This window comes from Ignavibacteriota bacterium, from assembly GCA_016713565.1.
Taxonomy (GTDB): Bacteria; Bacteroidota; Ignavibacteria; order Ignavibacteriales; family Melioribacteraceae.
Map to the genome: position 1 here is coordinate 115,343 of JADJOX010000007.1, position 57,671 is coordinate 173,013.

At 32.0% G+C, this 57,671-nt stretch carries 45 protein-coding genes, 1 tRNA gene and 1 pseudogene (2 of these 47 running past the window's edge); 17 read left to right on the forward strand and 30 right to left on the reverse strand.

Going from position 1 to position 57,671, the window contains the following annotated elements; all coding sequences use genetic code 11:
* Positions 1-117, forward strand: partial view of a hypothetical protein gene (locus tag IPK06_07555; GenBank protein MBK7979850.1) — the 3' portion only. Its footprint begins 450 nt before the window's first position; 117 of the gene's 567 nt are visible here — the last part of the coding sequence; its start codon lies beyond the left edge, outside the window; its stop codon occupies positions 115-117.
* On the opposite strand, the gene manA is transcribed toward IPK06_07555, so the two are convergent.
* The 18 genes from manA to IPK06_07645 all read right to left on the reverse strand — a co-directional run bounded on the left by manA (position 106) and on the right by IPK06_07645 (position 33,703).
* Positions 106-1,302, reverse strand: coding sequence for a mannose-6-phosphate isomerase, class I (gene manA / locus IPK06_07560; GenBank protein ID MBK7979851.1), 1,197 nt, complete (start codon positions 1,300-1,302; stop codon positions 106-108). The genes IPK06_07555 and manA overlap by 12 nt on opposite strands.
* A gap of 88 nt (positions 1,303-1,390) precedes the next feature.
* Complete coding sequence (locus IPK06_07565) at positions 1,391-2,227, reverse strand: endonuclease/exonuclease/phosphatase family protein (GenBank protein ID MBK7979852.1); 837 nt, start codon at positions 2,225-2,227, stop codon at positions 1,391-1,393.
* A 61-nt stretch (positions 2,228-2,288) separates the two neighbouring features.
* Positions 2,289-5,807 (reverse strand): CotH kinase family protein, encoded by a 3,519-nt coding sequence (locus tag IPK06_07570; protein MBK7979853.1) that lies wholly within the window; start codon positions 5,805-5,807, stop codon positions 2,289-2,291.
* A gap of 85 nt (positions 5,808-5,892) precedes the next feature.
* The gene (locus tag IPK06_07575) at positions 5,893-6,738 is read right to left on the reverse strand and encodes a glycoside hydrolase family 16 protein (GenBank protein MBK7979854.1); all 846 of its coding nucleotides are present in this window, start codon (positions 6,736-6,738) and stop codon (positions 5,893-5,895) included.
* Between the two features lie 5 nt (positions 6,739-6,743).
* Positions 6,744-8,381: a sodium/sugar symporter gene (locus IPK06_07580; GenBank protein ID MBK7979855.1), complete on the reverse strand. Its 1,638-nt coding sequence runs from the start codon at positions 8,379-8,381 to the stop codon at positions 6,744-6,746.
* Between the two features lie 31 nt (positions 8,382-8,412).
* Positions 8,413-10,269 (reverse strand): glycoside hydrolase family 3 protein, encoded by a 1,857-nt coding sequence (locus IPK06_07585; GenBank protein ID MBK7979856.1) that lies wholly within the window; start codon positions 10,267-10,269, stop codon positions 8,413-8,415.
* Between the two features lie 86 nt (positions 10,270-10,355).
* Positions 10,356-12,173, reverse strand: coding sequence for a family 16 glycosylhydrolase (locus tag IPK06_07590; protein MBK7979857.1), 1,818 nt, complete (start codon positions 12,171-12,173; stop codon positions 10,356-10,358).
* A 21-nt stretch (positions 12,174-12,194) separates the two neighbouring features.
* Positions 12,195-13,226: a PorV/PorQ family protein gene (locus tag IPK06_07595; protein MBK7979858.1), complete on the reverse strand. Its 1,032-nt coding sequence runs from the start codon at positions 13,224-13,226 to the stop codon at positions 12,195-12,197.
* An 11-nt stretch (positions 13,227-13,237) separates the two neighbouring features.
* Positions 13,238-16,342 carry a hypothetical protein gene (locus tag IPK06_07600; GenBank protein MBK7979859.1) on the reverse strand — a complete coding sequence of 1,035 codons (3,105 nt, stop codon included), beginning with the start codon at positions 16,340-16,342 and terminating at the stop codon, positions 13,238-13,240.
* A gap of 16 nt (positions 16,343-16,358) precedes the next feature.
* A complete protein-coding gene (locus tag IPK06_07605; protein MBK7979860.1) occupies positions 16,359-19,079 on the reverse strand; it encodes a TonB-dependent receptor in 2,721 nt (906 codons plus the stop codon).
* 85 nt (positions 19,080-19,164) lie between these two features.
* A complete protein-coding gene (locus IPK06_07610) occupies positions 19,165-19,575 on the reverse strand; it encodes a T9SS type A sorting domain-containing protein (protein MBK7979861.1) in 411 nt (136 codons plus the stop codon).
* A gap of 2,294 nt (positions 19,576-21,869) precedes the next feature.
* Positions 21,870-23,429 (reverse strand): sodium/solute symporter, encoded by a 1,560-nt coding sequence (locus tag IPK06_07615; protein MBK7979862.1) that lies wholly within the window; start codon positions 23,427-23,429, stop codon positions 21,870-21,872.
* A 175-nt stretch (positions 23,430-23,604) separates the two neighbouring features.
* On the reverse strand, positions 23,605-25,938 hold the full coding sequence (locus IPK06_07620; protein MBK7979863.1) for a T9SS type A sorting domain-containing protein: 2,334 nt from the start codon (positions 25,936-25,938) through the stop codon (positions 23,605-23,607).
* A gap of 52 nt (positions 25,939-25,990) precedes the next feature.
* Positions 25,991-27,280, reverse strand: coding sequence for a T9SS type A sorting domain-containing protein (locus tag IPK06_07625; protein ID MBK7979864.1), 1,290 nt, complete (start codon positions 27,278-27,280; stop codon positions 25,991-25,993).
* Between the two features lie 11 nt (positions 27,281-27,291).
* Complete coding sequence (locus IPK06_07630; GenBank protein MBK7979865.1) at positions 27,292-29,304, reverse strand: cellulase family glycosylhydrolase; 2,013 nt, start codon at positions 29,302-29,304, stop codon at positions 27,292-27,294.
* Positions 29,305-29,447: 143 nt separating this feature from the next.
* Positions 29,448-30,899, reverse strand: a complete 1,452-nt coding sequence (locus IPK06_07635; protein ID MBK7979866.1) for a sigma-54-dependent Fis family transcriptional regulator — start codon at positions 30,897-30,899, stop codon at positions 29,448-29,450.
* Positions 30,900-30,908: 9 nt separating this feature from the next.
* Positions 30,909-32,387: an ATP-binding protein gene (locus tag IPK06_07640; protein ID MBK7979867.1), complete on the reverse strand. Its 1,479-nt coding sequence runs from the start codon at positions 32,385-32,387 to the stop codon at positions 30,909-30,911.
* Positions 32,384-33,703 (reverse strand): extracellular solute-binding protein, encoded by a 1,320-nt coding sequence (locus tag IPK06_07645; GenBank protein MBK7979868.1) that lies wholly within the window; start codon positions 33,701-33,703, stop codon positions 32,384-32,386. The genes IPK06_07640 and IPK06_07645 overlap by 4 nt, the downstream gene beginning before the upstream one ends.
* Positions 33,704-34,060: 357 nt before the next feature.
* Between IPK06_07645 and serA the strand changes: the two are divergent.
* Positions 34,061-35,306: pseudogene (gene serA / locus IPK06_07650) on the forward strand (phosphoglycerate dehydrogenase).
* A 133-nt stretch (positions 35,307-35,439) separates the two neighbouring features.
* Here the strand turns inward: serA and IPK06_07655 are convergent.
* The 8 genes from IPK06_07655 to IPK06_07690 form a co-directional block, all read right to left on the reverse strand.
* Positions 35,440-35,510: transfer RNA gene (locus IPK06_07655), tRNA-Gln, on the reverse strand.
* Positions 35,511-35,625: 115 nt separating this feature from the next.
* Complete coding sequence (locus IPK06_07660) at positions 35,626-35,826, reverse strand: hypothetical protein (protein ID MBK7979869.1); 201 nt, start codon at positions 35,824-35,826, stop codon at positions 35,626-35,628.
* 205 nt (positions 35,827-36,031) lie between these two features.
* Positions 36,032-36,910, reverse strand: coding sequence for a hypothetical protein (locus tag IPK06_07665; GenBank protein MBK7979870.1), 879 nt, complete (start codon positions 36,908-36,910; stop codon positions 36,032-36,034).
* Between the two features lie 32 nt (positions 36,911-36,942).
* A complete protein-coding gene (locus IPK06_07670; protein MBK7979871.1) occupies positions 36,943-37,401 on the reverse strand; it encodes a hypothetical protein in 459 nt (152 codons plus the stop codon).
* Positions 37,402-37,451: 50 nt separating this feature from the next.
* Positions 37,452-38,039 carry a hypothetical protein gene (locus IPK06_07675; protein ID MBK7979872.1) on the reverse strand — a complete coding sequence of 196 codons (588 nt, stop codon included), beginning with the start codon at positions 38,037-38,039 and terminating at the stop codon, positions 37,452-37,454.
* Entirely contained in the window at positions 38,015-38,752 is a 738-nt protein-coding gene (locus IPK06_07680) for a class I SAM-dependent methyltransferase (protein ID MBK7979873.1), read from the reverse strand. The genes IPK06_07675 and IPK06_07680 overlap by 25 nt, the downstream gene beginning before the upstream one ends.
* On the reverse strand, positions 38,753-39,349 hold the full coding sequence (recR, locus tag IPK06_07685) for a recombination protein RecR (GenBank protein ID MBK7979874.1): 597 nt from the start codon (positions 39,347-39,349) through the stop codon (positions 38,753-38,755).
* Position 39,350: 1 nt separating this feature from the next.
* Positions 39,351-39,677, reverse strand: coding sequence for a YbaB/EbfC family nucleoid-associated protein (locus tag IPK06_07690; GenBank protein ID MBK7979875.1), 327 nt, complete (start codon positions 39,675-39,677; stop codon positions 39,351-39,353).
* A gap of 112 nt (positions 39,678-39,789) precedes the next feature.
* Here IPK06_07690 and IPK06_07695 point away from each other — a divergent pair, with 112 nt between their 5' ends.
* From IPK06_07695 to IPK06_07725, 7 genes are read left to right on the forward strand one after another with little or no spacing between them, the layout of a single operon-like run.
* On the forward strand, positions 39,790-40,437 hold the full coding sequence (locus IPK06_07695) for a phosphatidylserine decarboxylase family protein (protein MBK7979876.1): 648 nt from the start codon (positions 39,790-39,792) through the stop codon (positions 40,435-40,437).
* Between the two features lie 2 nt (positions 40,438-40,439).
* Positions 40,440-41,138 (forward strand): CDP-diacylglycerol--serine O-phosphatidyltransferase, encoded by a 699-nt coding sequence (gene pssA, locus IPK06_07700; GenBank protein MBK7979877.1) that lies wholly within the window; start codon positions 40,440-40,442, stop codon positions 41,136-41,138.
* 35 nt (positions 41,139-41,173) lie between these two features.
* Positions 41,174-41,431, forward strand: coding sequence for a phosphoribosylformylglycinamidine synthase subunit PurS (gene purS / locus IPK06_07705; protein MBK7979878.1), 258 nt, complete (start codon positions 41,174-41,176; stop codon positions 41,429-41,431).
* Complete coding sequence (gene purQ, locus IPK06_07710; GenBank protein ID MBK7979879.1) at positions 41,421-42,113, forward strand: phosphoribosylformylglycinamidine synthase subunit PurQ; 693 nt, start codon at positions 41,421-41,423, stop codon at positions 42,111-42,113. The genes purS and purQ overlap by 11 nt, the downstream gene beginning before the upstream one ends.
* Before the next feature lie 14 nt (positions 42,114-42,127).
* Positions 42,128-42,316, forward strand: a complete 189-nt coding sequence (tatA, locus tag IPK06_07715) for a twin-arginine translocase TatA/TatE family subunit (GenBank protein ID MBK7979880.1) — start codon at positions 42,128-42,130, stop codon at positions 42,314-42,316.
* A gap of 15 nt (positions 42,317-42,331) precedes the next feature.
* Entirely contained in the window at positions 42,332-43,738 is a 1,407-nt protein-coding gene (gene gatA / locus IPK06_07720; GenBank protein MBK7979881.1) for an Asp-tRNA(Asn)/Glu-tRNA(Gln) amidotransferase subunit GatA, read from the forward strand.
* A 55-nt stretch (positions 43,739-43,793) separates the two neighbouring features.
* Positions 43,794-43,988, forward strand: a complete 195-nt coding sequence (locus IPK06_07725; protein ID MBK7979882.1) for a hypothetical protein — start codon at positions 43,794-43,796, stop codon at positions 43,986-43,988.
* 136 nt (positions 43,989-44,124) lie between these two features.
* Here IPK06_07725 and IPK06_07730 read toward each other — a convergent pair whose 3' ends face one another.
* The 3 genes from IPK06_07730 to IPK06_07740 form a co-directional block, all read right to left on the reverse strand.
* Positions 44,125-44,535: a hypothetical protein gene (locus IPK06_07730; GenBank protein MBK7979883.1), complete on the reverse strand. Its 411-nt coding sequence runs from the start codon at positions 44,533-44,535 to the stop codon at positions 44,125-44,127.
* Between the two features lie 242 nt (positions 44,536-44,777).
* On the reverse strand, positions 44,778-46,967 hold the full coding sequence (locus IPK06_07735) for a T9SS type A sorting domain-containing protein (GenBank protein MBK7979884.1): 2,190 nt from the start codon (positions 46,965-46,967) through the stop codon (positions 44,778-44,780).
* 342 nt (positions 46,968-47,309) lie between these two features.
* Entirely contained in the window at positions 47,310-47,843 is a 534-nt protein-coding gene (locus IPK06_07740; protein MBK7979885.1) for a hypothetical protein, read from the reverse strand.
* 142 nt (positions 47,844-47,985) lie between these two features.
* On the opposite strand from IPK06_07740, the gene sucD reads away from it, so the two are divergent.
* From sucD to IPK06_07780, 8 genes are all read left to right on the forward strand, one after another.
* Positions 47,986-48,867, forward strand: coding sequence for a succinate--CoA ligase subunit alpha (gene sucD, locus IPK06_07745; protein MBK7979886.1), 882 nt, complete (start codon positions 47,986-47,988; stop codon positions 48,865-48,867).
* A gap of 178 nt (positions 48,868-49,045) precedes the next feature.
* Positions 49,046-49,477, forward strand: coding sequence for a nucleoside-diphosphate kinase (gene ndk, locus IPK06_07750; GenBank protein MBK7979887.1), 432 nt, complete (start codon positions 49,046-49,048; stop codon positions 49,475-49,477).
* Positions 49,478-49,551: 74 nt separating this feature from the next.
* Positions 49,552-50,088 (forward strand): NUDIX hydrolase, encoded by a 537-nt coding sequence (locus IPK06_07755; protein MBK7979888.1) that lies wholly within the window; start codon positions 49,552-49,554, stop codon positions 50,086-50,088.
* The gene (locus tag IPK06_07760; protein ID MBK7979889.1) at positions 50,055-51,314 is read left to right on the forward strand and encodes a DUF1343 domain-containing protein; all 1,260 of its coding nucleotides are present in this window, start codon (positions 50,055-50,057) and stop codon (positions 51,312-51,314) included. Before IPK06_07755 ends, IPK06_07760 begins: the two co-directional genes overlap by 34 nt.
* 15 nt (positions 51,315-51,329) lie before the next feature.
* The gene (locus IPK06_07765; protein ID MBK7979890.1) at positions 51,330-52,361 is read left to right on the forward strand and encodes a hypothetical protein; all 1,032 of its coding nucleotides are present in this window, start codon (positions 51,330-51,332) and stop codon (positions 52,359-52,361) included.
* Positions 52,362-52,468: 107 nt separating this feature from the next.
* Positions 52,469-54,712: a TonB-dependent receptor gene (locus tag IPK06_07770; GenBank protein MBK7979891.1), complete on the forward strand. Its 2,244-nt coding sequence runs from the start codon at positions 52,469-52,471 to the stop codon at positions 54,710-54,712.
* On the forward strand, positions 54,709-55,671 hold the full coding sequence (locus IPK06_07775; GenBank protein MBK7979892.1) for a hypothetical protein: 963 nt from the start codon (positions 54,709-54,711) through the stop codon (positions 55,669-55,671). Before IPK06_07770 ends, IPK06_07775 begins: the two co-directional genes overlap by 4 nt.
* Position 55,672: 1 nt before the next feature.
* Positions 55,673-57,142, forward strand: coding sequence for a PEGA domain-containing protein (locus IPK06_07780; GenBank protein MBK7979893.1), 1,470 nt, complete (start codon positions 55,673-55,675; stop codon positions 57,140-57,142).
* Here the strand turns inward: IPK06_07780 and IPK06_07785 are convergent.
* On the reverse strand, positions 57,139-57,671 hold the end of the coding sequence (locus IPK06_07785) for a nodulation protein NfeD (protein ID MBK7979894.1). It continues 700 nt past the right edge of the window; only the last 533 of its 1,233 coding nucleotides appear in the window; its start codon lies beyond the right edge, outside the window — the gene reads right to left on this strand; the stop codon is at positions 57,139-57,141. The genes IPK06_07780 and IPK06_07785 overlap by 4 nt on opposite strands.

The following is a 57,671-nucleotide window of genomic DNA, read 5'->3' on the forward strand; positions in this document are numbered from 1 at the left end:
AAAATTTATGAAAACAGCGAACAGATAGTAATTTATTCAAATCAGAGTGTTGATGAAATAATTATTAAACTAAGTCCTTGGAAAATTGAATCAGCTAATTTTAATTCATGGAATTGATGCTGAAATAAATTTACATTCTTTTAATTTGCTAACAATTGTGTATTTATCTAAAATGGATGGTTTTAAAAATGACTCTCCTTTTTTAAATTCCATCCATTTGTCTAAAAATTTAACAATAATCTTTCCTTCTAGAACAAGACAAATTTCCGGCAAATTATTTTTTGAAGAATAACTTTTAAATTCAGAATTCAGCGTAACTCTTTTAATTTCAAATTCGTCAGCAGATGTTTTATATAAAGTGATATTTTTTTTATGAACAATCTTAACTTTTGTTTTGCTTAAGTCAGTATCTAATATTTTTAATAAGGTTTCATTATCTTTGAATTTATTTGTCAAACCCGCTCTAACAACATTATCGGAATTTGCCATACATTCAATAATATTTCCGCTAAGATATGCGTGCGGAATTCCTGCAGGTGTAAATATTGCTTTGTCTTTACCAAGATCAATAAAATTAAATAATAACAAAGATATTAAACCGACATCAATTCCGTAATTATCAAATTCAGATAAAAATTTTATTTCACTTTTACTCTTTGATTTTTTTGCGGTAATTGTATTTATTAATCCTTCAATTACATTTTTCAAAATTGAAGGCTCTGAACTCATTATTTGTTTATAAATTTCCTTATCTAATTTTATTGATAAATCATTTGAATTGATCTTTTTAACTAATTTCTGATTTAACAATTCATATAAAACAGGATATTCGTCAAAACATTTTTTAATTTGCTTAATATTTTTTAATCCAACTATCGCGTTTAGTTTATCAATTGCAATTGCTATTTCAGGTTTATGATTATCATCAGGATAATTTATTGGATCATTTTTATGCAGAATTTTCGCAGTACTTTTATTCGGATGCGCTTGAATGGATAATGCATTATCAATTGATAATATTTTTAAAAGAAACGGCAATTTCTTTTTAAATTTTTTCGATATTTCTTTTCCAAGAATCTCAATCGGGAATTCTTCAATAATTTTATTCAATTCATATTTTGAATTTTCAATAATAATTTCAGACGGACTTTTCGGATGAGCGCCAATCCACAATTCAGCATAAGGAACATTTTGCTCTGCTTTTATTCCCAATAACTTTGGAATAAAAGCGTTTTTGTTTTTTGTTCCCCAATCATAGTTTTGAATTTTTGGAATCAGTCTGTAAGGTTTTGCAGTAATCATAATTTATTTTTTACAAAATGAATAAAATATTAAATGAAATTTAATTAATTATTTTATCCTTGAAAAATATTTATTAAATAAATTATTATTATTTCTTCAGACATATGTCAATTATTACCGGCATATGGTCCGAAGGATATTTGCCATCAGTCTTGTCTCCGATTACAGCATGATGTAAAACATCAATTTTATCTGATACAAAAATGAAGTCGATTTTTTCCCTGCCTGTCAGGTCGTTTTCAAATCCGTTAAACGTTATATCTGTTCCGTATCTAAATTGAGATTTGTTTTCAGAGTCGCTAATAATTCCAGATTCGTTTATTATTTTATAACCTTCAAATTCTTTTGAAAAATTAAAATCGCCCATTAAAATAGATGGAAGTCCGTTTGATAAATTTTTTATTTTATTTACAATTAATTTTGCGCTTTCAACTCTTGCAACAATTCCCATATGATCAAAATGCGTGCACGCGACAAACAACGATTCTTTATTAATTTTATTTTTTACAACTGCCCAGCTTACAATTCTATTTAGGCTTGCGTCCCAACCTTTCGAAGGGACATCAGGATTTTCTGATAGCCAAAAAGTCCCGCTATTTAAAACTTCAAATTTATTTGAAATAAATAATGTGCTGAACTCACCTTCATTTTTTCCGTCATCTCTTCCAACGCCAATTTGCTGATAATCTGAAAATTCTGTTTTCAAATATTCAACTTGTTCCAATAAAGCTTCTTGTACTCCAAAAATATCGGGACTATGGAATCTAATCATTTCAGCAACATTTGGTTTTCTTACTTCCCATTCTTCACCCGGATTATTATTAGCGTATCTAATATTATAAGTCATTATTCTAAATTGTGAATTCTGTGCTGCTAAATTTGAAACAAAAAATAGAATTACAAATATTAAGAAATTTTTTTTCATTATTATACCATTGAATTTTAGAAAGTAGGTTTAATCATACTTTATAAATTTAGGCATTTATTTACTTCAGTAAAATCATTTTTTTAATTTTAACAAAATCCCCTGATTTTAATTTATAATAATAAATACCTGAGACCAATTTTGAATTGCTGAATTCAATTTCATGAACGCCTGAATTTAAAGTTGAATTTAATAGTACTTCCACCTTTTCGCCTATCACATTATAAATATCTAAGGTCACTTCAGCCTTTTTCGGCAAAGTAAATCTAATTTTTGTGGATGGATTAAACGGATTGGGATAATTTTGGAATAATTCAAATTTTACAGGAATTTCTTCTTTCTCTTCAATTACCGAAGTTATAAAATTACTGTTTTGTTTTCCCGGCGTTCCATTCCCATTTGAACTTCTCCAATTAGAATATTTACTATTATCAAAACCGGGGTTTAATAATTCCAAAGTGCTTCCGGAGCCGTCGGGGATTGTTGTCCATGGACTTTCATCATCATATCTAACGCTGTCAATCAATTCATTATTGTTATCGTAAAGCCTTAAAAGTTCTCCGCCATTACTTATATTAAAATTAAAATTTCCTACAATTTTATTTACATCGCTAAAATATTTTAAAAATTCTGTTGTGTCATTTGATATCACCAAATAATCTTTCGGCTGTATTATTGTATTTTCCGGAATTTCAAATCTGTTAGTATCAATTTCATCACTAAATATCCAATTGCTTATATCAATTTGCTGATCTGAATTATTAAACAGCTCAATCCAATCTTTAGTGTCGAATTCACTATTTGAATTATAGTTTATTTCATTTATTACAATATCTTTGAAATCGGATTTTTTTTGAAATTTAGCATGCAAATTTAAAGTGCCTCCAACATAAATTTCTATACTGTCGGATGTAGATTCAACCGAACCTTCCCAACCGACAAATTCATAACCTGGATTTGGAATAGCTATAAGATCAATATTTGTTCCTTTAAAGTAGCTTCCGTACCATGATTTTTTTTCAATAATCAAAGAATTTATTTTAACTTTGCCTGCGGAAATATCATTGTTCTCAATTACAACTATATTCATTCCGGTAAGTTTAAAGTAATCTTCAAAATATTGTTTTAAATTAGATACCCGTAAATCGGCAAAATTATTCATTGACTCAATATTATATTCCCAATAGGATGAATCAATTTCATTCCATTTTTCAATATGGTCCGGAATTTCGGGTCTAATTCTGTTTGCAAGATTACCTAAAATATTTTTTATATTTTCAGGTACAAATACTGAATTACATAAATCGGCAAAACGATTAATAAATTTTTTCTTAAATAAATTGTTTTCCAAAAGTTTTCTTAAGTTAAGAGTTGACCAAGGCGGGTTAGGCCAATCCGGTCCGGAAGGCTCCGTAGCAAATTTTAACGTATTGTGCTTATAACTTTCAATAAATCCAAATCCGAAATCGGTATCAAAAATTATCCAGCGCCATTTCGGGTGTTGAGTTCTGGACCGCCAAAATTTATTATTATTTCCGGGCCAATCTGTATTTGCTATATAAATTTGCATTAGATTGTAATCAATAAAACTCGGGATATCAATCTGATCTTCTACAACTTTATAATTAGCGTCATTAACTAAGCTATGAGTATTGAGAAATTCTGTAAGTGCAATATAGCTTTCGTTATCGCCGTCAACTATTGCCCCTTCCAATTCCAATAAATCTATCGAACTTTTATCGTAATTATAATGAGATTCAAAATAACTTAAATTAACTTTTTCTCTTATATTATGAATTCCCCAATATTCTCCATTTAAATAAAGAACAGAAGGCGTGTAAGCTAAGTTATCAATATCTAAATTATTTGCAATTGTGTGAATAAATCCATCGCGCAATAAAGAACCGGTCCAATCATTTCCGGAATTTCTGAAAATCAACGATTCAAATTTATCTATTGTGCGGTTGTCGAAAAATTTATAGTCAAAGGGATTATTCCCAACCGCAAACACTGCCAATGATTTTTGAGCATTTGCTCTACTCCAATTTCCATAAATCTTTACGTCTGCATCCCAATTCTTAATTATATTATTATCAATTTCAAAAAATTCAAATGATACGGGACGCGACCAATCCTGCCAATAATTTGCGCCAAAATGCGGTATTGCAGATTCGGCATTTGGACCTAACACATAAATTCCATAATTATAATCCCACAAATTGTACGGATCTGTTGAAATGGAAATTACGGGAAGGTATTCGCTTTTGTTTACAAAATAAGTTTGCGTTAAAGTTTTGCTTGGAAGAAAATTACTCTGAAATGATTTTAACCTCAAAACTTTAGTATTATTTAAAACTAAATTTTTTGTAAACAGATTTGAATTTATAGTTGGCTCCGACCCATCCAAAGTATAATAAGTTTTTGCATCGGGATTTGGGTCAATTATATTCAGAGTAATGGAGTTTTCATAAAATCCTGCTGGAAAATTAAGGCTTGGTATTTCGAGCTTTCCAATAAATCCATCATTTCTATTACTACTTCCTGGAGTAGGTATACTAAACAAAAGCCAATTTTTTCCTTCATTTTGCCTGCCGAAAGAAATATCACTTTCAATATTATTTAATTTAACGGAATCAATAATTTCGCCGGAGATATTGCTTAGAAATAATGTTTCATTGCCAGAATCAAGTTTAAAATTTGTATGCAGAGTCGGAATTGCATGCTTAACTTCTTCAACAATATTGGTTTCAGAATCGCTTATTTTATAACCGATAGTAAGATACGGAATAGCGGTAAGATCGCTTGAATTAATTCCGAAATTATTTATTTGTACTGAAAGTATATTGTTTCCCTCAATCAAAATATTTTCCAAATCATCTACATAATATGAATCTAATTTTTGACCTTGAATTAATTTTGGTTCAACAGAAAAATCAGCATCTCTATTAAACACAATAAATTCACCTTTTAAGCCCAAGTTGGCTCTTGCTATTTCAATACCATTTAAATACGCCACAAAGCCATCGTCATAGTCAATATTAAAAAGCATTTGAGCAATATTGTTTTTATCCGAGATATTAAAATTCTTTCTTATATAAATCGAATTAACATTTTGAATAACTGTATTATCGTCATCATCCCCATAGCCAATACCGCTTTTACCAATATTCCATCCTACATCATTAAATGTTATATCTTTCCAGCCTGATGGAGGTTCTTTTATTCCAAGAAAATATTTCCAATAGTCACCTTTTTTTATTATTGTTTCCCAAGATGACGAAATAGATTTAATATTCTTACCGGAAGCGTTAACAATTAAAAAGCTATTACCATTTAATGTTAATGAAGGCAATACCCATTTCTGCAACTCTAATTTATTATCTGATAACGCATAGCCTTCAAGATTTATAACTTCTGAACTGTTATTATATAATTCTATCCAATCCGGCGTGTCACCGTATTCATCAAAATAAGTTTTAGAGTTTGAAGTCATAACTTCATTAATTAGGATATTTTGCCCGTTAGTTATATCGGATATGTTTAAAGCAAGAATGAATAAAAAGGAAGAATAATATTTCAACTAACCCCCGGCAAAATATTTAATTTTAAAAAAATAGTGAACCATTTTTTAGTTCACTATTATAAGCTGAATAAAATTAAAAAATTTAGTTTTCTATTTTTTGATACACTCTTACATAATCGACTTCCATAGAAGCTGGAAATGCATCCGGATCAATTCCTTGAACACCGCCCCAATTACCGCCGACAGCCAAATTTAAGATCAAATGAAACCTTTTATCAAAAGGCCATTTCTCCCAGCCGCTATTTTCATTTGAAAATGAAAAATATTTCTGGTCATCAATAAAAAAATCAATTTTTTCAGCTGACCAATCAATTGAATATTTTACAAATTCGGTTGTGGCATTTGGAATTTTAAGTGTCTTTGTTTTTTGAGTTCCAATTACATGATTGTAAGCTTTAGTATGGACAGATCCGTGAATAACATTTGGGTCGTAACCGACGTGTTCCATTATATCAATTTCACCGCTTTCCGGCCATCCGCCGTATTCCCAATCAGTCGAAAGCATCCAAATCGCAGGCCAGGTTCCTTTTCCAGTTGGTACTTTAGCGTAAACATCTATTCTGCCATATTTCCAATCGCCTTTATACTTGGTTCTTAATCTTGCTGAAGTAAAATCTCTTGTACCTCCCGCGCTCGTATACTGTTCTTTAACGGCAGTTATAACCAATTTGCCGTTTTTAATAGAAGAGTTCTGTGATCTTGCGGTATAATACTGAAGTTCATTATTTCCGCCGCCATCAGCATTAACTTCGTATTCCCATTTTGATAAATCTATTTCGGAACCATTAAATTCATCGATCCACACAAGTTTATAACCATCTATTTGCGGAATTGAATTATCATTTTTAGGATCGTTTCCAGAATCGGAACAATTGAGAAACGAAAATAGCAATAGTATATTTAATAATGTCATCATTTTAAATTTCATTTTAATTACCAAAAAATTGCATAAAGCAATGCTAAAATTAAACAGATTGTATATGCAAAAATATTGAAAGTTTTATCTGTTGTAAATATTTTAGCTGTTAAATTGAATCCCTTTACATCATCTACATTTTCATTTGTAGCTAAGCTAATCATTCCTGAAATTACAATTGTAATTATAAAAGTATATAACATTTGATCCATAAACGGCAACTGAATTGCAGGCATCTTTAACGCCAACGCTACTGGAATTGAAAGTATTGCACCCCAAATAGCTCCGCGCGTTGTCACTTTTTTCCAGAATAACCCCATCATTGAAACAGCTAAAATACCTGGACTAACTAAACCGGTATATTCCTGAATATACTGAAAAACTTGCGGCAAGCTTTTTAAAAACGGCGCTACTAACAATGCAATTACCAACGCTCCGGCCGCGGTTAATCGTCCAACAGTTACAAGATTTTTCTCGCTTGATGTCTTATTGATATATGGTTTATAAATATCCATAGTAAAAATTGTAGCAGTAGAATTTAACATTGACGCGAGAGAGGAAACAATAGCGGCAGTCAAAGCGGCAATAACAATTCCTTTTAATCCACTTGGTACAAACATGCTTACTAACCATGGATATGCTTTATCATAATTAAGTGATCCGTCAGCTTTTAGGAAAGCTTCTTTTGCTCCTTGAATGAGTGCAGTACCATCAGGCTGTGAAAACATTACAAATGCAACAATTCCCGGAACAACAACAATAAGAGGAATAATAAGTTTTAAAAATGCCGCAAATGCAATACCTTTTTGTGCTTCTTTTAATGATTTTGCGGCAAGTGTTCTTTGAATAATATACTGGTTAAATCCCCAATAATATAAATTTGCAATCCACATTCCGCCAATTAGTACTGCAATTCCAGGAAGATTATTAAATTCCGGATTATCTTTCGATAAGATCATGTGAAATTTATCTCCCGCGGTATTGTAAATATGAGATAATCCATTAAAAATTCCGCCTTGGGGAGTAACATAATCCAACGCTATAACAGTGGTTATAATTCCGCCAAGAATTAATAAAATAACTTGAACTACATCTGTCCAGGCAACCGCAGATAAACCACCGTATAATGAATATGCAGCAGCTAAAACTCCGAGTCCAATCATTGCAGGGACAAGTAATGAACCATCTCCGGTTCCCATAACGGTATCAAGCGCCTTTGCGCCAAGAAACATAACTGTAGTAAGATTTACAAATACAAATAAGAAAATCCAGAAGATTGCCAAAATTGTTTTAAGAGTTGTATTAAACCTTTGTTCAATAAATTCAGGTATTGTATAAATCTTTTTTTCAATGAATATTGGAAGAAAAAACTTACCAACAATAAGTAAAGTTAATGCGGCCATCCATTCATAAGAAGCAATGGCCAAACCGCCTGCAAATCCGGAACCGGACATTCCAATTATCTGTTCAGCGGAAATATTAGCCGCAATCAACGATGAACCGATTGCCCACCAAGTTAAAGTGTTGCCGGCTAAAAAATAATCATTGGAATTTTTTTCATGTCCTTTCTTTGTTCTTGAAACAAATAAACCTAAAGAAACAATTCCAATTATGTAAACACCAAATATCACATAATCTAAGCTAGTAAAGTTCAAATTTGGTTCTCCTTAAATTAAGTACTATAAATTATTTTTTATAATTCAATCCGAATCCATAAGCGAATAACGGATCATATTTTTCATCGCCAATATTAATTGGAAGCTGGTCAATGCTTTTAGGCCAAGTAAAAGAAAGTTTACCTGTAAAATCTGCATCGCCGAATAAAACATCAGCTATTCCTTGTCCTTCGGATCCAGGCAGCCAGGCGGCAACAAAAGCGTCGGCTTTTTCTAAAGTATTACCAATTATTAATGGTCTGCCGGAAAGTAAAACTACAACCATAGGTTTTTTGGATGCTTTTACTTTTGCGATAGTTTTAATATCTTCATCTTTTAAATCTAATTTAGGATCATCTCCAAAACCTTCTGCATAAGGATTTTCTCCAACAACAACAATAACGATATCGGCTTTTTCCGCGCCGCTTCCATCAACTGTAGTAAACACATTGGAATTTTTATCAACTGTATTTTTAACTGCGTTGAATATACTAGTTCCGCCTTTAACTACTTCACCATTATTTCCCTGCCAAGAAATTGTCCATCCGCCGCATTGCATTCCTATGTTATCAGCGCCTCTTCCTGTTACTAAAATGTTTTTTACATTTTTTGAAATTGGGAGAACATTATTATCATTTTTTAATAAAACTAAAGATTGCTGAACAGCTTTACGCGCAACTTCTCTATTTTCTTTTGAACCAACTTTATCCGTAAAGTTATTTTTTAGTTTCGCTTTGTTGAATAAATCAAAATTAAATTTTGCTCTTAAAATTCTTGTAACCGCATCGTCAATTCTACTGACAGGCACTTTACCTTCATTAACCAATTCTTTAAGATAAGTAATAAAATCCAAATAAGTATTTATTGTTTGTCCGTTATCTCCTATCTTCCCTTGTTGAGCAGGTCCATTTGGAATCATTATCATATCTAAACCGGCGTTAATAGATTTTTCAATATCGCTTTTATAATCGCCTTCAAGCTGATCGATAGCAGCCCAATCTGAAACAATAAATCCTTTATAATTTAATTCGCCTTTCAATAAGTCGGTGATCAAATATTTGTTTTCGTGCATTTTTTTACCATTCCAACTGCTGTATGATATCATAATTGAAGCGGTATTTTCTTTCATTGCCGCAACATAACCTTGTAAATGGATTTTTCTTAAAGTCGGTTCATCAACTTCTGTATTCCCCTGATCTTTACCGTTAGTAGTTCCGCCGTCACCCATAAAATGTTTTGTACAAGACATTACCGCTTCAGCTGATGCAAGATTTTCATTTTCAAATCCTTTAACAGCAGCAGCGCCAAGCTGTGCAACTAATTCAGGATCTTCACTAAAACTTTCATAAGTTCTTCCCCATCTTTCGTCTCTTACTACTGCAACGCATGGCGCAAACGTCCAATGAATTTTAGTGGCTGATATTTCCTGTGCGGCAGTTTTTGCGACAAGTTCTATCAATTCAGGATTTCTTGTACAGCCTAATCCAATATTGTGAGGAAAGATTGTCGCGTTATTTGCATTGTTGTGACCGTGAACTGCATCGATGCCTAAAATGATTGGAATTCCCAATCTTGATTTTAGTGAGCAATCAATTAAACTATCTGCAACTTTTGACCAGCCAAGTGCTGATATATCCGAAATTTCAGAATTACCGCCCCAAAGTACTGAGCCGATAGCATATTTAGTAATATCATTATAATCCGTTAATGCGTTTTGATCAACTTGCGTCATCTGTCCAATTTTTTCATCAAGAGTCATTTGTGCCAGCAGTTCTTGCACTTTTTCGTCAACACTTAAATCTTTCTGTTTAGTAGATTCATCATTTTTTGAACAGCTTAAGATTAGAAATAATAAAAAGAAAACGATAATTAAGTTATTTTTTTTCATCAATTAGTCTCAATAATATTTTCAAAATTTAAAAAATAGTTTATTAACTTTTTTTGCTGAAGCAATTTATTTGTCATATTGTAAATTTATTTTAGATAAAGCATTTTTTTTATTGAAGAAAATTTGTTCGAAGAAACTTGATATAAATAGACCCCGGAATTTACTTGTACACCATTTTTATTTCGACCATCCCATCTTAGTTTGTTGTTTCCATTAAGTGATTTGAAATTTTGAGAATAAATTTCTTTGCCCAAAACATCAAAAATTCTAAAAGAAAAAATGTCCTGAACTTCAGAAGCAAAATTGATAATTGTTTCACCGTTAAATGGATTGGGATAATTTTGATCTAATTGGAATAAATTATAATTCAGAACTTTTTTTTTACTTTCGATATCCGTAGTGATTTTCTCAATTTGTATTCCGCTTAAAATTGTATAATCAAGCTCGGCACTGAAATTAAATTCAAGTACACCATCCGAAACTTCAATATTATCTGCTTTAATTTCGTAAGCGGCGTTTTTAGGTACGTGACTTAAAATATCAAAATTATTTTCAAGGAGTATTCCTTCCGCATGAACGTCAAATATTCTTTTACCAATTGTATCAAATCTTTTTTCTGCAAATAAAAGTTTGGCGTTATAAAATCCATTTGGAACTCTAACTTTATAACTTACAATTCCATTTCTGTCAGATCTGTAAATTTGATCCAATTCCGTTAAACTTATAGATGCTGTAAACGCTGATTCATTTCCTTCTGTGTATCCATATTCATTATTTAACATCCATTCTTGATCTGCTAGAAAACCAAGCTGATCTTCTGCGCCAACATTAATTTTTATTGGAAACTGCAGCTCATTTGCAACAGAAAACGAAATTAATTTGCCTGCCATTGTATTTGGAACCGGAGCAAGATCTTTTACATTAAGCGCAATTATGTTATAGGTTTTACTTGTATCCAATTCCGAAACGGTAAGTCTTACGGTTTGACCATCATTCAGCAATTCAGCATTCTCAACAGTAACTCCTGTAATTGTGTAACTAGATTTGTTTTCGGCTGATTGTTTATTCAACTGTTCTGTAAAAAATAAATCAATTGAATTTTTCAAAGCACGAACGGAAAGAATTGTTGGCGGATTTTTATCTACATAACCAATATTTGTTTTGTCGGTTAAACAAAGAACTAATTTTCCATCATCAAAAACAGCGTTTTCTGTAATGAATTCACAACCGTTTCCCTCCCAAGTATGAGTTGCTTTATCCCATCTTGTATTGTCAAAACTATCAAAATTATCTACCCATTGAAAAGTAAAATTATTATCTGTACCGCCGCTGCCAATGCCCGGAGTATACGAATAATATTTAACCCAATCATAATGAGCAAATGCTGGTAAAATTTCCGGTTTAAAAGTTCCAACCCAATCTTTATAGGTTGGATTCCAAATATTCATCATTATCTTTTGCGGATAAATCAAAGTTGAGACATGGCTTCCGGTTTGGCGGTAAACTTCTTGATCGTCTATAAACCATGCAACGTATTCAGGAGTCCATTCAAATCCGTAAGTATGATAATCATCTGTCGGATCAAAATTTACAAAATTTGATCTTACATGATTTACTTGTCCCGGTGTGATTGTATTAAATTGTACATTGTTATTATATCTTCCTAAAATTTCAATGTCAATTTCATTCCATTTTTGCGCAGTCCAAGGGATTGAATCTGTTCCCGTGAAATAAGTAAAAAAGGATGACAAATAGCCATCCTTATTTTGCAATTTATAGTTAGCCTCAAATCTTCCGTAAAGATAAGCTTCTTTAGTTCTGTATTCCGCGCCTCTATAATCTTTCGCATATAATAAAGTTTCAAACGAATACAGAACAACAATAATCAGCAATAATTTTTTCATATTAGGAAAAATATTTCATCATTAAAAAGTAATAATTAGAGAAAACTTCTGTACATTGCTTAATCGACCGAAATTTTGATAAGCATAATCAAAACCTATTGAAACATTTCCCAACAAATATTGCTTAATTCCGGCTCCGAGCGAAAATGATTCTTCAGAACTTTCCAGGAATAATGATTTATATCCGCCGCGCAAAGCGAACATATCGTTAAATACATATTCAACACCCAAGTTAACGCTTTCATAATTATCACTAACATGAAGTGCATCCAAGGCGATCATTAATTCATGATTATCAACTTTAATAGGATCATACGCAACGCCTACTCTAAAATTTAACGGAAGATCCCATTCATCCGTTTGCAAATATGCCGGGATACTTCCATTATTACCCGAATTAGACGCATCCGGATCATAAACAACCAATGCCGAATTTCCTTCTAATTTCATTTTCGTTCCAAAGTTAGAAATTGACATCGCAAGCATCATTCCATCAAATGGAGTTATGTATTGAATCCCCATATCGATGGCAATAGCTGATGCGGACATTTTCCAAATACTTTGCTGAACAAATTTTGGATTAAATCCAATTGCGAAATTATCCGTTAATTGAATTGCCCAAGCAAGACTAAAGGCAACATCGCTTGCGCTGAAAGTTTCACCGGTGCCATTTGGTTCGTCGATTGTCGTAACATTCATATCACCTATATTTGAAGTAGTAAAACTCATTCCAATTGAACCCATACTTCCTAAATTGTATGTAAGCCCAATAAAATCATATTTTACATCCGCAATCCATTGAGTATGATCAACAATAAATCCGGCACCTTCAACTTTTGTAATTCCTGCGGGATTCCAATATAATGCACTTGGGTCATCTGCAACTGCAACAAACGCGCTTCCCATTGCCAATGATCTTGAACCTTGCGCAATTGAAAGAAATGGCGCAGCAGTAGTACCTCTTTTAGAAACATTACTTACAAATTCTTGAGAAAAAATATTAGAAAACGCAAATAATGGTAAAATTAAAATGATTATTATTTTATTTTTCATTTTCAATCTCTTTATTTAATAACTGCAAATTTGCCAATTTTTTCACCTAAACCAGGTGCATTCAAATGATATATATATACACCATAAGCGATATCCATTCCATCATCTGTTACTAAGTTCCATGAAATTGATCCATCAGTTGGACTAGAATCTTTATATAATGTTTTAATCAATGCTCCGGTAATAGTAAAGATTCTTATCTCGCACTTTGCGGGAAGATTAATAAAGTCAATTCTTCTTTCACCTCTTCCAGTTTGCGCAACAGTTCTCTTTTCCCATTTATTGGTAACAATATATGGATTTGGAACAACGTTAACATTATCTAAACTTTTCTTAGCACTATCCGAATCAACGCGTGCGGATTTGGTTGTGAAAGTAAAATAATCGCCGGTGGTAAATGGTTTATTTGTTGATAGCAAGAATATATCTCCCGCAACTGGAGGTGCGGCAAATGGTGAACTAATTGGTCCGTCATACGCAATTTTCCAAGCATAGGTAAGTTTGCCGTCAACTTTTTCAAGAAGAATAATAACATCATTAAGGTCAAAAGTTTTATTCTTATTGATATCAAAAAATTCAACTTCAACCGTATCGCCTCTTGTAATATTTTTTGCAATAAAATTGATAGGAATTTTTGTATATGTTGTAGTTACTGATCCCATCGGTACAAATTCCAACTGATAATCAGCAGGATATCTAATATCACTTTTTGTTTTTATTACACCAGTATCCGGAACAGCGTGCAAATTATAATTACTGTAACCTTTTATCCAACCGCTCTTTGCATTATTTGCTGCCAAGGTATCATAATTTAAAACATTAAGTGCAATTCCGTCAAAAGGATTGCCAAGTATACCTTCTTTAAAAGTTGAAGAATCCGCCGAAGCATCGGTTAAAGTATCAACAGTGCCGTTATAATTACGGGTTACAAAATAATCAGTTGTTCTAAATCTTGTTTTACTGCTTGCCAAAATATTAGCATTTGACGAGTTAAAAGTTATTTTATAATTGGCACCTTCTTTAACTTCGTCGCCATTTATCACGGTTACATTTAACTTGCCTGTGCCAAGTCCTTGCGGATCAGAAATATTGGTGATTTCAGATGGTATAAATCCAGCTACAGGTGAATTTGGAGTAACCATAGCGCAATTTATATCTATTCTTGTAACCGTACCAGCTTCATCAGCCTCAATAATTTTTGTGGTTTCCGTGGGAATTAGTCCTCTTGTTCCGCGCGAAGGATCTCCTTGATCATATGCTACTAGAGCATAATAATAAACTTGACCGTTCACAACATCATTATCAATATATGAATGCTGCAAGCCTGAATCATCTCCTCTCCAAAAATGTGCGCCGTTAACTCCAACGGGATCGGGTCCTTTTATTCCATCTTTTAAATCGAACTGAGCAATTGGCTTATAATATTTTGGACTAGCTTTTGAATCAGTTATAACTTTAATATCTTGAAATTCAGGTTCTCTACTTCTTAAAACAAGGTATCCTTCAAAATCCATCTTTCTTAAAAACGGATCATAAGATTTTTCAGCAATATCGTTCCAGAACAAAGAAACCTGTCTGTCTCCGGCAACTGCTTTTAAAGTAGGTTTGTTTGGCGGTCTAGAAAAATTGTAATCGGCATTGTAAATCTGCTGAACAGTTTCTTTATTAAACACTAAATCTGGAAGATCATCGCCAAAAGCAAGCGCTACAGAAAATCTCTCATTGTCGTTTCTTCCCAATGGAAACGCGCCTGAGCCGAATAATATTTGAATATTTGCATTCTCAAGTACCGTATCGAACTTACTAACTTGAAATCTCTGATAAATCACATCATCATTTTTCAGCCATATGTCTTTTGTACCTTTACCGGCTAATCTTTGAATAGCCAAGCTGGTCAAACCAATCTGATCAGATTCGTCTTTATCTGTTGTATCAAAATTCGGTTCACCAGTTGTAGGCTGACCGTCACCCTCACCCTCATCAGGAGCTACATATTCAAGGTCAAATGGTCCTAAACCGTCTTTTCCAACGTCGTCATTCAAAGGTTCATTTGTATCCCATTTCCCGTTTCCATTTAAATCCTCATATGCAACCCAATCATTATTATTATCCTTTCCATCATTCATGTCTTCATCAACCATTCCATCTTCATCATCATCAATATTATTATATGAATTTCCTGGGCTTTGTAAAAACGCATATCCGACTACGCCGCATTTATATCTATCTGAAACAGGTCCGCCTAACGGAGGATCGTTATATGCATAAGCAATATCAAGGGTTTTATCATATGACGCGAAATCTCCGGAATTGGCATCATAATATCCGCCGACTCCAGTATCGCAATAAAAACCAAAATATGTTGAATCATAGCCATTGTCGGCTAAGTTATAAATATCATAATGCCAAAATATAATATCTTCAGCCAATACGTTAACCCACTGTAATCCTCTAATTTCTACTCTTATACCCAATCCACCTCTATCAGGCATTGATGCAACCGGAAAATAAAGATAAGGAGGACGCGTAAACTCACGATCTTTGGAATCATCTATTACAAAAAATGTTTCCTCATCCGCATTTGATTTTTTACCAAAGTATCCATACCAGTAACCATCCCATGAATCATCAACAAGCGGCAGAGCTCTGGACCAAGTGATTGGCCATGTAGACTTATTAGAACTAATTGCGGGAGATTCACTTGAAGGAGCAACATAACCCGGAACAGGTCTCATAACCCATTCTTCATTTGTAACGGGATCTTTATCTACTTCTTCTCGGTATGCGCCTTGCGCGGGATGAATAACATTATTATTTCCCGGGGCTACAACACGAGCGGTTATGATAGGCGTACAACCATCAATATAACTATGTTTACTGCCTTTGGGCCATTCTCCGGAATTGGTAATTGCCGCTCCATCAACCCAATAACCAAGTTCTCCGGTATTTTCAAATACTGAACGAACTAAATTGCCTTGCAGTACGCCTCTCTTTTTATACAGTTTATTACCAAGCGGTTCGTTTCTATAATTTTCATATTGCTGATCTAATGATTGACCTAAGATCAAACTAGATGCAACAAAAATGTTAATTAAAATTATTTTCCATTTAAACATTACAAACTCCTTATAATTAAAAACCAACGCTGAATCCAATTCTTACTTGTCTTGGAGCTGAGTAATCATTAGGATTTAGTAAATATTCTTTAATAGTATTTAAACCATAAATAACACCAGTATATTGTTCAGCGCCTAAATCAACACCCGCTCTTCCCGTTGATGCACTAACACCGTATTCATTTTTAATATCAAATAAATTATATACCAACAAGTAAGTATTGAAAAACAAACCATAAATTTCCAATGTCTTTGTTGCTTTAAGATCTAGATTTAAAACAGTTGGTTTTCTTCCGTTATTTTCAAATCTAAGATTCTGAGTAAATCTTGCGTCTTCAGTATAAGGCATTCCGGAACCATAATTAAATATTAATCCAACAGTCCAATCTTTTGCATCGCCGATTGTAATTGATGCGTTCAATGTATGGTTTTGGTCCCAATTTAATGGAACAACTTTTTTATTGGATTCTTTTGGAGGTTGAGTTTGCTGATTGTAAAAATTAGTCAACGGATCTGATGCGTTACCCTGCGCAACCTGATAAGTATAATCTATTTTTGCGCTGAACATATCAGCATATCGTTTATCAAGTGTTAAAACCAAACCTCTTACATTGCCGTAATCTCGGTTGAAATATCTGCCATAAAGATCACCGTCATATGTTTTAATAACTTCAGTTCCAAGCAAATTATTAATATCGCTATAGTAAATGGAAGCGTCTACTGAGATATTTGGGAATACAACCTGTTGAACTCCTAATTCATATTTAACCGTTTTTTGTGCTTTTAGATTTGGATTGCCGATAATGGAACTTAAAGCGCCTTCTACAATTACATATGCGCCGTTTGTATATAATACGTCAAAAGTCGGGATTTGGAAAAAATGTCCGTATGAAAAGTGGATTGCTCCTTGATCTGAAATTGGGAATGAAACCCCTAATCTTGGACTAACTTGAAATTCGGGTTCCGAACTTACGTAACCAAGTTTACCATATTTTTCCAATGTCTTTTCAAAGAACAATGGATTGTTTCTTGGGTTCTGCAAATCTATCGGCAAAGAATCATTTGAGTTAAAATAATCCACCCTAACACCGGCATTTATAATCATTATATCATATTCCATTTTATCTTGAATATATGCCGAAAATTCAAAAGGTCTTCTTTGATATTTTTCATTGTATTCCGTACCAACATTCGTATATCCAATTGTATAAATTGGCTGATTTGTTATTGTATCAAGAATTCCTTCAGTTTGGTTTCTTATGTCTTTCCAATGATAAAAAAGTTTGTATTGTGTAAACTCTGTACCTAATTTAACCTTGTGCTGTTTTGTAACCTGAGATTCTAAAGAAAATATCGCCGTATTTGTATACGTAAATCTATTGTATCTATCGGTTTCATTACCGCCGTGTCTAAATGTATATGATGATTTAGTTGTTGATAATGTAGGATCAACATAATTGGTATCAAATTCATCTTCGTATAAATAACCATTATATCTATTAAAATTTGATGCCAATTTTAAGCTTGCGAAAACATCTTGTGATGGATAAAACGAAATTTGAATATTGTTGCTTGTATTTGTTCTGTAATGATTTTTCAAACCATCGGGAGCCAATCTATAATCATGACTATAATATTTATTCCAATGATCATCCCAGAAAAAACTATAACTGAATTTCCAATTTGCCAATCCATATGTTAATTTTCCGTTAAACGATTTATTATCTTCCGGATTCATGGGTACATATTTTCCGTTGCCTGTGTGAAATACATAAAAGGCTGTAGGATCACTTTCATCAAAAATTATTGGAGAAAAATCATTTGTATTATAGACTCTTTTTCCATAAATATAACCATCGCTTTTAAAGTACCTGCCTGTCATAAAAAATGTTAAGCCGTCAAGAAGTTTTGTAGGACCGCTTAAACTAAACTGCAAATCTTTAGGACCAGAAAAGTCAACTTTATTAAGGTTATAAAAAATTCCAGTATGATTTGTAAAATAACTCCCCAAATAGGCAGATGCAAAACCTTCATAGAAAGAAGAACCGTCTTTGGTTACTATATTAACAACACCGGAAAGCGCTTTTCCGTATTCGGCATTAAATGTACCGCTAATTACTTCCAATTCGCGAACTGAATTATTCTCAACTTGAAGAGCATTTGCACCGTTATAAACGTCATTAACAGGCACACCATCAACCAAGTATGCAACTTCGTTTGAACGGCCGCCTCTAAAATGACCATCAACAACACCAGCTTGCAAATTGATAATTTGTCCAATATTTTCAACCGGCATCATTTTAATATCGTCTGAAGTAACAATTGCAGAAGTTGAAGTTAAATCTTTGGTAATTAATGGAGCTTCAGCTTGTACCACAATTTCATCAATTTTAATTGATTCGGAAACAAGTGAAACATCAACTTTTGTTGTCAAGTCGATTCTAACAGCAACATTTTCAATTCTAGTTTTGTGATAACCGACCGCACTTACTACTACCGTGTATTTTCCCGGAGGAATATTGTTAATATAATAATCACCTTCTATATCTGCGGCTGCACCGAAAAAAGTACCTTCGAGTAATATATTTGCGCCTATTACAGATTCTCCAGTTTCTTTATCTACAATTTTGCCCGATAATTTACCGGTGGTACCGGCATACATTACGGAAGAAAATAAAATAAATAAAATGAAAAGTGATATATAATTTTTTATAGTTAGTCGAAAATCTATTCTCATAGTTTTTCCAAAGGTTTAAGTATCGTTTTTAATTAATCTAATATAAAAATGGGCAGCCCGTTGAGCTGCCCAAGTATTACAGATATTACTTTAATAACATCATTTTCTTTGTTGCTTTAAATGAACCGGTTTCTATTGTATAGAAATATAATCCTGAAGATAAATTTGAAGCGTTAAAATTAACTTCATATGATCCGGCATTTTGCTGTTGATTTACTAATTCAGCAACTTGTCTTCCAAGAACGTCGAATACTTTTAATTTTACATCACCCTGTTTTTCAATTGAGTAAGTAATTTTTGTAGTCGGGTTAAATGGATTTGGATAATTTTGATCTAATGAAAAATGATTTGTAATAGTTGGTATTTCTTCAACGCCAACGATTTCATCACCTATCCAAGTATGCGCCCAAACTGAAACATTTTGCCAACCTTGGTCGTTATCTTTTGCAGAATAGAAAATCATTCCTTCTCTAGTTACACCGTCATTATCATTCATACAGAAATCAAAAGGAACTTTCCAACCGGTTTCCCAAGTAATAGGATCATCAATAATTCCAGTTTCTAAATTTCTTTTTGTTGCCAAATCGGTAAAAGGAATTTTTGCTTCAATAACAATTCCGGATGGGAATGTTCTTTCAACCCAAGCGTAATTTGCTGTACCGGCAACTAATAAAGAATCAAATGCTGAATCATTTTGATCGCTTCTTGCCAAGAATTTACCAAATCTTAAGTGATAATCTTGTTTATCGCCATGATAATAACCAACATGAGTAGTAGTATAATCATAGAATCCGATAAATAAATCCGGCGCGTCATTTTCATAAGATGCTAATGCTGGGTCATGATTAACTACGTCGTCAGTAATGTCCATTGCTACATACAAGTTTTCAGCATCGACTGCTACATAACAATCCATTGAACAGTCCGCGTCATCAGTTACTGTTAAAACTGTATGTGCGGTACCGTCAGATGGTTTTATACTAAATGGACGAATTCCTGCCCATTCAGATAAATCGCCATCTGCTACAAAAGAAGGAGCTTCAGTTGAAACTGTAGGAATGCCTTTTGCGGTATTAACAACTGCGCCTGATAAACCTGGTTCGCTGTAATTCGGTTTTGCGTCATAACATACAACTGCATAATAATAAGTTTTTTCTCTGTCAATGTTTCCGGAAACGATAGGGTGCTCAACAACTTGAACATTTTCGCTAATTCCACTTCCGATTCTTTCAACACCTTCAGCTTCAACATCGGTAATTGGGCTTTGGCTAGCATAAACATTATATTTTTCGCCTGATTCACCGGGTACGTCAGTCCATGTAACCAAGTTTGAATATGTACTAGGAACAACCGCAACAACAGGAGCTTCCGGAGCTACAAAATCCGCTACTTGGAAACCTGATGTCTGCATAACGTCAACTAATAAAGAACCATCAGCTTTCAATGCGCCTGAATATCCATCAGCGGTTCCTCTTCCGAAAGGCTCAATTCTAATTCTAAAAATAGCTGCAGGATTCAACAATCCGTTTCCGTTGTTGGATTTTAAAGCGAATCCGTCTTTAGGTGGGAAACGATCATTTGCGCCCATTGGTTTTACAACTAATGGTAAGTAATAATGTGTCCAATCCGAAACAACGCTCAAGTCAATACCCGGATCAATTATCCATTCTTCCGTTGCGCCTGCATCATTATCTTTTTCAAAAACAAAAACTCTCATGAAAGCTCTGCCTGAATCAGCAGCCATTGCAACTAAGTTTTTCATATAAAGAACTAAACCTGTTCTTTCTGCCATACTATCATGAACCGTAATTTCTTTATCAACAGCGACAAAACCGCCCCAATCATAAGGAGCGCTTAAAGTGAAATCCATTTTTAAAGCGCCGGTACCTTCAACAAAATCTGTATTTTCATCAGAAACTGCTAAAGCACCTTTATCCGCACCAGCCCAATCCATCCAATCCAAATTCCAAGAAGCGGAATTTCCGTCAAATGTTTCGAGCGCGCCGTAACGCTGACCTTCAAGTTTCAAGTTATCCATTAAAAATTCACCGGTAACTACAGGTGTATTATCAGGACCGCCAGCAGTAATATAAACCATTGCAAATTCGAATCCTTTAACTTTATCAAATTGTAATATTCCATCAACGTCAGCGCTTTGCGGAGCAAAACCAAGTGTTTTATCAGTGGTTTGAACTAACGGCAATGTGATCTTCTGCCATTCGCCGGTTGATTCAAAGAAATCAATATTCGGTTGATAGTAATAGTATTCTCTTTGATTTTCATTATCGAATTCTGAGAGTTTGAATTCCATAAATACACTTCCGCCTGCTGAAGTATCAGCGGGTGCAGTTACTTTAACCCACATAGTTAATTCTGTTCCGGAAGATAAATCCAAATAAGGAACTGAAGCTATATCTGTTTCATGATAATCGGTTCTAACAGTATAACCGCCCCAACCATCATAAGCTTCAACGCGGTAATCAACTCTCATTGATCCGGTACCAACTTTTGCATCGGCACTGTTATATAAATTAGTATAAGCAGTCGGACCATTTGTGTAGAAGTTAGTGTTTAAAATTGCAGTATCTGCCCAGTTTGTACCAATACTGGTATTAGGCTTAACTGCATTATCAAAAGATTGAACAACCCATTGGGCATTCAATGCAGTTGAAAGCATTAAAGTGAATAATAACAAGAAAAGTTTCTTCATGTATTGCCTCCTTTATTTGTTTAAATTACCAATTAAAGATTTAACTTTAACCAGTTGTTTTAGTGATGAAAAATTATTCTTTATTTCAATATTTTGCTAATAGAATTAGAAGCAAAATCAGTTTTCAGTTTTTCCTCAAAAACTGTTAATTCTTTTACGGCTTCATAATCATTATTTAATTCAGAGCTAAACAAACTAATTCCAACCATGATGGTTGAACTTATAAAAAATAAAATAAATGTAAAATGCAGAAAGTTAATGTTATACAGAAATTTAAGAATGCCAATATTAGAAACAATCTGCTGGTCCAAAACCGTAATTGTCATTTTTAGAAATCCGATAAATCCTCCGATTATTAATGTCCAATAAGCGGCGTTGCTATTTGCTTTTTTCCAAAAAACACCAATAAGTAAAACACTAACAATTGGCGGCGCAATAAATGACTGGATTGTTTGTAAAAACAAATAAATCTGAATGTTAAATAATTTCGTAAAAGGAACAATAGCTATTGCTAGAATAATAAAAATCATTGTAGATAATCTGCCGACCAGAACAAGTTCCCTATCACTGTAATTTTTTCTAAACATTTGGTATACGTCTAAAGAAATAAGTGAAGCGGCACTATTAAAAGAACTCGACAAAGATGACATCAGCGCGGCAAAAAATCCGGTTATAACCAATCCTTTAATTCCAATTGGCAAAAAATCTCCGGTTAACAATAATGAATATGCCGTGTCACCTTTTGAATCGGGATAAAGTACAGCGGCTATTAAACCGGGAAAAATTAAAAAAAGAATTGGAAATATTTTGAAGAACGCGGCTAACATTGTTCCTTTTTTAACTTCCTCTATGCCTTTTGCCGCAAGCACTCTTTGAACAATATATTGATCGGCGCACCAATACCATATTCCAATTATCGGCGCTCCAAAAATTATTCCTGTCCAAGGAACATCAGCATCTGATCCGGATTTAAAAATGCTGAAATAATCTGCCGGTAATTTTTCTACTAACTGTCCAAGTCCTCCGACTGCAGAAAGTCCGAAAATTGAAAGAAGAACAGCTCCTAGTATCAACATTACTGTTTGAAAAACTTGGGTATAAGTAACCGATGTTAATCCTCCGATTACTGTGTATAAACCGGTTATAAAAATTATAATAATTGTAGATGTAAAAACATCCCAACCCAAAACTTGTTTTAGAACAAAAGTCGCGGCTAAAAGAGTTACGCCTATTTTTGTAAATATATAAGATAAAACCGAAACAACGGTTAATAAAAATCTGCTTCTGTTATCAAATCGTTTACCGAAATATTGAGGAACCGTTTGAATATTTGCTCTGAGGAATATTGGGGCAAAAAGCCAGCCTAATAAAAATAAGATAAGGATTGCAAGCCATTCAAAATAGCCCACAGATAAACCGTGTACTGAACCGGCACCGGCTAAACCAACAAAATGTTCACTTGAAATATTTGTCGCAAATAACGAGGTACCAATTATAATCCAAGTCAGATTTTTTCCGGCAAGAAAATAATTGAAAACGGAATTCCCTTTTGATCTTCCATAATATAGACCAATTGCAAGAACTACCGCGAAATAGATCAAAATTATTAAATTATCAAGAATATTCAGATTACCGCTCAAGGGGCCCCGTTCCCTTTTAATGGTATAATATTTTAATAATTTGCTAAAATTATGCCATTTTTAAAGTGCGGTTTTATGAAGAAATATCAAGGATTTATGAAAAACTTTAAATCAAATCTTATTATTTCAATAATTACCACTTATTATTTTAATAACTTGTTTTATCCTTTGCCTACTATTTGAGCAATGATATTTTAATAGTTTTTTGAACTTGAACCGAGTTTTTATCTCCAACATTTAGTCTGCAAAAATAAATCCCGGATGAAAGTTTATCGGCATTGAAATTTAATTTGTGCAAACCAGGTTCTTTCATGCCGTCAAATAATACCTTAACTTCTTGACCTATGACATTGAAAAGAGACAGTTTCACTTTTCCGCTTTTAGGAAGTGAAAATTCGATTACTGTATTCGGATTGAAAGGATTTGGGTAATTCTGCATTAACTCAATTGTTTTAGGTATTTCTGAATTTATGTTTTCATTAAAACTAGTTAAAACACCCTCTTTTGTGTAGTAAGGATAATAAAGCGATTTTATTTTTTGGGCTACGGGTTTTTCTGTCTGTCTATCCATAGAATATAAACCCATGCTTTGGAATCCACGCGGAATACCGGCAGTGTACCAATCAAATACACACCACCATGTACAGGCCATTAAACTACCGTTTTGGTTAACTGTCCCGTCTTGATTTAAAGCCGCATGGATTTTAAATGCTTTAAATGTTTCATCCGCAACGGTAACTTGTGTTTGCAATGAAGAATTGTTTTCTGATGACCAATAACCGAATTCAGTATCCAAAATTGGTTTTTCCGGGAAATTTGTTTTTGCGAGATTAATAAAATTATAAGTTCCGCCGAAATAGGTTGATCCATGGAAAATACCAAAATACATTGTCCAGCCGGCAACATCAACTAAACTTTGAGTCGCATCTGCCGGACCAGGATTATCCGCGGCAGGCGACTGAGAAATTAATCTTCCGTCATAGTAATTTTGATCTATATCATCAATGACCATCTGATTAAATATCAATCTGTTTGTTTCTTCATGACATTCATTTGACATACTCCACATAATTACCGACGGTCTGTTATATTCTTTAAAAACCATTTCTCTAAACATCTGTAAATGCATTTTTCTGTCGTTGTTTTGTATTTGCCAAGGTTCGTCGGTATCTACCTGCCAAAGCGGAATTTCTTCCATGGCTGTTATTCCAAGTCTGTCTAAAATTAAGTAAGTATACGGATGGTTCGGATAATGCGCGGTTCGTATAAAATTCACATTTAATGATTTTACAATCTGAAGATCATTGAAAATAATTTCTTTTGGTAAACTTCTTCCATAAACCGGATGGTCCTCGTGACGGGCAGTTCCGGTTAAAAACATTATTCTGTCATTCAGTAAAAATTTGTTTCCAAAAGTTTTAACTGTTCTTACACCAAATTGTGTTGTGTATTGATCAAGCAGTGTTTCGTTGTCATAAACACTTACTTTCATTACATACAGATTCGGAGAATGAGGAGACCAAATATTCGGGTTATTAATTTGAAGGTTTGTTTCTAATACTTTAACGGAATCCGCGTCAATTGTTTCTTCAATATTGCCTTGTCCGGTTAAATCAGCTTTATTCCCAATCAATTCATAACTAAATTCAGTTGAAATATTCTGCGAGTCAATTTGTGCTTCAAAAACTTCGAGTTCAATTCTAACATTTTTGCTTATAGCATTTCTGTTTTGAATAACTACTTGTGTTTTTATATTCCCGTCAAGATCTTCAGGAATTATATTGGTTCTTACAACAGAAACAGGGTCTGAAAATTCTATAAAAACATCCTGAATAATTCCGCCGTAATTAAACCAATCGACTTGTTTATGTGGAATAACATCAATTCTTGCACCCCAAGAAATAACATCAACTCTTATTGCAATATTATTTGTGTCGCCATAATTTAAAAATTTACTTATATCGAACGCGAATGGAGTGTATCCGCCTTCGTGATATCCTACATAATTTCCGTTTACCCAAACATCGGCGACGTAATTTACGGCAATAAAATTCAGTTTTGCGAATTTTGCGGAGTCTTCTTCATCAACAAAAAAATCTCTTCTGTACCAGACACCGTCTTTAAAGAATTCAGGTGCATTTGGATATTCATTCATTTTATTTTCAACTGAAGGAATTTGCTTTTCTTCCCACGCGGAATCGTCGTAATCAGAATTATTTCTGCCGTTTGCTTCTGTTATTAAATTCGCATATCCGGCTGAATCACGATCAGCCAAAGTAATATTATCATTTGCGGCAGTTCTTTCTTTTTTCCATGTGCCTGAAAGATCGAGCATTTTTCTGTTTTGTTTTTCAAAAGTTGAAAGAGGTATTCCGTTTTGATACGGAATTGAAATGCCGTCTATGTTCTTTATCTCTAAAGTTCGTTTTAATGTTGCCGTTTGTGAAAATACATTAGCAGAAAATAAAAGTGATAAAATTATGATTGAGGAAATTAAATTTTTCTTCATGTAAAAATCCTTTTACTTGTTCATTTGACTTTTATTCTTAATTCGCTTAAAACTATTTTACTAAAATCATTTTTTTTGAACTAAAAAAATCACCTGCTTGTAACTGATAAAAATATGGACCCGCTGCATTGTTTGAAGCATTCCAAATACTTTTGTAAACACCCGACTTCAAATTTGCGTCAATTAAAGTTGAAATTTGCTGACCGAGAATATTAAATATTTTTAATGTCACTTTTGAATCGCTTAATAAAGTAAATTGAATTGTAGTGGACGGGTTAAACGGATTTGGATAATTTTGGAATAATTCAAATTTAACCGGAATTATTTCAATTTCTTTTACTGCTAAAAGATTAGTAATTTGCTCATAAATTTTCTTATCTAAAACACGGTTGAATAGAATTTTATGTCCAGAATCATTTAAATGAATACCGTCGCCTGAATCATAAAGCAGATTAACCGTTCCGTCTTCATTTGCTAAATCTGTCCAAAAGTCAATTGCAAAACTGCCGAATTTTGCATAGGTTGAATCCCTCATTGCCATCTGCTGATTTCTCTGAAGTTCTGTCAAATTTCTCGGCTGTGTCGTTGATATCCAAACCGGTACATTCATTGCCGCGGCTTTTGCCAAAATAGTATCATAATTTGTTAACTGTTCGGAAATAGGAAATCCTTGCGTTACGTCATTTGAAGGCAGATTGATAATTATTGCATTAGGATTATAAGATAATGCTTTTGTAATATTTGAGGACGTTTTAGGTGAAGGTCTTCCTGTCGGCTGAACAAAACCATCCGGCATCAGATCATATGTTGTGTAACCGCCAACCGCTAAATTAATAACTTGAATGGTTGTGTTTTTCTGAACTAAATATTTTTTGTATCTATTTACCCAAGAGCTATCGGCTTTGCTTGCACCAACTCCTGCCGCGGTTGATGATCCAATTACAACAATTTTTGTAACGCTTGAATCATTATTGATTGTAAAAGCCGACTCACTGCTGTCTGTAATTTTTGCATCATCATATTTTGTCAATCTTATTAAACACATCGATGAAGTATCATCAGGGATTTTCCAATTTGCATAGGACTGGTTTGACGCAATTGCATATGGTACAATATTTTTCCAAGTTAAGCCATTGTCTAATGATATATCAATTTTAATCAATGTAATATTTTTGCTTTCCCAACTTATTATTGGGTAAGAGCCCACAGTCCAGTATTCGCCTCCATTTGGACTAATCAATTTCAAATATGTCGAATCGTTTTGCGCATAATAGCTGAAGCTAGATAAAAAAAAGAAACTAAAAATGATAGCTCTCGCAAAGTTCAAATTTATTTTTTTCATAATTTTCAAAATTAATTCAGCAGCAGCATTTTTTTAGTTTGAAGAAAATTTCCACAACTTAATTCGCAGAAATATATTCCGCTCGGCAGTTCCGACGCATCAAAATTTACTTCATATATTCCCGCGGGCTGTACTTTATTTACCAATGTTTTTATTTGTCTGCCAAGTGTATCAAATATCTTTAATTCCGTATTAGAACTGGTTATTGATGTAAAATTCGGCACAGAATATTTAATTACGGTTGTTGGGTTAAATGGATTTGGAAAATTTTGGAAAAGCTGAAATTTCTCCGGAATATTTTTGTCATTCTTAATTCCGACTGTTGTCTGAGTAAATTCAAAATAATTAAAATTATAACCTGTAAAATAAAACTTCACTGTAATTTCGTGTTTCCCTTGAGTAAGATAATAATCATTAAGAACAGTAGTTTTCCAATTCTGCCAGCCGTTTGTTAACGGGATATCGATAAATTCAGTAATGTTGATGCCATCAACGGCAAAAAGAATTTTTCCTCCAGATTCATTTGCGGAAGTTCTGATTGAAAGATTATAATATCCGTCATTTTTAACATCGGCAGTAAATTTTAACCATTCTCCGGTGTTAATCCATCCTACATTAAATCCATTTGTGTTTTGATCTGTGCAATTTTCAATATCAACACCGTCGTTTCTATATTTTCCGCCGGTGTTCCATTCAGCATTGCCCAAACCTTTTGTATTGTCATAATCAGCATCATTATAACTTACAAGTCTGGGACCAAGGTCATAATCAACGGCGTAAATTCTTCCCGGAATTACATTTTCTTTATATGGTAATGAAGTTTTATCAGAAATTTGTCTAATTAAAGCATCAACAACATCAGGTTGAAATGTGCATTTTTCAAATTTCAAATTTTCGAATTGACCTAAAAGCGTTGCGTAAGCAAAAAGTTCATTAGGTTTTGAACCTGTTCCATTCCAATAATTCAATAAAGTTTGATAACCATTATACATTGGCGCAGAAAGCGGACCGACAGCATTATCTATTTTTTTATGAGGCCACCAAGCCCATCCAATATTATTTTTTTTCATTAGTTCTATGCAATCTAAAAACCATGAATTTGAATTTTCTCCGGTTTCGCCAAGCCATAAGGGAACATTATACTGATCACGTAAATTTACCAAATATTGAATTGTCCCCTGGTCATTAGAATTCCAATAACGATGAAAACTATAACTCATGTTATTATCCCAAGCGGGAGTTAAGCCATTGAAATCGGTAGCGTACCAATTCCCTTCAATAAATAAAATATGATTTGTATCAACAGTTCTAATGGAATCGGTAATACGTTCGTACAATTCCCGCAAAGGTTTATTCTCCGATCCTAAATCCCATTTTGGTTCGTTTATTAAATCATAACCGCCAATCCATTCTTTATTGAAATATCTTTTTGCAATTTCTTTCCAAAGCTCTACAGTAAGTGTTTTATTTTCTTCGCTTTCCCACAATGATGGCTTGGTGTTGTCATAATCGCTAATTGCTTCATCACTTTCGCCGCCGGGAGCTGCGTGCAAATCAAGTATTAAATAAATTTTATTTTTTTCACACCAAAATAAAAGGGAATCAATAGTCGCAAAACCTTCTTCAGAAAATGTTAATGGATTGGAATTTTGAATTAATTTAGCCCAATGCATCGGCAGACGAATTGAGTTAAATCCCCATTTAGAAATATTTTCAATATCAATTTCGCGAACGTAATTTTTATGGTAAACTGAATAAAGTTCGGCAGTTTTTGCTTCGCCGACCAATTTGGAAATTTCATTCCTAATTTCGTGTTCAGCTCCCATTATTGAATATGGGGTTTTCAGCATGTAACCTTCTTGAACAAGCCAGCCTCCCAGTCCAATACCTTTGAGCAAAAATTCTTCATTATTACCATCACGTATTTTTTTTCCATCGGCGTGTAAAAAACCTTGGGCAAAATTAAAGTTTGATAAAATGAAGAGGATAAATAAAATTTTATATATAGTGTGTTTTATTTTCATAAGCAAAAAGATTAAAAAGAAAAAAGTATTCAAATAATAAGCCGAAATTTAAATGTGTTAATTTACTCTAAAAATTCAGATTGTAGTCAATATTCTGTTCCAAAAATTATTTTTATAATAATTGCTTTTATTATTTTAATAATTTACTTGAGGCCAAGTTCCTTACTCATTCTATAATAATTGGGAGGCGCTAATCCCAATTTTTTTGCAGCATCCGCGTCGGAAGCGCTTTTTTCCCGCACATAAGAAAAATACTGATGCCTAAATTCAACTTCCAAATCCTTTAAAGGCAGAATGTCCTTAATTAAATCGAAATTGAAAATATTGCCTTCTTTACTTTCTTTATATAATTCGGCACTTAATACTCCTCTAATTAATTTTTCATCTATTCTGTTGGAATCTAAAAACAATAGTCGCTGAACAACATTTTTCAATTCCCTTACATTTCCAAACCAGCTGTAGTTTAAAAGATATTCCATTCCCGACGAATCTAATGAAGGTTTCTGCAAACTCATTTCTCTGCTGAAACGCAATAAAAAATGTTCAATAAGTTCACTTATATCAGATTGTCTTTTCCTTAATGGCTGAATTTTTATTGGAACAACATTTAATCTGTAATATAAATCTTCCCTAAATTTATTTTCACGAACCAACTCTTCAAGATTTTTATTAGTTGCGGCAATAATCCTTACATTGACTTTAATTCTATCTGTTCTGCCTATTTTTTCTATTTCACCTTCTTGAATTACGCGAAGCAGTTTTACTTGAGCAGAAGGCGGCAATTCGGAAACTTCATCCAAAAATATTGTACCGTTGTTGGCAATTTCAAAAAGTCCGAGTTTTTTATTAACCGCGCCGGTAAATGCTCCTTTTTCATAGCCGAATAATTCACTTTCAATTAAATCGTGCGGTAAACCTCCGCAATTAATCGGTACGAATTTTTCATATTTTCTGTTGCTTCTGTAATGGATATTATTTGCGACCAATTCTTTTCCGGTGCCGGATTCTCCATAAATTAAAATATTTACATCCGTCTTAGCGTATTTTTCAATTTGATCCAATAACTGTTTTGTAACTTCGTTATTTCCAATAATTTTTTTCTGCATTAAGATTTCGTCAATATTTTCTTTCAATTTGCTTTTTGAAATTAAATTTTTGAGTTCCAATTTGCGTTTTTCATAACCATTAAAAAGGCTTATTAAAAAGTCAGTAGGCTGATAAATAAACTTTTCAATATCTCCGGGATATTTTGTACAGTACCAAAAAGCTCCGGCATTTAATAATCTATTAGCAAAATCAAAATCAGTCATATCAATTGTAAGTTTGGTAATCACAACAATTTGAATTGAATAGTCTATTTTTTTAATTTCCAATATTAACTCTTCACCGCGCAAACCGCCGGCAATTTGGTAATCCATAATTATTACGTCGAACGCGGAAGGTTTTTCTCTTATTAAATTCAACGCGTCAAGTCCGTTTGAAACAATATCAATTATTTCTAAATTTTGATGCATAAGTTCAATTGTATTTTTTACTCTTCTTACATCAAAATCTTCATCTTCAATCAATAGAATTTTTACTTTTTCATTAAGCATTAACTTCTCCTAATTTTTAATCATCAGCAGGAATTTTGCGCCGCCTTCCGGCGTGTTATCGGCATCTATGTTCCAAAGACATCTTTTGGTCGCCATTTGATGCGCAATATAGCAGCCGTATCCTCTGTTGGATATTTCGTCATTTGTAGAAATACTTTCCGAAAATATTCTCTTAACACCTTCGGGATTTAACTTAAGCAGTTCTGAATTAATTCCTATTCCGTTATCTCTAATTTCAATATATGAAATTCTTTTTTCCTCATCGAATTTGGTTGAAATTGTGATTACAACATTTTTAACTTTTGCATGATCAATGCAGTTTTGAATTAAAGGCTCGAGAATTTCCCAAACGACAAATTCATTGATTTTAACGCTTGGAATTTTTTTATCTAAATTTAACCTAAAACTGAAAACATTTGTGCTTTTGGAAATTCTTAAAAATAAATTATCTACAATAAATTTAATTACTTCATTAATGTCCGTTGAAAAAATCGGATTTCGAATTGTATGAATTGGCGGATCATACCATTTCATATCATAAATTACTCGTGAAATGAAATTTGCGTATTTGTTCAACTTATCTTTGGAAGAAGAAATATTCTCAGTTGTTAAATGCCGCAAATCCTCTTTAATAAATCCCATCACTTTTTCTGCTTTATGATGAGTATGATAAATACGTTTTGTAAACATCGCCTCTTTATTGTGATCTATTTGATCTTTCAAATGTTCTTCGCGCTCTTCATAAAATAATGTTTTCGCTTCATCCCTTTCTTTAACCGTATAAGAAGAAATATAATACATTGCAAGCAATCCCAGCACAATTAAAGAAGTATATATAATTGCTACTTCGTCGTAACTTGATAAAATTTCTTCGGTAATAAATTTAAAATCCGGTTTATTTTTCATATAGAATACGCCAATAAACTCTCCGTGAGGAACGAAAGGAACCAGAATGTGAAAATTCTGGTTATTATCCAAAATGCTGAAAATTTCCTCTTGTTTTACTAATTCATTTTTGTGTTCTAAAAACAAATCGGCTGCTTTTTTAAATTTGGAATTAACTGGTAAAAGTTCATCGGTTCTATGATTTAAAAAATCATAAAATACTTTTCCATCATTTATTATAAACGGAACATCTTTTTTCAAAATTATTAGGCATGTTTGTTTTACGTTAGGCTCAAGCATTTGCTGACTGAATATGATATTGAAAGATTGGATAATTTTCTTTCTGCTTTCTTCATTTTTCTCAACATTGCTGTTAAGGTTTTCAACCAATAATTCTAAAGACGTTGTGTTTAAATTTGCCATTCTTTCAGCGGAATCTCTTTGATACCAATTCTGAGTTTTATCCAAAAAATTTTCCAACGATGTTTTCTGAATAATTGATAAAATAATCTGAAACGCTATCAATATTATAAGTAATACAGTCAAATGCTTAAATTCAAATCTGTATCTGCCAAAATTTTCCGATAGTGTGTTTTTTTTCATCGAATTATAATTCTGCCGGTTTTTATTGTTTCGTCTGCTTTTTCAAGAGCTTCATCTATTGTAATATCTTTCTTAATTACTTTATTTACGTAATACGAAATTACATCTGAAAGTTTAGTATAATCTTCAATCAAAGGTCGGTGAATTCCTTCATTTAACAAAGATTTATCTGTTATTAAACCGGGATATTTCTTAATAAAATCATTATCTCTATAAATTGAATTCAGAGTAGGAAGATAAGCGCCGATTTCATACATCTTTTTTTGCGATTCTTCATCGATTATAAATTTAATGAATTGAAACGCCTCACTTTTATGTTCGCTATATTTGGAGATCATTAAGTTCCAACCGCCTAAAACCGAAACGGACTTTTTTCCTTTTAAATGCGGAATAGGAGCTTTTCCAATCAATGAATCTAGATTATCAACATTAAACATTGAAATAAAATCTCTTTCCGAACTTGGCCAGCCTCTAAGAAATACGGCATTATTTTTTGCAAAGTATTCATAACATTCGTTTTCATTAAATTCAGTTACATCTAATGGAGTTAAAAATTTTGTGTTGAAGAGATCATATATAAACTTAAATGTTTTCCTATTTGCTTCCGATTTTATATCGAACCTATCTGTAATATTAAAATTATTTGAAAAATTATAAAGTATTTCCATATATGAACAAACCAGACCTTCATAATTATCAGCGGGAAAAATGTAGTATTGGTTTTTATCCAGATTAAAATATTTTCGGCAATCAATGAATTCATCCCATGATATTCCATTTAAAAGTTTTTTTTCAAATGCCTTGTAATTGGGAATCTGTTTGATAAGATCTTTTCTATAAAATATTGTTCCTATGTCTAGGTAAATCGGCAATGCAAACAAATGATTATTAAATTTGCATGATTCCAGAGGTTGACTTAATATATCAGTCGTATCATTTGGTGTTACATATTTATCTAGCGGTTCAGCCCACTTAGCGAATCTGGCGGTCCAAATTAAATCAACGGCAAAAATATCCAACTTTTTACTTTTACTTCTTAAAGATCGGGCAATTAATTCTTTTCTTTCATTTGTGCTGAATTTGCTGAATGGAAGATCGATTGGTTCAATTCGTATTTTCCCTTTGTTGATTTTATTGAACTTTTCGATTAAGTATTTATGCGCGGATGAAATATTATCAGCGTATGTAATTACAATTTCAGAATCGTTTTTTGTAAGGTTTGAAAAACTGTATAATGTCGAATAAAATATTCCCGCAAGAACAATTGCCGCTGTAAATGAAACAGCCATATAAAATTTTCTATTGTTCTTGTTCATTTTTTTGTAAAGTTTTAGTCATTCGAATTTCAAAATGAAAATTAGACAAATTTTTTGATTCATTAAAAGGTTTTAGAAAAGGATTTTATTTTAGATAAAATTTTCCACAATGTGAAATTATTTCCTTGAAAAGCAAATTCAAGCCGTATTTTTTCAATCATTATTGTTATATAAATTTATTTATTGAGCCGAATTCGAATAAAATTAAAGAATGTTGATAATTATTTTGGGAAAGTTTAATTATATTCGCACATAAATTTTGACTTAAATATATAATTATACCTTTTAATAATTAGGAAATACGCCAATACTTACTGCTTAATTTAGTTGTGGTAGTTTATTGCAAAACGAGTAATTATGGGAATCAAAAATAAAACTTATTCATTAGCTAAAGATAAAATAAAAATATTACTGCTTGAAGGTTTACACGAAAACGCGCATAATTTTTTTGCCGAACATGGATTCACCAATGTTGAGTGCCATAAAAAATCTCTTGAAAAAGATGAACTAATAGAAAAGATTAAAGATGTTCATATTATTGGAATCCGTTCAAGAACAAACCTTACTGAAGAAGTTTTATCTCACGCAAGAAAATTAGTAGCAATCGGTTGTTACTCAATTGGTACAAATCAAGTTGATTTGGAATCGGCGCGCCAATATGGAATTCCGGTTTTCAACGCACCGTTTTCCAACACAAGATCAGTTGCGGAATTGGTTATAAGTGAATGTATTTTTTTTAATTAGGGGAATTCCCGAGAAAAATTTTAATGCGCATGACGGGAAATGGGAAAAGGACGCGTCAAATTCTTTTGAAGTAAGAGGTAAGAATTTGGGTATTGTTGGTTACGGACATATTGGCTCGCAAGTTTCAATTCTTGCTGAAGCAATGGGAATGAATGTTTTCTATTATGATATAACAAAAAAGCTGAATTATGGAAATGTGACAGCATGCTCAAGTTTGGATGAATTGTTAAAAGTCTCCGATATTGTTACTTTACATGTACCCGAAAACGAATCAACAAAAAATATGATCAGCGCCCGGGAATTATCATTAATGAAAAAAGGTTCATTATTGATAAATGCGGCACGCGGAACCGTTGTTAATTTAGACGACCTTTACCAAGCTTTGGAACAAAAGCATATTGCCGGCGCGGCAATTGACGTTTATCCCGAAGAACCTTCATCCAATAAAGTCCCATTTGTTAACCCGCTGCAGAAATTTCAAAATGTAATACTCACGCCTCATATCGGCGGTAGCACAATTGAAGCACAAGCGAATATTGCTTTAGAAGTTTCATATAAACTTGTGCATTATTGTGACGTCGGTTCTACAATCGGCGCGACAAATTTTGTTCAAATATCACTAACACCAAACATTGATCGACAAAGATATTTGCATATTCACAAAAATCAGCCGGGAGTATTAAACAAAATCACAAATGTTTTCACATCAAGAAATCTAAATATTGCATCGCAGTATTTACAAACTGATCCTTATATAGGATATGTAATAATCGATATTGACGGGAAAGAACAAACAGAAGAAATTATTCGTGAACTAAAATCAATTCCCGAAACTATTAAGACAAGAGTTTTGTTGTAATTTTATATTGGTTCATATTGTTAAAGTTATAATCGCAAGATTTTTTAGAGCCAAACTTTACTGACTTAACTTTATAGGAAGATTCGAGAAGTTATTTTGAAAAATTCGAACTTGACATGAATTTATTTTTTTGTTGCCCTGTCAGGATTCGAACCCGAAACAAAGGTTCCAGAGACCTCTGTGTTACCATTACACCACAGGGCAATTTTTTAGGTTAACAAATTTAAGAAATTTTTAGAAAGAATTGATGGATAATTTACAAGAGAAATCCAAATGAATGGATTTCTCTTTTATAAAAATATAAATCTTTATTTTGCGATTAGAAAAAAAGTGAGAAAGAAAAGAATAACAACGCAGCAAAATATACAAATCCAAGATAAATTTTTACTTGCTCAATATCAGCCGATTTTACTTTTTCAATATAATTTGAAATTGATTTGGAAGGATTTTCATTAACGTATTCATCTAAAATCACACTTGAATTATTTAATTTTTCAATTGCTGAATTTGACTTAATCATTCTCTCCCCGTTGAATTTTCTCCTTGTGTGTCCATAATTATGCCAGAAAAAGAATTTTGATTTTTGTTTGATTTTTGTGATTTGTATCAAATTGGAATGAAAAAAATCGAATTTAATGTTTCGTTATGAAACACTATAAATGTAGGTTTTTGATTTGAAACACAATATTACACGTAAATAATTCCAAAAACTAAGTAAACATTGTTCAGATTCTATTTGATTTATTTACTTTAAGCGAGACTTTTAATGTCGATAAATAACTTCCTAAAAAGCCCAATACTATTCCAATGGCTGATATTAGCCCAACAATGTAATATGTTTCTTCTTTAATAAATTGCGCGGCATAGATTTGTACTAAAAATTTTTCAATAATAAAATAAAAGATTATGCAGATTATAGCAGATAAAATTCCCATGAATATTCCATTAAGAATAATAGGTATTTTTATAGTGCTTAACTTTGCGCCAACCAACTTCATAGCGGTATATTGATTCAATCTCGAACTTAACAATAATCTATTATTTGAATAAACCAAATAAATTGAAAGTAAAACAAGAATAAAAGAAATAATGTAAATAACCTTTTTAGATTCGTTTATATAATTAAGCACTTTTAATGTAAGTGTATAATCATATACAACATCTTCAATTCCGTTTATTTTTTTAAGATTATTGATAATCGGTTCTATGGTTGAAGGATTTACACTATCGGCAACCAATTTAACTTGAAACATAGCGGGCAGCGGATTTGCTTCCAAAACAGACGAAAAATCTTGTCCGGTTTTTTCTTTCATAATTTTTAAAGCTTCATCTTTGCTTACAAAAGTTTTGGAGGCAACATATATGTTTTTATCAAGATTGTTTTCAATTTGCTTAATTTGCGTTTCGTTAGAACTATCGCTTACAAACAAGCTGATCTGAATATTATCTTTTAAATTCGAATTTATAATTTTTGAAAAAATTACCAGACCAATTGAAAATGTAACGAAAACAATTGCTATTGCCGTTGTTGAAATTATCAGCAGAGATGCCAATTTTGATTTGAACAAAGAGCTGATTGTTTCTTTAATATAATACCATATCATAAAACTTTACCAATTTTTTATAATTAAATTTACTAAAAATTTGATTCATCAATCCAAGTTAATATTTTCCACTTATTGTCCTCGGATTTTTGCAATTGAAGATTAACTTTTCCGTCAATAAATTGTATGTCGGTAGGATTAAATGTTACAGTTAAATTAAAGCTTCTTGTAACATTGGTTGAATCGGCGGAAATAGCAACAATTCTGTTCCAAATCAAATCAAGTCGTTCTACATTGTTGAATAATCCGTAAGTTGTTCTCATTTCCAATTCTCTTCCCCACGCGTTATCTATATTGCTTTCATAATCTCTGTATGAAAATGTAAATTCGGGATCCAGCAAACTGCCGTAAATTGTGGTGTCTTTAAAAGTATAAGCATATTGGAGATTATTAAAGACGCCGTCTATTGTGCTTAAATCGCTGATTAATGCGGATTCGTTGCCAATATTTTTGTCAATTTCCGGCGCGAAAGGATTGACGCAGCTTAATATAAATATCTGGCTTGTTAAAAATAAAAAGGCGATATTTTTTTTTGCAAGGATCAATAAAATCTACCTTTTAATTCGCTCCAGCTTGGGTAATCTTCAGTCTTATTATCTATCCACTCAACAATAACCCATTGGTTATTATCATCTAAACGAATATTAAAAAAAGCATTGCCTTTATAAAAATTCGGGATGTTTTCATTTTCGAACGGCAAAGTAATTGAATAATTATAATTTCTGTTTTCACTTTTTTCGGAAACCGAATTTGAAACCAATTGAAGACTTAAAACAATCTGCTCATTTTTTGAAAGACCGTTTATCAAATTTCTGAAGTATGATTTTTCGGAATCCAAATTCCAATCGGATAGAATATTATATTTTAAAATTGCCTCTGATGAAGGTGTGAATTTAAATTCTAATTTTAGAAATGAACTATCCACAAAATTGCTGATATAATCCTTTTCAATTTTTTCCGAGAAAGAATTTTTTAGGTTTATAAAAAGCTGATCCGGTGTTGTTGCCGAAATATAACTTGATCTTACCGTTTCGGGATCTTCCGCATTTCGTGTGGTTAACAGATCACAAGACAAAATAGAAACGGAAAATATGATCAGAAAAATTATTTTTGAAATATTATTATGCATCTTTTTGATTCTTTTTCGTCAAATTTATTGCCGTTATAATCTCCAAAACTTTTGAAAATTTTAAATCCAATTTGAGAAAAATTCCGCACTAATTCATTATATGAATAAAGTCTTACAGATTCTGAAAATTTAACTTCATTATCTTTATGCGAAATTAGTATTTCCTTGTTTACTCTGCCATTTACAATTTTTCTGGATTCTAAAATTCTTTTGCCGTCAATATTTTTTTTAGAAAACGGTACAATATTTTTTTGCAAATATTCTTTATTTAAAAAATCCAAAACATAGTAGCCGCTTTCGTTAAGCATTTGAAAAGCATGTTTAACAAATTTAAAATTCTCATCGTCCGTTTCAAAATAGCCGAAACTTGTAAACAGATTTGCGACTAAATCAAATTTTTCATCGACAAAAAAATTTCTTAAATCACTTACAATAAAATTTATTTTAAGATTTTTATCATAAGCACATTGAATTGCGATGCTCAATAAATTTTTGCTTAAATCAAAAGCCGTTACATTGAACTTATTTTCCGCAAATTTTACCGCATGACGTCCAATTCCGCAAGCAGCGTCGAGAATATTGGAATTTTCCTTAAGACTAATCTGAGATAAAATTAAATTAACAATTTGCGCGGCGTCATTTTCATTTCTATGATTGTAAACATCAAGATAATAATTTGATGAAAACCAATCCTTAAACCATTCATTCTGCATTTATATTTCAATTCTATTTAAAACGGCGCGACCAATAGTCGCTTCATCCGTAAATTCCAGATCTCCGCCAATTGGTAAACCTCTTGCAAGCCTTGTTATTTTTATATTCAGCGGTTTCAGAAGTTTTGCAAGATATAGCGAAGTTGCTTCTCCTTCGGTATCGGGATTAAGCGCCAAAATAATTTCATTAACGTAATTGTTTTTCAATCTTTCTACTAATTCTTTTATTTTAAGATTTTCAACACCAACTCCGGAAAGCGGTGAAAGAACTCCGCCTAAAACATGGTAAATTCCGCTAAATTCATTTGTATTTTCAATCGCTATAATATCGCTAGCATCTTCAACAACACAAATTGTAGATTTATCTCTTTTAGGATTTTGGCAAACCGAACAATATTCTTCGGCAGAAAGATTAAAGCACGTTTTACAAAATTTGATTTTGTCCTTTAAATCCGAAAGCGCTTTAATTAAATCTTCAATTTCTTTCTTATCTTTTTTAACAAGATGAAGCGCCAATCTTTGGGCGCTTTTTTTACCAATAGACGGAAGTTTGTTCAACTCATCAATCAATACTCTAATTGGTTCTGCAATTTCCAAATTAAAATCCCGGAATATTTAAACCTGGAGGAATCATTCCTTTTGTAATATTTGCCATATCTTCTTCAGCCATTTTTCCGGCGGATTCCAAAGCTTTATTTACGGCGGCAACAATTAAATCTTCCAGCATTTCTTTATCGCCGGATTTTGCAATTTCATCATCTATTTGTAAGGAAACCAATTCTTTTTGACCGTTGCAGGTTGCTTTTACCATTCCGCCGCCGCTTTCCGCGGTTACGGTTTTATTTGCCAAATTTTCCTGCGCTTTCTGCATTTCTGCTTGCATTTTCTGGATTTGTTTCATCATTCCAGCCATATTTCCTTTCATTAAACCTCCAAAATTTATTTCTTTTCAAAGTTCTTATTTGCAAAATTAAATTTAATGAAATTCTTGTATTAATATATTACTTTTGTTTTTTCAATTTTTTTGAATTACAAACATGCTAACAAAGTACGGATATCCAACAATAGGAATTTCGGCATTTATTTCTTTTTTGCTGATTCTTTTCTCAATTTTTGCAGAAACTAACATTATCCGTTTTCCCTTATTTTTTTTGGGACTTTTTATTTTAATATTTACTTTAAATTTTTTCAGAGATCCGGATAGAACAACTCCAAAAATTGAAAATATTGTTGTTTCTCCCGCTGACGGAAAAATACTACTTATTAAAAATGTAATGGAAAAAAGATTTCTAAACGAGGAAGCAACTCAAATTTCAATATTTATGTCTCCTTTAAATGTTCATGTAAATAGAATCCCTATTGATGGAAAAGTTGATTTTTTAAAATATATAAAAGGCGAATATCTAGTTGCTTATCATGATAAAGCAGATGAACGAAACGAAAGGACCGAAATAGGTATTACATCAAAATTCGGTAAAGTATTATTTACGCAAGTCGCCGGAATGGTTGCCAGAAGAATTGTTTATGAATTAAATATTGGCGATAGTGTTAAAGCCGGTGAAAGATTTGGAATGATAAAGTTCGGCAGCAGAGTTGACGTTATTGTTCCAAAAAGCTGGAGAATTTTAGTTAATGAGGGTGATATTACTAGAGCTGGTGAAACAATTTTGTTTGAGATAAATTAAAAATGAAAAAATCTTATATTCCTAATTCAATTACTGCTTTAAGTCTTTTAAGCGGATTTTTATCAATAATTTTCACCAGTAAAGGGGATTTTCAATTAGCCGCAGTAATGATATTTGCCGCGGCAATTTTCGATTTGATCGATGGTATTGTAGCCCGCTTACTAAAAACTTCAAGCCAATTTGGCGTTGAATTGGATTCACTCGCGGATATTGTAAGTTTCGGTGCGGCTCCGGCGTTTTTAATTTTTAGTTTTCATTTTTATAAACTGAATGGTATAGGAATAATTATAAGCTCATTTTTATTGATCTTCGGAGCTTTAAGATTGGCAAGATTCAATTCGCAAATTGAAGATTTGGAAACAAAAAGCGATTTTAAAGGTTTACCGATTCCGCTCTCCGCAATTACTGTTGCAATATTTGTTTATTATGTTTATAACAACGGAGAATTTATTAAACCTTTATTTTATGTTTCTATTCCCTTAGTTTTTGTTCTTTCGTTTTTAATGATAAGCAATATAAAATATTCGGCATTTCCCAAGCTTAACAAAACAACATTAAAAGGGAAACCTTATTATTTAGTTTTGGCAATTATTGGTTTAGTTCTAACGTTTTTAACAGATGGAACTGCTTTATTTTATATAATATTGGGTATTGTTTTATTTGGAATAATAAGACATATTGCAAAAAAAATTCTAAAATAAATATTTCACTTTTTTAAAACATAATTGAGATCAAATTGTATAAAGCAACAGTAATTATTAGAACAAGAAAAGATATTCTTGATCCTCAGGGCAAAGCCGCCGAACAAGGCGCAAAACTTTTAGGATTTTCAAATGTATCAAAGACAAGAATTGGCAAATATGTTGAGTTTTTTGTAAATACAAACGATAGAAATTTGGCCGAAAATGAAATTAAAGAATATTCGGAAAAATTATTGAGCAATCCTATAATGGAAGATTTTGAATTTAAAATTGAAGAAGTAAATGAAGCCTAAATTTGGAGTTGTAGAATTTCCCGGGTCAAATTGTGATCACGATGCGTATTTTGCCGTTAAAAAAGTTTTGGGTTATGATGCCGAATTTTTGTGGCATAAAGAAAAAGAATTAAAAAATTCCGATGTAATTATTCTTCCCGGCGGATTTTCTTACGGTGATTATTTAAGAACCGGAGCAATCGCGCGTTTTTCGCCAATAATGGAATCTGTAATTTCCTTTGCAAATAAAGGCGGAATTGTAATTGGAATTTGTAACGGATTTCAAGTATTATTGGAAGCCGGTCTGCTGCCCGGTGTAATGATTAAAAATGAATCTTTAAAATTTGTCTGTAAAGACGTTTACTTAAAAGTTGCGAATAAAAATTCAATTTTTACAAATCAAATTGATAAAGATGTTATTAAAGTTCCAATCGCTCACGGTGAAGGTAATTATTTTGCCGACGAGAAAACATTGAATTCATTAAAAGAAAATGGTCAAATAATTTTTGAATATGTAAATGAGTATGGATTTGCAGATGAAAACTCAAATCCAAATGGTTCAAAACTCAATATTGCCGGAATTTCAAACAAGAACGGAAATGTACTTGGTATGATGCCTCATCCGGAAAGAGCTTGCGAATCAATATTAAATAATACAGACGGACAATTAATTTTTAAATCGATTGTCAATAAATTAAAATAAAAATTGAGGTAATTATGTTTGGAAGCTTAGGCGCAACAGAGATCATTTTAATTATAGTTGCAATAATTCTTTTATTCGGCGCTAAGAAAATTCCTGAGCTTGCACAAGGCGTAGGCAAAGGTATGAAAGAATTTAAGAAAGCAATTAAAGAAGTTGAAGACGATATTAAAGATGTAAAAGACGATGTTAATTCTAAAAAATAATTAGGATTACTAATATTGTCTATATATAAAAATCATTCGGAAAAGTTAGAATTAATTAAATCCGGAAAATTATCGCTTTTAGAAAATGTTGAATTTTTCCTAAATCAAATTGAGCAGAACAAAGATTTAAATGCTTTCAATTTTATTTTTGAAGATTGCGTAAATTCAGCTGAGTTAATACAAAGCAAAATAAAAAATGGCACTGCGGGTAAACTTGCGGGAATGGTAATTGCCGTTAAAGATGTTTTGGCAATAAAAGATAAACCGCTTACATGCTCATCAAAAATTTTAAGTAATTTTGAATCTTTATATACAGCAACCGCAATTCAGAAACTGATAAATGAAGACGCGATTATTATTGGAAAAACAAATTGCGATGAATTCGCTATGGGTTCATCCAATGAAAATTCATACTTCGGACCAGTAAAAAATCCTGTTAATAAAAATTATGTAACCGGTGGATCGAGCGGCGGATCGGCAGCGGCAGTTGCGGCAAATTTATGCGATGTCGCAATTGGAACTGACACCGGTGGTTCAATTCGTCAACCTGCCGCATTTTGCGGAATTTTTGGGATGAAACCAAGTTATGGAAGAGTTTCAAGATTTGGATTGAATGCGTTTGCCTCTTCTTTTGATTCAATTGGTACATTTGCAAAAAATATATACGACATCGCACTAGTGCACGAAGTTCTTTCAGGTTTTGATAATAATGATTCAACTTCTGAAAATGTTACAGTTCCTGAATATTCTTCATTAAAAAAAGATATAGAAAATATTAAAATTGGAATTCCTAAGGAGTATTTTGCTGAAGGTTTGAATGAGGAAGTAAAATCTGCGATTGATAAAAAAATTGAGCTCATCAAATCCAAAGGAATTGAAATTGTAGAAATAAATTTACCAATGACGGAATTTTCAATCGCCACTTATTATATTTTAACAACTGCCGAAGCATCATCAAACTTGGCAAGATTTGACGGTGCACGTTACGGTTACAGAACTCAGCAGAAAGTCGGACTTAAAGAAATGTATACCAAATCCAGATCGGAAGGATTCGGTACGGAAGTTAAACGCAGAATTATGCTCGGCACTTATGTATTATCCGCCGGATATTACGACGCTTATTATCGCAAAGCGCAAAAAGTAAGAAGACTAATAAAAGAAGATTTTGAAAACGCATTTAAAGAAGTTGATTTAATCTTAACGCCTACTTCACCCACAACCGCTTTTAAAATTGGCGAAAAGTCCAGTGATCCTTTGGAAATGTATTTAAGCGATATTTACACTACTTCGGCAAATTTAGCCGGTATTCCCGGTTTAAATATTCCGGTTGGTTTCGATAATAACGGACTGCCGATTGGAATGCAATTAATGGCAAATCAATTTGAAGAAGATTTATTATTGAGTTTCGCAAACACAATTTAATATTTAGCTTCTCAAATTTTACTGGAATTAAAAATTATAAGGAAGTAATTAACATATGTCTGATTTACATAAATGTATAAACTGCCAAAGAGATGAAACGATAATTCCACTTGTTTCAATAAGATTTTCACAAATACCAACATGGATTTGCACACAATGTTTGCCTACATTAATACATGATCCCGCGAGATTGGAATCAAAATTCAGAAATATGGATGTAGAAAATCCCGTAAAACCAAAACTAAATTAGAAAAATGAAACCTCCGAGGTTTTTAAAACCTCGGAGGTTTATTCATTCTACTTTAACAAAATTAACTTAGTGAATTTTTCAAATTGTTTATTTTTAATGTAGCATTTATTAAGATGTTTTGGAATTTGCTTTTAATTTAGTTTGTCAAAACACCCTTAAAATATGACGCCCCCGCATCTAGTGTTGGCCCTGAAGGCATAAAATCTCCATATATTTCATTTTTTGTAAATGTAAGTCCCGAAAACCAAATTGTTTCAATTGATTCAAGTTCACTATTTGTATCTATCCAAAATTTATTATTAAAATCTTCGTTCTCGCGAAAAGTCTTAATTGTTTTGTAACCTATTGGCTCCCAATAAACTTTTCCTTCATAGGGATATGTATTTTTAGTAAAAATAATTTCGGTAGGTTTACCATAGTTATTTTCAAATTCCTTTATGGGAATTTCACCGATTTCGATTATTTTATATTTGAAATGAACTTCAGGATCAGTTGCGCAAGCAGTATATAATGACAACGCAGCTATAAATAGAAAAATTCGTTTCATAATTTTTTCTCGAACAAATTATTTAAAAATAATTCTTTAATCTGATACAATTAGATAATTATTTAATTCCAATCAAGTTATTTTATAATGGCCTAATCTTTTAAATTATTATTAAAATTGATTCACTCAGTTTTTTATAGGATGAGTTTTTACGTTTTTTAGACTAGTTTGGAATTTCTAATAAAAGGAAAACCGAAAAATGAAACCTCCGAGGTTTTTAAAACCTCGGAGGTTTATTAAATCTACTTTAACAAAATTAACTTAGCGGATTTTTCAAAATGTTTATTTGTGTTAAGTGCAGTTGCTTCAAATCTATATATATAAATTCCACTAGTTACTTTTGAATTATTGTTACTAGTTCCATCCCATATTATTTTATGTTTTCCTTCATTTTGAATTTCTGATACCAATGTTTTCACTAGCTCACCCATTATATTATAAACCATAATTTTTACATTTGCTTCTTGCGTCATTGAATATTCTATTGTCGTTGTTGGGTTAAATGGATTAGGATAATTTCCCATTATATAAAAATTATTTGAAATATTGTGAGTTGCTTCTCGAACATCAACAGTTTGATTATATTTTATTTGAGTAAGCCCTCCTTTCCAGCTTCCAACCCATTTATCATAGTTTTTATCGATGTAAATGGTTAGAATATTATTATCAATAAATTCGGAATTCTGCGTATTATAAATTTTCCAATTAATTTCATCATATTCTACCATTCCCTTATCAGTTGCAATCCACAAATGCCGGTTCTGGTCAATTGTTATAAAATTTATCGAATTACTGGGTATCTCGGAATTTGATGTGTTAAAATTAATCCAAATATTTTCTTTAAATTTTATTACACCAGCTGAATATGTCCCAATCCATTTATTATTATTGTCATCTATAGATAAAGTTAAAATGTAATTATCCGGTAATTCAGAATTTGATGTTGTAAAAACTTGCCAAGAGTTTCCATCAAATAATGATAGACCATCCCAAGTGCCAATCCATATATTTCCATTATTATCAATCTCAATACAGCTGACTGAATTACCGGACAGTCCAGAATTATTAGTATTATAATTTATCCAATTTATTCCGTCAAACTTAAAAATACCACTGCCATTTGTTCCTATCCAAAGATTTTTTGAATTATCGATAGTAATATCACTGATAAAATTATTTGTCAATGATGAATTTGAACTGTTATAATTTTCCCATTCCGTTCCATTAAATTTTGACAATCCATCGTTAGTTCCAATCCAAATATTTTGCTCATCATCTACAATAAGAGAATTAATAAAGTCATTTTGTAAATTAGAATTTTGACTGTTAAAGTTAATCCAATTATTTCCATCATATTTTGTTAAACCGCTGCCGAAAGTCCCAATCCATTTTATATTATTTTCATCACTAACAATTGCACTTATGAAATTATCTGGAATTCCCCAATTTAGTCTATTCTTCACTTCACAAGATGTATCATTTAATATTGCGATTCCGTTTGTTGTTCCTATCAAGATTTCATTATCTTCAGAAATAATAATTGAATTTACTTTATTTTCAGGCAAACATGAATTTGCAGAATTGATTAAAGTCCATGAATTCCCATCATATTTTACCAAACCATTATTACCGGAATGCCAATTAAAAGTTCCGAACCAGACATTTTGATTTTTATCAACTGAAATGCATGGTGGGTTTGAAAAATAAATACCGTTTTCGGAACCATAATAAGTATTCCAAATACTATCTTTTAATTGACTTATACAACTAACACAACTTATCCATATTGTATTGTTTTGGGCAAATGCTATTGAGTTAATTCTATTGTCTTGAATATTCGAGTTTGATGTATTGAAATTTGTCCAAACTGAATCGTCAAATTTATCTAATCCATGTATGTCAGTTCCAATCCACTTATTATTTACGCTATCTATTTCAATACAATATATGTAGTTTGAAGATATACCGGAATTTGAATGATCAAATTTTTGCCATGTAATACCATCGAATTTAATTAATCCCGCGCCATTTGTACCAATCCACTTATTTCCCAAATGATCAATGGTAACACAACTTAAAATGGTATTGGGTAGTTCTGAGTTTTCAGAATTGTATTTTGTCCAATTGTAATTATCATATTTTAACAATCCATCCTTTCTTGTTATAAACCACTTATCTCCATTTAAATCTACCGCAAGATCTAAAATGTTATTATCCGATAAATTTGAATTTGAGCTATTGAAAAAAAATGTTTTGTCATTCACCTTATCAATCTCAACTATGCCGCCATCTGTCGCTGCCCAAATAATCGAATCTTCAAGTGCCAATGCGTTTATACTTTTACTGCATAAATAATTTTGCCAAAGCGAATCTTGTGCAAAAATATTACTAGTAAAAATCAAAATAACTATAAATAGAAAAATTCGTTTCATAAACTTTCTCCATTATATTTTTTAATAAATAACTCTTTAACTTATTATTATTAAATTTTTATACTAAATAAAAATAATTATTTAATTCCAATCAAGTTATTTTATAATGGCCTAATCTTTAAATTATTATTAAAACTGATTCACGCAGTTTTTTATAGGATGAGTTTTTACGTTATTTAGACTAGTTTGGAATTTCTAATAAAAGGAAAACCGAAAAATGAAACCTTCGAGGTTTTTAAAACCTCAGAGGTTTATTCATTCTACTTTAACAAAATTAACTTAGCGGATTTTTCAAAATGTTATTAAAAACTTCAATTCATATAATAAAATATTTCGAAAAATTTAAGGCCTGAATTCTATACCGATAGAAAATCTATAGGTCGCGAATGAGTTTTGATTGTCATCTAAAAAATATCTTCCGATTGTTAAAAATTGATTTTTTAACACTATATCAACTTGAGGACAAATTGAAGATTTGTATTCCAATCCAAACAAAAAACTAGTTTTCTCAAAAGGTGCGGCTCCCCAAGAAAACCAAATATTATGGATAATTCTATGACTGAGTAAAATATGTAATTCATTAAAAATAGTTGTTTCGTTTTTAGTTAAAGTATCACCATTGACATAAAAAAACGGTTCATTAGATTTATTACTCTTTAAGTAAACCGGGCTATAATTTAAAGAAAAGGTGTTGCTGCTTGTTAAGTAATATCCCAAAGAAAAAGTTGTGTTAAAATTCGGATAAAATCTCTTATCACCTAAAAGGAATCCGCCCATTGCTGAAATACTAATTTTATCCCCTAAATTCTGTTGCGCATATTGCTGTGCGTTTGCTTTGGTTAATATTAAAATGAATAATAAAGCAATAGTTTTCATAAAACGTCAGCTATTTTTTTAATTATAATTTTTCACTTTCAATTATGAATTAAATAATACATTAGAATTCTTTTAAAATATTACTCAAAATTTTATTAAATTTTAAATCAAATTTAATATAAAAAAAATCAAGGAATTTCTAATGAGCATCTTACTTGAGAAAAAAACAAAAGTTATTGTGCAGGGAATTACAGGAAGTGAAGGTTCATTTCATGCAGGACAAATGATAGAATATGGAACAAATGTAGTTGGCGGTGTTACTCCCGGAAAAGGCGGAACAGAACATCTTGGAGTTCCGGTTTTTAATACTGTAGCCGACGCCGTTAAAGAAACAAAAGCTGAAGCTTCTGTAATTTTTGTTCCTCCGGCATTTGCCGCCGACGCAATTCTTGAAGCCGCTTATTCCGGAATTAAACTTATAATTTGTATTACAGAAGGAATTCCAGCTAAGGATATGGTTCAAGTTTTTAATGCAATTAAAAATAAAGATGTTAGACTTATCGGTCCAAACTGCCCGGGAATTATTTCTCCTGGAAAAGCTAAAATTGGAATTATGCCGGGATTTATTCATAAGAAAGGCAAAGTTGGCGTTGTTTCAAGAAGCGGAACTTTAACTTACGAGGCTGTTAAGCAATTAAGTGATTTAAATATCGGTCAATCAACTTGCGTGGGAATCGGCGGAGATCCGGTTGTGGGTTCACAATTTATTGATATAATAAAATTATTTAATGATGATCCGAATACTGAAGGAATTGTAATGATAGGTGAAATTGGCGGCAACGCGGAAGAAACCGCCGCAGAATTTATAAAGAAAAATGTTAAAAAACCTGTTGTTGGATTTATAGCGGGTCAAACCGCGCCTCCGGGAAGAAGGATGGGACATGCCGGAGCAATTATTTCGGGAGGAAAAGGTACAGCTTCAGAAAAAATGAAAGTAATGAAAAAAGCAGGAATACACGTTGTTGAAAGTCCGGCTGAAATTGGAATTACTATGCAGAAAGCATTAAATAAGTTAGGCAAATAAAAATAGGTTAAAAAATTATTAACATATACATTTCCTGCCATTTTAAAATTGGAAAGGTAATTAAAGGTTAAAAATAATAATTAGATGAATATAAGCAAGATTAACTCAATTATAGGAAAGCTTTAAGTTCATAGAGTAGAAGATTAATAAACAATAAAAACAATTATGGAGTAATATTTTGAGCAACAGAACACTGGCAATTCTAAAACCGGATTGCGTTGAAAAACAATTAATTGGACAAGTAATTCAAAAAATAAATGAAGCCGGATTCAAGATTTTAGCAATGAAAATGGTTAAGTTAACAAATGATTCGGCTGGCGGATTTTACGCGATTCATAAAGAAAAACCATTCTTCAAAGATTTATTAACTTATATGACATCAGGACCTTGCGTTCCCATAGCATTGGAAAAGGTAAACGCGGTTGCAGATTTCAGAAAATTAATCGGTGCTACAAATCCGGCTAACGCGGAAGCGGGAACAATTAGAAAGCTTTATGCCGAAAGTATTGAAAGAAATATTGTACATGGTTCAGATTCAGATGAAAATGCGGCAATAGAAATTTCACATTTCTTCTCCAAAAAAGAGTTGTTGGAAAATAACGGTTTCTAATAAAAGAATACCAAAATTTCTTAAACCTCCGAGGTTATAAACCCCGGAGGTTTTATTTTTTAGGATAATTTTTAATGGCATTAAAAAAATGGAATAAACTTAACGAAAAAGTTTTATTCCAAAATAAACATTGGACTTACAAATTAGACCAATTTGAAATAGAGGGAGTTGTAAAGAGTGAATATCATTATGTTCACTCTCCCGGTTCCACAATGGTAATTCCAAAATTGAACAATTTGAAAATTCTACTTACAAATCAATTCAGATATTTAAATCAAAAAGAAAGTTTGGAATTTCCCTGCGGTTCAATTGACGGAAATCTAACAAGGGAACAAAACGCGTTAAAGGAATTGCGGGAAGAAACTGGCTTAAGCGGTAATCTTAAATTTGTCGGTGAGTTTTCACCTTATACCGGTGTTTCCAACGAAATTTGTTCTGTTTTTATTGCAACCGATTTGATAAAATCTCCCCTTCCATCTGATTTGACGGAAGAATTTGAATTATTAGAATTAACGGTTGAAGAGTTTGAAAATAAAATTTTTGAAAATATAATTTGGGACGGATTAACATTATCAGCATGGCAATTGGCAAAAAAATATTTTATTTACTGATTTTTAATTTTATAATATTTGGCTTTTCGTGCACGGAAAAAATAGAGAACAAAAATTTTGTTCTTACTGGAGCCGATGTTCTTCTTACAGAAAATTTAAATTTAATTGAGAATAAAAATCTCGGCATTATAACAAATCACACCGCGATTTTAAAAAACGGAATTCATTTAGTTGATACTCTTTCAAAATTAGAGAATATTAAAATCGCAACATTGTTCAGTCCGGAACACGGAATTAGAGGAAATTTACCTGATGGGAATTTAATTTCGGACAGTACCGACACAAAAACCGGAATACCAATTAAATCGCTTTATGGAAATATCCATAAACCTACTAAAGAATATTTGAAAAATATTGATTTATTGATTTTTGACATTCAGGATGTCGGCGCAAGATTTTACACATATATTTCAACAATGTATTATGCTATTCAATCCGCATCGGAAAACAATATTCCTATAATTATTTTAGACAGACCAAATCCGATAAATGGAATTACAGTAAATGGACCAATGCTTGATACAAATTTTTCATCTTTTGTAGGAATTACAAATTTACCTATTCAGCATGGAATGACAATTGGCGAGTTGGCAAATTATTTTAATCAGCCGGAAATTTTAAAGACCGAAAAACCGGCGAATTTGACAATCATTAAAATGAAGAATTGGAAACGCGAATTTTATTTTGATGATTGTAATTTGAAATGGATAAATCCAAGTCCGAATATACCAAATTTGGAAACGGCCGTTATATATCCCGGATTATGCTTGATAGAAGGAACAAATATTTCAGAAGGCAGAGGAACATATTCCCCATTTGTATTGATCGGAAGCCCGTATATCAATTCCAATGAAGTTATAAATGAGATAAATAAATTTGATGTAACAGGTTTGAAATTTAAAGATACAACCTTTACTCCGGTAGAAATACCAAATATGTCATCAAATCCAAAGTATAAAAACGAAAAATGTAATGGAATTTTAATTAAAACAACTGATAGAAATAAATTAAATCCCATAGAAATTTCTATAAAATTGATATATACATTTCATAAATTATACCCTGAAAAATTTTCGTTTAGGGAAAGTTCAATAGATAGACTTTGGGGTTCCAACAATTTTAGGGAAAACATACTTTCTGGTAAAACTCCAAATGAAATTATTGAATTATATCAAACTAAATTAAACGAGTTTAAGAAAATTAGAAAAAAATATTTATTGTATTAGAACTTAGGGAATAAAATGAAATTAAAAATTTTTATAATTGTATTGATTTTAGGATTTGCGGCTTGCAGCAATGATAAAGATAAAAGTAAATCGGAACAAAAAGATAGTATTACTGTTGGGGGTAATGTTGAAAAAGAAGAAGTTATTGGACCCAAAATTCATCTTAGCTACAAATTTAAAAAAGGCGATAAATTCAGTTATATGCTTAATACATCTTCTGTAAATTCGGAATCTATTTCTGCCGATACAACTTTGACAAATTTAATTAAGCAAAACGTAACTTACGTTTTCAATTTTGTTGTAAATAATATTTCGGAAATTGAAGGAACGGAATTAACGTCAACTATTGCATCCATTTCCGCCGAATCTAATTTCAACAAACAAAATATTAAATACGATTCAAAATATATTTACAGCACACGTGAAAAAATTCAGTTTGTTGATTATGAAGCTGTAAAAAAAGTTCCTTTTAGAATTTATGTTAATAATATTGGACAAGTTACTAAGGTTGATAAAATCGAAAAAATAGTAAATAATATTTTATCAATTCAGCAGGTCCCGGATACTTTAAGCAGCGCGACAAAAGAAAAAATGAAATTTAATATTGCCAACGGAACACTTATGCCTTTAATTCAGCAAGTCTTCAAAGTTATATCTGAAGATGAAGTTGGAGTTAATTCAACTTGGGAACTTAAGTTTAACACTCCGTTAGCAGTATTTGATGTTGAAAACACAGCGGTATTTAAAATAAAAGAATTGAACTTTGATAAAGATACAGTTGCAAATATTACTTCAAGTTTGCTGATGAACGTAAAAGGAAATAATGTTGTAACTGAAAATAAAATTAAATATACATTCGATACTCCAAAATTAGATGGCAGCGGAAGAGTTAAATTCAATAATACAAGAGGCTTGGTCGAGTTTTCTGAATCGAAAACAAATTTGCAGATGTCGATGTTAATGGAAGGTATGGACAGCAAGAACCAGTTAAAGCAAAACAGAAAAACTGATAATTCGACTAATATCAATACTGTGAAACTGCTTTAACAAAATGTGTATTTCTTTTTGCATTTTTTTGTTTTAACTGAATTGCAAAATTATAGTTGTTATTTAATATAGAACTTTAAAATGTCGGCACATCGGAAAATTTGTTGATGAACCATTTGGTGCGTAATTTATTATTTCATATTTGTATTGCTTGTATCATTATTCCGCTAAATATTTTTTCTCAAAATACCGGAACAGTTAGGGGCAGAATAACAGATTCAAAAACTGGCGAAGCTCTTTTATACGCTAATGTTTTAATAAAAGAACTTCAGCAAGGTACCTCAACTAACAGCGACGGTTATTTTATTTTTTCATCTGTTCCTGCAAATAAAAATTACACAATTCTCGCGAGTTATGTCGGTTATGAAAACAGAGAATTAAAACTCATTGTTGAATCAAAAAAAGTTACTAAAATTGATATTGCATTAAATCCATCAAGTTTTGAATTGCAGACAGTTGAAAAAGTTGGTCGCAAACAAATTGAAACAAATGCAACAGATGTTGGACTTCAGGTAATTTCTATTAAGGAATTGCAGGCTTTGCCCCAAGGTGTTGAAACAGATTTGTTTAGATCCTTGCAGTATGTGCCCGGCGTAAAAACAACAGGTGATATTTCATCAAGATATTATATAAGAGGCGGTTCCGCAGATCAAAATTTAGTTTTGTTGAATGGTTCACCAATTTATAATCCTTTTCATGCGCTTGGTATTTTCAGCATTTTTGATCCTGAAATTGTGAACAGTATGGAATTATATAAAGGAGGATTTCCTGCTGAATATGGCGGAAAAGTATCATCTGTATTAAATATTATTACAAAAGACGGAAATAAAAATAAATTTAACGCAAACAGTTCGTTAAGTTTTCTTACAGCTAAAGTTTTGGTAGAAGGTCCAATTCCATCCGGGTCATTTATACTTTCCGGCAGAAAGACTTATTCCAACAGTATATTTAAAAAATTTCTAAATAACCAAGATGTTCCATTGGATTTTTATGATTTTTCTTTCAAAGTTAATTACTCAGATCAGGAAATTAGTGATGGAACAAAAATTACTCTGCACGGATTTTCGAGCCAGGATAATATAAATAGAGAAAGCGAATTATCGGAAGATTACAAATGGAAAAATAATTTGTTTGGTATAAAATGGTTTCAAGTCGCGGCTAACAGTCCAGTTTTTTGGGATATTGGTATAACGCTCAGCACATATCAAGGCGAAATAATTCCAAAACTCAGCAACGTTAAACCGCAGTTAAATGATGTACGAGATGTTTCTTTCAAAAGTAATTTCAATTATGTTTTCGACAGCAGCGATGAAGTTTTGGTCGGGTTCGATATAAAGGATATAAAAACAAAATTGAGATTGGAAAACAGCAGAGGCGCTGTTTCCGATGTAGTTTCAAAGGGAAGTCAAATTGCGGCATACGCAAAATACAAACTATTAAGGTTTGATAATCTTGGTATTGATCTTGGCGCAAGATTAAACATTGCACAATTATCGAGTAACAGCGGAAGTACAATTGATCCAAGAATTAACATCACATATAGTTTTATTCCGCAGGTTTCTTTAAAATTTGCTTGGGGTAAATATCAGCAGGATTTAATCACACTTACTAAAGAAGATCAGATTCTTACATTGTTTGAACCTTGGTTAATTACACCGGATTACCTTAATCCGACCAATTCAACACATTATATAGGCGGAATGACTTTAAGATTTACAGAGAACCTAACTTTGAATTTAGAAGTTTATTATAAATTTACGGAAAATCTCCCTGTTGTTAACGAGAATAAGATCTATGATTCGGATCGTGATTTTATTGAAGGAAATTCCGAATCGTACGGCTGGGAAACGATGTTAAGCTTTAATAATGAACTTATAAATATTACTGCATCGTATTCAAATTCATGGTCATATAAAACAGTTGATAACTGGGTTTACTATCCCAAATATGATATTAGACATAGTTTCAATACTGGCTTCGCCTTAAACATCGGCGATGGCTGGTTGTTTTCAGCAATGTGGATTTACAATTCCGGTTTGCCTTATACACAGTTAACAGGATATTACGACAAATACTATATAGATGATATTTACTTTAACGAAAATTATTTTGATTCAACGCTCCCCTATACGCTTTTGGGTGATAAAAATTTAGCACGGCTTCCAGATTATCATAGACTTGATTTAACGTTATCCAAAAAGTTAAGTATCTTTGGTTTGAATTTAACGTTCAACGCGAGTGTTTTGAATGTATACGACAGGAAAAATATTTTATACTTCAATCGTGATACCGGAGAAAGAGTAAACATGCTTCCATTTTTACCAACTGCTACATTAAAGGTTGAATTGTGAAAAAATTGATAAAATATTTTTCTTTATTTACTCTATTGCTGTTTAATATAAGTTGTGAAGATGATCTCAATCCGTTTGTAAAAGGCGATGATGTTTTTATTTTAAACTGTGTTTTAAAAAACGACAGGTCAAATCAAACCGCATTTTTATCTAAAAATTATTTCGTTGATAATTTCAGTCCAAAATCAGACACAAATGATCATTCATTAAAAGATGCTTACATTCGTATTTTCTACGATGATTCTGTAAAAATATTTTCAGATACACTTCTGCAAAAAAATGAAAATTCAAATCAAAAAGTTACAAGTTATTTTAACAATAATTTTTTAACAAAACCCGATACGGAATATGAAATTGAAGCCATCTTAAATGACGGACGAAGACTTAAGGCAGTTACAAAAACTCCGAAAAAAGTGTCATTTTTATTTTCAAGCGATGATTTAATTCCACCTGTAAATAAAAACGATGTGGCTGTTTATTGGGAATCAGCCGATGATCAGCTTTATTCCGCGGCAAGATTTTTATTTGTTTACTTTAAGAATGAAAACGGAAAACAAGTACGGTATGAGAAAGAAGTTCCAAGAGCTTATGTACTGGAAAATTCACGTTATGTCCCCTATTTTCCGGAACCTTCATACGCTAAAACCATTAGAGTTGAGATGGACGCGTTTAATAGAGCGTTAAATGAAATTTCTGAAGGTGATCCGGACAAGTCAAATTATACAATTCTTGCTTTCATTCTTGAAATTTTGGTATATGATAAAAATTTAACTGCGTATTATGCATCAAAAACAGAATTGGGTGAAGGATTTTCAATAACCGTAAATGAAAGTGATTATTCAAACATTACGGGCGGAAAAGGAATATTCGGTTCATTTATAAAGCAAAGATTTGCAATAAAATTTAGTATTGACTACATTCAGTCTTTTGGATATATAGCCGGTTTAACAGAGAATTAGAATGATTAATAAAAATTATTTGAAAAAATCCATATTGTTTATCTTACTTCTTTTTGTTTCGTGCGATAAAGAAGTTTCAGTAAGTGAGCCTCAAACATATGAGACAGGAAAAGCAAAAATATTTATCTCAACCACTCCTGCCAAAGCAACAATTTATGTTGATGATAAAAACTTTGGTCTAACAACACCGGATACTGTTAAATGGCTTTCTGAAGGCGAACATAAATTTACCTTAAAATTAGAACCTTTTCTTGATTTCACTTTTAATGCAATTGTAAAAAATGAATCAGTTACTATTGAAAATTATAATTACTATACTGATTATAGAAATTTCGGTTCAATTAAATTTAGTTCCAAACCAGATAGTTGCACAATTTATTTTAACGATTCATTGCTGAGTTTTAAAACACCTTATACAATTACAAACTTAATTCCGGCAACTTACAAAGTTAAATATTCATATCCGGAACATAGGTCCGACAGCACAAATATATTTGTTTATGCGGGAAAACAATCTCTTGTACATATGAACTTAGCGGATACTACCGTTTGGGTTACCTATAATAAAGATAATTCATTTATTCCGGATAACACAATAAACGATATTATGTTTGATGATAACAATAAAATGTGGATTGCTACATGGCATAGTGGTATTGTTACAAATAGAACCGGAGCTTGGGAAAATTTACTAAAAGAAAACTCAAACTTACCGGGCAATATTGTTCATAGACTTAAAAAGGATAAATTAAATAATATTTGGGCAGCGACTTATTTTGGATTAGCCAAAATTACCAAAAACAATATTATACAATTTACAACGTTGAATTCTAAAATTCCTGATAATTACGTAAGCGACTTAGATTTTGACGACTTACAAAATATTTGGGTTGGAACTCAAAAAGGTGTTTCCAAATTCGACGGGTTTGAAAGCTGGACAACCTACAAAACTTCCAGTTCAAGTATTCCGGCTGATTTTATTACTGCCGTTGAAATTGATTTAAATAATAATTTGTGGATTGGTACAAATAATTTCAATACAATAACTTTTGACGGCTTAAGCAATTGGACAAGCTATCAATCCGATACAAGTCCGATTGGCGATAGTGTAAATGATTTACTTTTTGATATTAACAATGTTTTGTGGATTGGGTTAACAACAGATCTTAAAAGCGGTAAATACGGCGGCGTTTATGTTTTGGAAAATAATTCAATGAAGGAAATTGATTTGGGATTGTCAAATAAATATATAAAAAAATTTTATTATGACGATGCTAATACTATGTGGATTGGAACAAGAGGCGGTTTGGTTGAAGCAAAATCAATGGATAATTTTAAATTATATACTTCATCAAATTCCAAATTACCAATAAACGACATTCTTTGTATTGCAAAAGATAATGCCGGTAATATGTGGTTTGGAACCAATGGAAGAGGTTTAATAAAATATAAAATTTGGAAAGATAACTAAGCTTCCAAAATTTTATCTACTACAATTTTTGAACCTTCTTCACTTATAACAATTATCTTTGTTTCTTTTTGAATATAACTTCCTGAAGTTACAACATCAATTCGTTTATTCTCAATTAACGCAATGCCACTAGGACGAAGGTCCGTTAATGCGACACCTGATTTGCCTAATAAACCTTTTACTTTTTCATCGGCGGCATAACCAGATTTTTCGTCAATGTTTTTATGAAGAATTAAATGTCCCCACATTTCTGATTTTGGTAAAAATTTAACCAAAGTAAAGAAAACCATTATTGTTAACACCAAAGTTGAGGCAAGTTGAATAATCGCTGTAGAAATTATATCTCCATCGATAAGCGGAAAATCAGAAATCAATCCAAGAAATAAACTTGATATAATTAAAACAATGCCTATTATTCCTGTAACTCCAAATCCCGGAATTACAAAAATCTCAACGAGTAAGAAAATTAATCCCACAATAAAAATAAGAATTTCAATAATAGACGCTAATTCTAGAATATAACCAGAGC

Excerpts from the sequence above, each read along its gene's own strand:
- manA (MBK7979851.1), bottom strand. The coding sequence starts at position 1,302 with ATGATTACTGCAAAACCTTACAGACTGATTCCAAAAATTCAAAACTAT.
- IPK06_07565 (MBK7979852.1), bottom strand. The coding sequence starts at position 2,227 with ATGAAAAAAAATTTCTTAATATTTGTAATTCTATTTTTTGTTTCAAAT.
- IPK06_07575 (MBK7979854.1), bottom strand. The coding sequence starts at position 6,738 with ATGAAATTTAAAATGATGACATTATTAAATATACTATTGCTATTTTCG.
- IPK06_07585 (MBK7979856.1), bottom strand. The coding sequence starts at position 10,269 with ATGAAAAAAAATAACTTAATTATCGTTTTCTTTTTATTATTTCTAATC.
- IPK06_07590 (MBK7979857.1), bottom strand. The coding sequence starts at position 12,173 with ATGAAAAAATTATTGCTGATTATTGTTGTTCTGTATTCGTTTGAAACT.
- IPK06_07595 (MBK7979858.1), bottom strand. The coding sequence starts at position 13,226 with ATGAAAAATAAAATAATAATCATTTTAATTTTACCATTATTTGCGTTT.
- IPK06_07600 (MBK7979859.1), bottom strand. The coding sequence starts at position 16,342 with ATGTTTAAATGGAAAATAATTTTAATTAACATTTTTGTTGCATCTAGT.
- IPK06_07605 (MBK7979860.1), bottom strand. The coding sequence starts at position 19,079 with ATGAGAATAGATTTTCGACTAACTATAAAAAATTATATATCACTTTTC.
- IPK06_07610 (MBK7979861.1), bottom strand. The coding sequence starts at position 19,575 with ATGAATGATAATGACGGTGTAACTAGAGAAGGAATGATTTTCTATTCT.
- IPK06_07620 (MBK7979863.1), bottom strand. The coding sequence starts at position 25,938 with ATGAAGAAAAATTTAATTTCCTCAATCATAATTTTATCACTTTTATTT.
- IPK06_07625 (MBK7979864.1), bottom strand. The coding sequence starts at position 27,280 with ATGAAAAAAATAAATTTGAACTTTGCGAGAGCTATCATTTTTAGTTTC.
- IPK06_07630 (MBK7979865.1), bottom strand. The coding sequence starts at position 29,304 with ATGAAAATAAAACACACTATATATAAAATTTTATTTATCCTCTTCATT.
- IPK06_07635 (MBK7979866.1), bottom strand. The coding sequence starts at position 30,899 with ATGCTTAATGAAAAAGTAAAAATTCTATTGATTGAAGATGAAGATTTT.
- IPK06_07640 (MBK7979867.1), bottom strand. The coding sequence starts at position 32,387 with ATGAAAAAAAACACACTATCGGAAAATTTTGGCAGATACAGATTTGAA.
- IPK06_07645 (MBK7979868.1), bottom strand. The coding sequence starts at position 33,703 with ATGAACAAGAACAATAGAAAATTTTATATGGCTGTTTCATTTACAGCG.
- IPK06_07660 (MBK7979869.1), bottom strand. The coding sequence starts at position 35,826 with ATGATTAAGTCAAATTCAGCAATTGAAAAATTAAATAATTCAAGTGTG.
- IPK06_07665 (MBK7979870.1), bottom strand. The coding sequence starts at position 36,910 with ATGATATGGTATTATATTAAAGAAACAATCAGCTCTTTGTTCAAATCA.
- IPK06_07675 (MBK7979872.1), bottom strand. The coding sequence starts at position 38,039 with ATGCATAATAATATTTCAAAAATAATTTTTCTGATCATATTTTCCGTT.
- IPK06_07680 (MBK7979873.1), bottom strand. The coding sequence starts at position 38,752 with ATGCAGAATGAATGGTTTAAGGATTGGTTTTCATCAAATTATTATCTT.
- IPK06_07690 (MBK7979875.1), bottom strand. The coding sequence starts at position 39,677 with ATGAAAGGAAATATGGCTGGAATGATGAAACAAATCCAGAAAATGCAA.
- IPK06_07695 (MBK7979876.1), top strand. The coding sequence starts at position 39,790 with ATGCTAACAAAGTACGGATATCCAACAATAGGAATTTCGGCATTTATT.
- pssA (MBK7979877.1), top strand. The coding sequence starts at position 40,440 with ATGAAAAAATCTTATATTCCTAATTCAATTACTGCTTTAAGTCTTTTA.
- purQ (MBK7979879.1), top strand. The coding sequence starts at position 41,421 with ATGAAGCCTAAATTTGGAGTTGTAGAATTTCCCGGGTCAAATTGTGAT.
- tatA (MBK7979880.1), top strand. The coding sequence starts at position 42,128 with ATGTTTGGAAGCTTAGGCGCAACAGAGATCATTTTAATTATAGTTGCA.
- IPK06_07725 (MBK7979882.1), top strand. The coding sequence starts at position 43,794 with ATGTCTGATTTACATAAATGTATAAACTGCCAAAGAGATGAAACGATA.
- IPK06_07730 (MBK7979883.1), bottom strand. The coding sequence starts at position 44,535 with ATGAAACGAATTTTTCTATTTATAGCTGCGTTGTCATTATATACTGCT.
- IPK06_07735 (MBK7979884.1), bottom strand. The coding sequence starts at position 46,967 with ATGAAACGAATTTTTCTATTTATAGTTATTTTGATTTTTACTAGTAAT.
- IPK06_07740 (MBK7979885.1), bottom strand. The coding sequence starts at position 47,843 with ATGAAAACTATTGCTTTATTATTCATTTTAATATTAACCAAAGCAAAC.
- sucD (MBK7979886.1), top strand. The coding sequence starts at position 47,986 with ATGAGCATCTTACTTGAGAAAAAAACAAAAGTTATTGTGCAGGGAATT.
- IPK06_07755 (MBK7979888.1), top strand. The coding sequence starts at position 49,552 with ATGGCATTAAAAAAATGGAATAAACTTAACGAAAAAGTTTTATTCCAA.
- IPK06_07760 (MBK7979889.1), top strand. The coding sequence starts at position 50,055 with ATGGCAATTGGCAAAAAAATATTTTATTTACTGATTTTTAATTTTATA.
- IPK06_07765 (MBK7979890.1), top strand. The coding sequence starts at position 51,330 with ATGAAATTAAAAATTTTTATAATTGTATTGATTTTAGGATTTGCGGCT.
- IPK06_07770 (MBK7979891.1), top strand. The coding sequence starts at position 52,469 with ATGAACCATTTGGTGCGTAATTTATTATTTCATATTTGTATTGCTTGT.
- IPK06_07780 (MBK7979893.1), top strand. The coding sequence starts at position 55,673 with ATGATTAATAAAAATTATTTGAAAAAATCCATATTGTTTATCTTACTT.